We start from the raw sequence: 57,671 nt of genomic DNA, 5'->3' as shown, positions 1-57,671 counted from the left end.
CTGACGAACCACTGCGGGGTCGCACGGAAGATGATCGGGGTCTTGTGACGCCAGCAGCACGGATAGCTGTGCTGCATTTTTTCAACGTGCAGCAGCGCGCCGCTGGTACGCAGCATGTCGACGATAATGTCGTTCGCTTTGAAGACGTTGATACCGTCCAGCGCCGGGTAGGTGCCAGGCAGGTAAGAACCGTCCGGGCCAACCGGGTTAGCGATTTCCAGACCATACTTAAGGCTGATGTTGTAGTCGTCAGGACCGTGGCCACCGGCGGTATGTACCGCACCGGTACCCGCTTCCAGCGTCACGTGGTCGCCGAGGATCGCCGGAACGTCGAAGTCCAGGAACGGGTGTTTGAAGCGCATCAGCTCCAGGGCGTCACCTTTCACGGTGCCCAGCACGGTGTAGTCAGTGATATGCGCACGCTTCAGCACGCTCTCAACCAGATCTTTCGCCAGGATAACCGCCTGACCGTCAATCTGCACCAGCGCGTATTCGAACTCACCGGACAGGGAGATCGCACGGTTGGCTGGCAGGGTCCACGGGGTGGTGGTCCAAATCACCAGAGAGATCGGGCCGTTTACCGAGGCGACGCCAAATTTGGCTTTCACCGCATCCTGATCCACCGCGAGGAAGGCCACGTCGATAGACGGAGAGGTTTTGTCGTAATACTCCACTTCCGCTTCTGCCAGCGCAGAACGGCAGTCCACGCACCAGTGCACCGGCTTAGCGCCTTTGTGCAGGTGGCCATTACCGATGATTTTGCCCAGCGCACGGATAATGTTGGCTTCCGTTTTGAAGTCCATGGTCAGGTACGGGTGCGACCAGTCGCCCAGTACACCCAGACGGATGAAGTCAGCACGCTGACCGTCAACCTGCGTGGCTGCGTATTCGCGGCACTTCGCACGGAACTCGGCGGCGGTGAACTTCTCACCTGGCTTGCCGAACTCTTGCTCGACTTTCAGCTCGATTGGCAGACCGTGGCAGTCCCAGCCCGGAACGTAAGGCGAGTCATAGCCCGCGAGTCCTTTGGACTTCACGATAATGTCTTTCAGAATCTTGTTAACCGAGTGACCAATATGAATGCTGCCATTCGCATAGGGAGGGCCATCATGCAGAATGAAGGTTTTTTTGCCTTTTTTGGCTGCACGAATGATGCCGTACAGGTCATCATCGGTCCAACGCGCCAGCATTCCCGGTTCGCGCTTGGCGAGATCGCCGCGCATCGGGAACCCTGTTTCCGGCAAATTCAGGGTTGATTTATAGTCACTCATCAGATTCTCGGTTCCGTATTTATCACGTAGGCAGTTAAGCCGGTTCTAAAGCCCAAAAAACTCGCGGGCCGTCAATTCATCTCGCGCAATTTGCGCTTTGAGTTCATCCAGCGAACCAAATCGCTGCTCATTGCGTATTTTTTTACGCAGTATTACATCTATATGGCGACCATACAGGTCCATTACAACGTCCAGCAGGTGCACTTCTAGCTGTTGACGCACACCGGCGACGGTCGGACGCGTGCCAATATTGGCGACGCCGTAGAACGGCTTATCGCCCAGTCCTGCCACTTCTACCGCATAGACCCCTTTAACCGGGGAAACCTGACGACGCAGCGGTATATTCGCCGTCGGGAAACCTATCGTGCGGCCCAGCGCATCCCCATGGACCACGCGGCCAGAGATGGTGAACGGATGCCCCAGCAGGGTTTCTGCCGTATCCAGTTCGTCATCGGCCAGTGCCCGGCGTACCGCCGTGCTGCTGACGCGTACGCCGCCTTCACAGAAGGTCATCGCGCTGGTGACGTCAAAACCGTACTCCAGACCAGCCTTCTGTAATAGCAAGAAATCGCCCTGACGACCAGCGCCAAAGCGGAAATCATCGCCCACGGCAAGAAACTGCACGCCAAGACGCTTAACCAGCAGGTCGCTGACGAAATTTTGTGCTGTCAGCGCGGCAAAGCGGCGATCGAAACGTACGCACAATACATAGTCCACGCCGGACTCAGCCAGATAGCGCAACTTCTCGCGCAGGCGTGTAAGACGGGCGGGAGATTTATCGCCCGCGAACAGCTCCAGCGGCTGCGGTTCGAAAATCATCACTACAACGGGCAGACCACGGGCCTCCCCTTCTTTACGCAATCCCTGCAACAGCGCCTGATGACCACGATGCACGCCGTCGAAATTACCAATGGTCAGCACGCACCCGTGCGGGGCTCTGCTGAGATTATGTATGCCGCGTATCAGCTTCATGTCTGGCTCAAAACAGTGAAAATCGCCAAAGTATACCTTGTACAGCGGTTAAGGTTAACCGGCGATTGTTCGTGCAAAACAGAAAGCCGTAATGATTTCATCAGGCTGACCTTTCGCAGCGAAAAAATCTGCTCGCGAACTGCGATTTTTATGCCGAAAAGCTGTATTCACGAACAACAAGCTGGTAGAATCCTGCGCCATCACTACGTAACGTAGCGTCGCCACATTAACGGCGCTTATTTGCACAAATCCATTGACAAAAGAAGGTATAGAGGGCATATTCCTCGGCCTTTGAATTGTCCACATAGATCATATTTGGGAGTTGGACCTTGGCTAATATCAAATCAGCTAAGAAACGTGCCGTACAGTCTGAGAAGGCTCGTAAGCACAACGCAAGCCGTCGCTCTATGATGCGTACCTTCATCAAGAAAGTATACGCAGCTATCGAAGCTGGCGACAAAGCTGCTGCGCAGAACGCATTTAACGAAATGCAACCAATCGTGGATCGTCAGGCTGCTAAAGGTCTGATCCACAAAAACAAAGCAGCGCGTCATAAAGCAAACCTGACCGCGCAGATCAACAAACTGGCTTAATCGCCGCTTGTTGTTGCTTGTTTTAAAAGAACCCGCTTAACGCGGGTTTTTTTATGTCTTCAGATTGCCGGTGGCGTAAACAGCGCCGAGTAGTCACGGTTACAGATTCGCTGTACCGCGGGGTGCTGAATCATTCTTTCGGCAAATATGGCGTGATACTCCTCCATCACGTTATCCACTCTGCCTATCTCCGTAATCTTGTCATCCGAATAGAGATCGTGCGCGTAGAGCGTCGGCGCAACAAAGATGGCGTTATGCGCTTCACCAAAGGCTTTCATCAGCGCCGCATCGTCGAACTCACCGAGGATTTCCACCTTCAGCCCCTGGGAATTAAACCAGTTCAGCAGCTTGCGTCCGAGCATGGAACGCCTTCCCGGCACCAGCAGGCGACGCTCTTCCAGGCAGGCCGGGAAGGGTTTCTCCGGCGGCGGATTAATGCACCAGAAGCTCACGCCGCATTCACCAATCTTCACCGAGAACAAGCCTTCCTGCTGCGTGGAGTCAATCGGGCAGTCCGAGATAATCATATCCAGCTTGTGCTGGCTTAGCTGTTCCAGCAGCATCTCGTGAGTGGATTCAAAGCAGCGAAGATGAATTTGTTCATCTTCAACCACCGCCGCGTCCAGCACGCCGCTCACCAGCCGTTTGGACAGCGCATCCGCTACGCCAACGTCAAAGAGCAGGTTCGACTCTTTGCGGTAGTTGACGATATCCAGCATCTCCTGGCTCAGGGTGAACATCTTGTCCGCGTAGCGGAAAACCAGTTCACCCAGTTCGCTGGGTTCAATCCCGCGCCCCTTACGCTTGAACAGATTGCCCTGCAAACGCTCTTCCAGCGCCTTAATTTGCCCGGTGATGGTTTGCGGCGTCAGGTAGAGCGCCTCTGCTGCCCCGACCACCGATCCCTGTTTATAGACGTGCCAGAAGTAGTAAAGATGGTTGTAATTCAAATGAGACATCGCGTCTTCTCTCCCTGAGTGTGTATCGGGAGAAGGCTCGCCTCCTCCCGGTGTTCCGTTATGCCTGGACGGCCTGTCCGGACAATTTTACCTTCAGCAAGGTATAACCGATTACCGCGGCCAGTAATGACCCGATAAGAATGCCGAGTTTCGCCCAGACGATCAGCTCAGGCGCATGCGCGCCAAACGCCAGCGTCGAGATAAAGATCGACATCGTAAACCCGATACCACACAGCACGCCGACGGCCATAATCTGCTTAAACGTGGTGCCGTGCGGCAATGACGCCAGCTTCAGTTTCGTCGCCAGCCAGCAGAAGAGACTAATACCCAGCGGCTTGCCGATAAACAGCCCGGCAATAATGCCCAGCGGCAGCACGGACGTTAGCCCGTCCAGCGTCACCCCGCCGAGGGAAACGCCCGCGTTGGCAAACGCAAACAGCGGCAGGATCATAAAGGCGACCCACGGGTGCAGCACATGCTCCAGCTGTTTGGCAGGCGACTTGCCGTCCTGCGGCTTCAGCGGCACGAAGAAGCCGACGATCACCCCAGCCAGCGTGGCATGCACGCCTGATTTCAGCACCGCCGTCCACAGCACCATCCCCACGAGGATGTAGATACCGATGCGGCGCACATTAAAGATGTTCAGCAGCGCCAGCACCGCAATCGCCCCGGCAGCCACGCTCAGGGACAGGATCGACAGATCGCTGGTGTAGAACAACGCGATAATCACAATGGCGCCAAGGTCATCAATAATCGCCAGCGCCATCAGGAAGATTTTCAGGGCTACCGGCACGCGGCTTCCCAGCAGGGCCAGCACCCCGAGCGCAAAAGCGATATCCGTCGCAGCCGGGATTGCCCAGCCGTGACGTGCGATCGGATCCTGCCAGGTGAACGCCAGAAAGAGCAGCGCCGGCACCACCATCCCGCCGAGCGCAGCAATGACCGGGAACGCCGCACGCTGGCGGCTGGCAAGCGAACCCAGCACCAGCTCACGCTTAACCTCAAGCCCCACAAGCAGGAAGAACACCGCCATCAGCGCATCGTTGATCCAGAGCAGCATGTTCTTGTTGATTTCCAGCGCCCCGACCTTCAGTTCAACGGGCGTTTCCAGAAAAGCATGATACAGATCGCGGGTCATTCCGACGTTGGCCAGTACCATCGCGGCCGCAGCAGCCATAATCAGGATCACGCCGCCGGATGCCTCACTGCTAAAGAAACGGTGTAGTAATTTCACTTTAGTTCTCTCTTTTACAACAATACCTCGATAAAACCATAATACCAAGCCAGATAGCTCGGCAAAAACAGATTAATATTGAGTATAGGTTCAGTTTAACCGAGCAATACCGACAAAAAGAAAAAGCCCGGAATCGCTTCCGGGCTTTTGCGGATGAAAACCAGCTAGTCGATTAGCGGGTCAAATCATCGAAGAATTTTTTGACACCATCGAAGAAGCTTTTGGAGCGCGGGCTATTTTTCTCACCCGTCGGGCCACCGAAACTCTCCTGCAACTCTTTCAGCAGCTGTTTCTGCTTGTCGTTCAGGCCAACCGGCGTTTCCACGACGACGCGGCACAGCAGGTCGCCCTGCGCACCACCACGAACGGATTTAACGCCTTTACCGCGCATGCGGAACAGCTTACCGGTCTGGGTCTCGCCCGGGATCTTCAGATTGACGCGACCATCCAGCGTCGGTACTTCAATTTCGCCACCAAGTGCCGCCATCGCGAAGTTGATCGGCACTTCACAGTACAGGTTATTCCCTTCACGCTCGAAAATCGCGTGCTGTTTAACCTGCACCTGAACGTACAGATCGCCTGCCGGTGCGCCGTGTTCACCTGCTTCACCTTCGCCCGCCAGACGAATGCGGTCGCCCGTATCGACGCCAGCTGGGATCTTAACGGACAGGGTCTTGGTTTTCTCAACACGACCGTGGCCGTGGCACTTGGTGCACGGATCTTTAATCAGCGTACCGCGACCGTGACAGTGCGGACAGGCCTGCTGTACCGCGAAGAAGCCCTGACGCATCTGCACCTGGCCGGAGCCGTGACAGGTTGGACAGGTCTGCGGCTGCGTACCCGCTTTCGCGCCGCTGCCGTGGCAGACGTCACACTCTTCCAGCGTCGGAATACGGATCTCTTTGGTGACGCCGCGAACGGCCTCTTCCAGCGTCAGATCCATGTTGTAGCGCAGATCCGCGCCGCGCGCCGCGCGCTGACGACCACGACCGCCGCCGAAGATATCGCCAAACACATCGCCAAAGATATCGCTGAAGTCAGCGCCGCCGCCAAAGCCGCCGCCACCGAATCCACCGCCACCCATGCCGCCCTGTTCAAAGGCTGCGTGACCGTACTGGTCATAGGCCGCACGTTTTTGTGCATCGGTCAGGACTTCATAGGCTTCTTTGATCTCTTTAAATTTGGCTTCAGCCTCTTTGTCACCCTGGTTACGGTCCGGGTGGAATTTCATGGCCAGGCGCTTATACGCCTTTTTGATTTCACGCTCTTCCGCAGTTTTCGGAACGCCTAAAATCTCGTAATAGTCTTGCTTTGCCATTGGTTTTTTTAAGCCCCTTAACATGCGAGCACGGGCGTGGAGAGTTCTCCTACGCCCGTGCCGATTAATTACCCTGCATCAGGGCGATTATTTTTTGTCTTTAACTTCTTCGAACTCAGCGTCGACAACGTCGTCGTCTTTCGCATTGTTCGCAGAAGCGTCAGCGCCCGCCTGCTGCTGAGCGTGCTGCTGCTGAGCGATTTCCATCAGCTTCTGGGAAGCCTGTGCCAGCTCCTGCATCTTCGCTTCGATGTCCGCTTTGTCTTCGCCTTTCAGAGACGTTTCCAGCGCGCTCAGTGCAGTTTCGATAGCAGTTTTGTCTTCCGCTGGCAGCTTATCGCCGGCTTCTTCAACCTGCTTACGGGTGCTGTGCAGCAGATGGTCACCCTGGTTACGGGTCTGAACCAGCTCTTCGAACTTACGGTCGGATTCCGCGTTAGCTTCGGCATCGCGAACCATTTTTTCGATTTCTGCTTCGTTCAGGCCAGAAGATGCCTTGATGGTGATCTTCTGCTCCTTACCGCTGTTTTTGTCTTTCGCAGACACGTGCAGGATACCGTCAGCATCGATGTCGAAGGTGACTTCGATCTGTGGCATGCCGCGCGGTGCCGGGTTAATACCGTCCAGGTTGAACTGACCCAGAGATTTGTTATCCGCCGCACGCTTACGCTCACCCTGCAGCACATGGATGGTTACCGCAGACTGGTTGTCTTCAGCGGTAGAGAACACCTGGCTGTGCTTGGTTGGGATGGTGGTGTTTTTGTTGATGAGCGCAGTCATCACACCGCCCATGGTTTCGATACCCAGAGACAGCGGGGTAACGTCCAGCAGCAGTACGTCTTTCACTTCACCGGTCAGTACGCCACCCTGAACCGCAGCACCAATTGCCACCGCTTCGTCCGGGTTAACGTCTTTACGTGGCTCTTTACCAAAGAACTCAGCCACTTTCTTCTGCACCATTGGCATACGGGTCTGGCCACCAACGAGGATAACATCGTTGATATCAGACACGGACAGGCCAGCGTCCTGCAGAGCAACTTTCAGCGGCTCGATAGAACGGTTCACCAGGTCTTCTACCAGGCTTTCCAGTTTCGCACGGGTCACTTTGATATTCATGTGTTTAGGACCGGTCGCGTCTGCGGTGATGTACGGCAGGTTCACGTCGGTCTGCTGAGCGGAAGACAGCTCGATCTTCGCTTTCTCAGCCGCTTCTTTCAGGCGCTGCATAGCCAGCGGGTCGTTACGCAGGTCAATGCCCTGATCTTTCTTGAACTCGTCAACGAGGTAGTTGATCAGACGGGTATCGAAGTCTTCACCACCCAGGTGGGTATCACCGTTGGTTGCCAGAACTTCGAAGGTTTTTTCGCCGTCAACTTCGTCGATTTCGATAATAGAGATATCGAAGGTACCACCACCCAGGTCGTAAACCGCGATAGTACGGTTGCCGACTTCTTTATCCAGACCGTAAGCCAGAGCAGCCGCGGTTGGTTCGTTGATGATACGTTTTACTTCCAGACCTGCGATACGGCCAGCATCTTTGGTTGCCTGACGCTGAGCATCGTTGAAGTAGGCAGGAACGGTGATAACCGCTTCCGTTACCGGTTCGCCCAGGTAATCTTCAGCGGTTTTCTTCATTTTTTTCAGCACTTCAGCAGAAATCTGCGGTGGTGCCGTTTTGGTGCCTTTCACATCAAGCCATGCATCGCCGTTATCTGCTGCGATGATTTTGTAAGGCATGATGGAAACGTCACGCTGAACTTCTTCGTCCTGGAAGCGGCGGCCGATCAGGCGTTTAATCGCAAACAGGGTGTTTTGCGGGTTTGTCACTGCCTGACGTTTAGCCGGCTGACCAACCAGAGTTTCACCATCCTGGGTATAAGCAATGATAGAAGGCGTGGTGCGATCGCCCTCGGCGTTCTCCAGCACGCGTGCAGTAGTGCCATCCATAATCGCTACACAAGAGTTGGTTGTACCCAGGTCGATACCAATAATTTTACCCATCTAAACGTCTCCACTAAAAATTCAGTCAACATGTGGTTGTGTACCTGTAATAAGGGCAGAACGTGCTTTTTCAACTGCCCAGATTTGATTTTTTTCAGGTCCACACACTGCGGTTGACTACAAGATGGGGTCGCGACGGCATCCATCAAGGGGGAATGATAAAAAAAATTTTAATTTCACCCTGATGAGATCATAGACGCCATCGATTGCGCCCATTATGATGCCGCGCCCAGTCAGGGAGAACTGACGCGGGTTTAACCATTTCACCATATTAATGATGATTTTTTTGAGGACTTATGGGCAACACTAAGTTGGCTAATCCGGCTCCGCTGGGCCTGATGGGTTTTGGCATGACCACTATTCTGCTGAACCTGCACAATATCGGGATGTTCCCGATGGATGGCATCATCCTGGCGATGGGCATTTTTTACGGCGGTATCGCGCAAATTTTCGCGGGCCTGCTGGAATATAAGAAAGGCAATACTTTCGGCTTAACCGCCTTCACCTCTTACGGTTCTTTCTGGCTGACCCTGGTTGCCATTCTGCTGCTGCCTAAAATGGGCATGGCAGACGCGGCAAACGCCCACTTCCTGGGCGTTTATCTGGGCCTGTGGGGCGTCTTCACCCTGTTCATGTTCTTCGGTACCTTGAAAGGCAACCGCATGCTGCAGTTCGTCTTCCTGAGCCTGACCGTCCTGTTCGCCCTGCTGGCGATTGGTCACCTCGTGGATAACGAAGGCATCGTTCATGTTGCAGGCTGGATTGGCCTGGTTTGCGGCGCAAGCGCTATCTACCTGGCAATGGGTGAAGTGCTGAACGAGCAGTTTGACCGCACCGTGCTACCGATTGGTGAAAAACACTGATCCTTCTGTCGTGTCCGCCTCGCGGGCACGACATCCCTTCTTCTGCCCCAGCCAAATCCCTAATCCCAGCCCCATCACCGACAGCGCCAGCACGTACCAGGCCGGAGCCATAGGAGACACGCCCATCAGGACCGTCACCGCAATCGGCGTCAGCCCACCGAAAATGGCATACGACACGTTGTAGGAAAACGAAATCCCGGTAAAGCGAACCTCTGGCGGGAACGCGCGCACCATCACGTACGGTACCGCCCCGACAACGCCCACGCACAGCCCTACCACGCCGTACAGCAGGAACAACTGTTCAGGATGGCTGCTTGCCAGATGGTAAAACGCCCAGCTTGAAGCGGCCAGTAACAGGCTGCCGACAATAAAGGTGACGCTGGCACCGAAACGATCCGCCGCCAGCCCGGCGGCCAGACAGCCAAAGCAGAGCATGATTGTCGCGATACTGTTTGCCTGTAGCGTCACGGCAGGGGCGAAACCGTACTGCTTTTGCAGCCAGACTGGGGACATCAATATCACTACCACTATGCCCGCCGAGAGCAGCCAGGTGAGCAGCATCGATACCACCACCGCTTTTTTATGGCGTACCACGACCGCCTTCACCGGCAGCTCCTGCGCCAGCGCTTTGCGCTGCTGCATTTCGAGGAAAATGGGGGTCTCCTGCAGCCAGCGGCGCAGGTACATCGCGACCAGACCAAACGCCCCGCCCAGCAGGAACGGAATACGCCAGCCCCAGTCGTGTACGGCCTGCTGCGTCATGCTGGTATTCACAATGGTGGCGACCACCGAGCCGAGCAGGATCCCGACCGTCAGCCCCGCCGTTAAGGTTCCGCAGGCGATACCAATGCGGCGCACGGGAACATGCTCCGCGACAAACACCCACGCGCCCGGCACTTCACCGCCAATCGCCGCCCCCTGCAGGACGCGCATCAGCAACAGCAGCAACGGCGCGAGAATGCCCATCGAGGCAAAGGTAGGCAACAGACCAATGGCCAGCGTCGGCACGGCCATCAGCAGGATGCTAAGGGTAAACATCTTCTTACGCCCGACCAGATCGCCAAAGTGAGCCATGATGATGCCGCCCAGCGGACGCGCCAGATACCCGGCGGCAAATATGCCGAAGGTTTGCACCTGACGCAGCCACTCCGGGATATCTGCCGGGAAGAAGAGTTCTCCCACCGCGGCGGCGAAGAAGACGAAGATAATGAAATCGTAAAACTCCAGCGCGCCGCCTAAGGCCGCGAGCGTGAGGGTTTTGTAATCCTGTCGATTCAGAGGTCGGGTGTTATGTGACATAGCGAACCATTATGCGTGTATTGTGGATTTATTTTTACAGCAATCGTAAAGAAAAAATTACTATACCGTAAAACCGTTACCACGCTATCGCCGCTTCAGCTTATGTCACATATTGATTAATTTCAGGAGATTGTTTCGCGACGCGCGTTTTTAGGACGAAAAGCTGCTACCACTTTCTCATCGGTTTCAACATACGGGCCGTCAAGTAGCTGTATACAATACGGTACACTTGCAAAGATACCGTGAACGATGACGCTGCCGTCTTCCGCTTTAAGCCCTTCCAGAGTCTCTTTGATCGACTTCGGCTGGCCCGGCAGGTTCAGGATCAACGCCTGCTTGCGGATCACCCCCACCTGGCGGGAAAGAATGGCCGTCGGAACAAAGTGTAGACTGATCTGACGCATCTGTTCGCCGAAGCCAGGCATTTCACGATCGGCAATCGCCAGCGTCGCATCCGGCGTCACATCACGGCGCGCGGGCCCGGTTCCGCCAGTGGTTAATACCAGGTGACAGCTCATCTCATCCACCAGCTCACACAGGGTCTGCTCGATGATCGGCTGTTCGTCGGGAATCAGGCGAGTCTGGATCTCAAACGGGGTAGTCAGTGCACTGGCCAGCCACGCTTCCAGAGCGGGGATGCCTTTATCCTGGTAAACACCGCTGGAGGCGCGGTCAGAAATCGACACTAAGCCGATGCGTAAGGTATTCATATCCATTCCATTCAAAGAGTACTGATTAAAGGGAATGATACACGCAGAGAGGGGATTCAGACAGGGGACGAAAGAAGTCGCGTGACCGGGAGCCCGGTCACGCAGAATGATTACAGCAGGTCGCCGATCATTTTTTCCAGTTTGCCCTGGTCAACAGCAAACTTACGGATACCGTCCGCCAGCTTGTCTACCGCCATTGGATCCTGGTTGTGCTGCCACAGGAACTCGGATTCAGTGATGCGCTCTGGGCGTGCTTTCACTTCACCGGTATAGGACAGTTTACGCTCCAGGGTACCTTCGCTTTCTGCCAGCTCTTTCAGCAGCGCAGGCGCGATGGTCAGGCGGTCACAGCCAGCCAGCTCAATGATTTCACCGACGTTACGGAAGCTTGCGCCCATAACCACAGTCTCATAGCCATGCTGTTTGTAGTATTCGTAGATTTCAGTCACAGAAATCACGCCTGGATCTTCAGCCGGTGCGTACTCTTTCTTATCGGTGTTGGCTTTGTACCAGTCCAGAATACGGCCTACGAACGGAGAAATCAGGTATACGCCCGCTTCTGCACAAGCACGCGCCTGCGCGAAGGAGAACAGCAGGGTCAGGTTACAGTTGATACCGTCTTTTTCCAGCTGCTCTGCCGCGCGAATACCCTGCCAGGTAGAAGCCAGTTTGATCAGGATACGGTCGTTGCTGATGCCCGCGTCGTTGTACATTTTGATCAGACGTTTCGCTTTGGCGATAGACGCTTCGGTGTCGTAGGAGAGACGCGCATCCACTTCGGTAGAGATACGGCCAGGAACCAGTTTCAGGATCTCCAGACCGATGTTCACTGCCAGTTTGTCAGTGGCATCCACAACCTGCTGCGCGCGGTCATTGCTCTGCGCTTTCGCCCAGGTCACTGCGTCGTCAATCAGTTTGCGATACTCAGGGATCTGTGCGGCGTTAAGGATCAGAGAAGGGTTGGTTGTGGCATCCTGCGGCTGGTACAGCTTCATTGCCGCGATATCTCCGGTGTCAGCTACGACAGTGGTGAACTGACGAAGGGAGGTCAATTTATCCGTCATGATAGTGTTTCTCTTTTAACGTGCCCTGGATAATTCACGCTACCGACAGCATGCCTGCAGCGGAAAAATGACAGGTTTACTTGTTAGGGGGATGTAACCGGTCTGCCCTGATGATAACACGACGGAGGGGTAGCGCAACCGCAGACAGTGCGCTTAGGCAGAGTATGATAAACTGGAAATATTAACAGGCTGCTAAGCAACAGCATGCCCAATCAGTGGTAGCGCTTACATATTCACATTGGCATCAACAAGAGGGACGTTAATGCCTGATTTCTTTTTCTTTATTAACGAAGTCCTCTGGGGTTCGATAATGATATACCTGCTTCTGGGAGCAGGTATTTGGTTTACGCTACGCAGTGGGTTTATCCAGTTTCGCTATATTCGCAAGTTTGGCAGAAGTCTGAAAAACAGCGTCACGCCTCAGCCGGGCGGATTAACGTCATTCCAGGCGCTCTGTACCAGCCTCGCGGCTCGCCTCGGCAGCGGCAATCTGGCGGGCGTTGCGCTGGCCATCAGCGCCGGTGGGCCGGGCGCGGTCTTCTGGATGTGGGTAACGGCGCTACTCGGGATGGCTACCTCCTTTGCCGAAAGTTCGCTTGCACAACTCTACAAAGAGAAAGATAAACACGGCCAGTTTCGCGGTGGTCCTGCCTGGTACATGGCGCGTGGCTTAGGGATGCGCTGGATGGGCGTCCTGTTCTCGGTTTTTTTACTGCTCGCGTACGGTCTTATTTTTAATACCGTCCAGGCGAACTCGGTTGCCAACGCCCTGCGCTATGCCTTCTCCTGCCCCGAGTGGATCGCGGGTCTCGCTTTAGCCCTCATCGTTCTGCTTACCATCTCGGTCGGTCTCAAGGGCATCGCTCGCCTGATGCAGTGGCTGGTGCCCATTATGGCGCTGCTCTGGGTTGCCGCGAGCCTGTTCGTTGCCGCACTGCATCTCGACCAGGTGCCGGGCGTGATTGCCACCATCGTCAAAAGCGCCTTTGGCTGGCGCGAAGTGGCCTCCGGGGCGCTGGGCTACACCTTCAGCCAGGCGCTGATGGCGGGTTTTCAACGGGGCATGTTCTCCAATGAAGCCGGTATGGGGTCAACCCCCAACGCGGCCGCCGCCGCCTCTTCCTGGCCGCCGCACCCGGCCGCACAAGGCATTGTGCAGATGATTGGCGTCTTTACCGATACCATTATTATCTGTTCCGCCAGCGCCATGATTTTGCTGCTGGCAGGCCCCGTACCGCACGCGTCGGGCACCGTCGGGATACAGCTTCTCCAGCAGGCGCTGGTCAACCTGACCGGCGGCTGGGGAGCCGGATTTGTCTCGCTCATCCTGATCTTGTTTGCCTTCAGCTCGATAGTGGTGAATTACCTTTACGCCGAAAATAACCTTATTTTCCTGAAGCTCGACTCCCGCGCCGCAATCGGAACCCTGCGCCTGGGGGTCATCCTGATGGTGATTGCAGGCTCCCTGCTCAGTATGCCGCTGGTCTGGCAGCTGGCCGATATCATTATGGCGCTGATGGCGATCACGAACCTCACGGCAATCCTGCTGCTCTCGCCCGTGGTGACCCTGATTGCCAGAGACTATCTGCGTCAGCGCAAACTCGGCGTTCCGCCGGTCTTTGATCCCGCCCGCTATCCCGATATCAAGGCGCAGCTTGCCCCCGGGACGTGGGATGATTTGCCGCGGCAATAACAGCTATCGATCAATTCGGGGCGATTTTTTGCTAAAGTCGCTCTAAATTTCCTGCAAGGACTGGATATGCTGATTCTGATTTCACCTGCAAAAACGCTCGACTACCAGAGCCCGCTCGCCACCGAACGCTATACCCAGCCTGAACTGCTGGACTATTCGCAACAGCTGATCCGCGAAGCGCGTAAGCTCTCTGCGCCGCAAATCGCCTCGCTGATGAGCATCAGCGACAAGCTGGCAGACCTTAACGCGACCCGCTTTCATGAATGGCATCCGGATTTCACCCCTGCCAACGCTCGTCAGGCGATTCTGGCATTTAAAGGCGACGTGTATACCGGCCTGCAGGCGGAAGATTTTAGCGAAGCCGATTTCGATTTTGCCCAGCAGCATCTGCGCATGCTGTCGGGTCTGTACGGCGTACTGCGCCCGCTGGATCTGATGCAGCCGTACCGTCTGGAGATGGGGATTCGTCTGGAGAATGCCAAAGGCAAAGACCTGTACCATTTCTGGGGCGATATCATCACCGATAAGCTGAATGCGGCGCTGCACGCACAGGGCGATAACGTAGTGATTAACCTGGCGTCCGATGAATATTACAAGTCGGTGAAGCCGAAAAAACTGGATGCCGACATCATCAAGCCGGTATTCCTTGACGAGAAGAACGGCAAGTTCAAAGTGATCAGCTTCTACGCCAAGAAAGCGCGTGGCCTGATGAGCCGCTATATTATCCAGAACCGCCTGACGAAGCCGGAGCAGCTAACCGCCTTCAACAGCGAAGGCTATTTCTTTGACGAGGCGTCGTCAGGGAAAGGCGAACTGGTGTTTAAGCGCCACGAGCAGTAAAAACAAACCCCGCCAGCTGGCGGGGTTTTGCATTAGTGGTGTTTCCAGTCCGGGCCGCGATCGTCGCGGCGGTCATCGTGGTGATGGTCATCGTGACGATCGTCGTGTTTACGATGCTCATCATGTGGGCGCCAGTGGTTATCGCGCCAGTCATAATGCGCTTTCCACCAGTCGTGGTCGCGCCAGCGGCCGCCGTCCCAGTAATGCCCGTTATTATCCCGGTCGCCAATCTGCAGTTTGACCGCGGGTACGAGGGTGATTTCGGATGCCTGTACCGCCATGGGAGCGACCAGCATCAGTGAAAGCGCAATCAGCACAGGTTTCAGTGTAGACATCGGTGACTCCTTATTATCTTTGCCCAACGTGGGCCGATGTAAGGAGAGTACGCGAGGGGAACGGGGGATGTTATTCTCTGCAATCCTAAACGCTAAGTGACCGCATTTATTGGGAATTTCTACTTTTTCCCTGCTATTTTTCTCCTTAATTTCTCCATAAAAAAAGCCGGGTGGCGCTTCGCTTACCCGGCCTACGATTTGTTCGTCGTTGTAGGCCCGGTAAGGCATAGCCGCCACCGGGCAACACAATCACGCACGCGTCATCATTGGTTGTAGGTCGGGTAAGGCGTAGCCGCCACCCGACAAAAAATCATGAGCGAGTCATCATCAGCTTACGCAGCGCGGCAAAGTCTGCCGGCAGCTCATGAGACAACAGCGGCAGGTCGGCACGCTCGGCCAGCTCTTTCGGCAGCGGCAGCGTTTCGCCCAGAATCGCCTCCACGCTCTCTTTGAACTTCGCCGGATGTGCGGTTCCCAGGAACAGGCCGTATTCACCCGGATTAAGCTGATCGCGCAGCGCGCGGTAGGCAATCGCCGCGTGCGGTTCAGAGGTATACCCCACCGCCTTCAGCTCGCGCATGGTGGATTTGGTGGTCTCATCCGTCACCGCGGCATAGCCCAGGTCGCCCAGACGCCAGATCTTACGGCGGAACAGCTCTTCCACGCGCGGCCAGTTGTTTGGCTGTGACACATCCATCGCATTGGAGAGGGTCGCCTGCGTGGCGTTCGGCGCCCACTTCCCGTCTTTCAGGAAGCGTGGCACGGTGTCGTTGGCGTTGGTGGCGGCGATAAAGCGTTTCACCGGCAGCCCCAGGGATTTTGCCAGCAGGCCCGCCGTCAGGTCACCGAAGTTACCGCTCGGCACGGAGATCACCAGCTGGTTGCGCGCTTCCTGCGGCAGTTGCGCCACCGCTTCGAAGTAGTAGCAGATCTGCGCCAGCAGACGGCTGATGTTGATGGAGTTGGCAGAGTTCAGACCCAGCGCCACCTTCAGCTCTTCGTCGTCAAAGGCCTGCTTGACCAGCGCCTGGCAGGCATCGAAATCACCGTCAATTGCCACGGTTTCAATGTTGCCGCCGAGGGTGCAGAACAGTTTCTCCTGCAGCGGGCTGATTTTACCTTTCGGATAGAGGATCACCACGCGGACGTTTTTCAGGCCGTAGAACGCGTGGGCTACCGCCGCGCCGGTATCGCCGGAGGTTGCGGTCAGGATGGTCACCGGCTTGTCGCCGCTGATGTGGGTCAGCATCTGCGCCATAAAGCGGCCGCCGAAGTCTTTGAACGCCAGGGTCGGGCCGTGGAACAGCTCCAGACAGCCGACGTCAGGCTCAACCTGCTGAACCGGCGCCGGGAACGCGAATGCCGCGCGTACGCGCTCTTCCAGCAGCTCCTGCGGAATTTCATCGCCGATAAACGCGGAAAGAATTTTGGTGCTGCGGGTGACAAAATCCTGCTTAAGCAGGTCATCAATCTCGGTCAGCTGGAATTCCGGCAGGTCATGAGGGAAAAACAGCCCCTGATTTTTGCCCAGTCCCTGAGTCACCGCCTGCGCGAAGCTGACCTGCTCGTTATGATCTTTAAGGTTGTAGAGTTTCATTAATTATCCCAGTACTCGTGCGCCAGCCGTGTCCAGACGGCAAATATGAACAAAGCCTTCCTGATTTTGCAGGTAGTGTTTAGAGAGCCAGTCCGCCACGCGCTGCGCAGTGTCTGCCTTGTCGCACAGGGCGAACAGCGTCGGGCCGGAGCCGGAGATGCCGCACGCCTGCGCGCCGATATCCATTGATGCCTGTCGCGCCTCGTTAAAGCCGGGCAGCAGCTTCGTGCGGTACGGCTCGGCAATGACGTCCTTCATCAGTTTGGCCGCCAGCTGCGGCTGGCGGGTGTAGCAGGCGTGGATAAAGCCCGCCAGATGACGCCCGTGGGCAATACAGTCCTGACGACGATACTGCGCGGGCAGGATCGCACGCGCTTCCGCGGTTGAAACCTTGATACCCGGATAGGCCAGCACCCACAGCCACTCATCAAACCCTGGCACCTGCTGGCTGATGATGCCATTTTCTTCGATCATCAATTGCATGCCGCCGAGGAAGCACGGCGCCACGTTGTCATAGTGAATGCTGCCGGAGATACGCCCTTCCAGCTCGCCCATTAAGCCCAGCAGGCGGTTGTTGTTCAGCGGCTTGCCGCAATGCTCGTTCATTGCTACCAGCGCGGCGACCACCGAACAGGCGCTGGACCCCAGACCCGAGCCGATCGGCATACTTTTTTCCAGCGTCATGGCGACCGGCACGTTTTTGCCGATCTCCTGACAGAAACGTTCCCAGCACTGATAGACGATGTTCTCGCGCGGGTCGGACGGTAACTTGCTGGCGAAGCGGCCCACGTTGTTCAGGCTGAAGCTGTCTGCCGCTTCCACCGTCACCGTATCACCCAGCAGCGAACCATCCACCGGCGTCACCGCCGCACCCAGCACGTCGAATCCGACGCTCATATTCGCGCTGGAAGCCGGGGCATAAACTTTGACCATGTTAAACTCCTAACTTCCATGACAGGGTACGCAGCAGATCGGCAAACACACCCGCCGCCGTAACATCGTTCCCTGCGCCATAGCCGCGAAGCACCAGCGGCAGTGGCTGATAATAGTGGCTGTAAAACGCGAGGGCGTTTTCGCCGTTTTTGACTTTGTACAGCGGGTCGTTGCCATCCACTTCGGCAATCTTCACCCGGCACACGCCATCTTCTTCAATGTTGCCAACATAGCGCAATACCTTACCTTCATCACGGGCTTTTGCAACGCGAGCGGCAAACGCGTCGTCAAGCTGCGGCAAACTGGCCATAAAGGCGCCAACATCGCCGCTGCTGTCAAATTCTGCCGGCAGGACCGGTTCAATCACGATATCAGAAAGCTCAAGCTCACGGCCCGTTTCGCGGGCGAGGATCAGCAGCTTGCGCGCCACATCCATACCGGAAAGGTCGTCACGCGGATCCGGCTCGGTATAGCCCAGCTCGCGCGCGGCGCGGGTGGCTTCCGAGAGGCTCATCCCCTCATCCAGCTTGCCGAAGATAAACGACAGCGAGCCGGAGAGAATGCCGGAGAAACGCTGCAGTTCGTCGCCCGCGTTAAGCAGGTTCTGCAGGTTCTCGATAACCGGCAGGCCCGCCCCCACGTTGGTGTCGTACAGGAACTTGCGGCGCGACTTGCTCGCCGCCAGACGCAGCTGGTGATAGTAATCCATCGACGAGGTGTTGGCCTTTTTATTCGGCGTCACCACGTGGAAACCTTCACGCAGGAAGTCCGCGTACTGGTCGGCCACCGCCTGGTTCGAGGTGCAGTCGACGATGACCGGGTTAAGCAGGTGATACTCTTTTACCAGACGGATCAGGCGACCCAGGTTGAACGGCTCTTTTGCCTCCTTCATCTCGGCCTGCCAGTTTTCCAGGTTCAGGCCGTGGACGTTCGTCAGCAGCGCTTTGGAATTCGCGATCCCGCAGACGCGCAGGTCGATGTGTTTCTTCTTCAGCCACGCCTGCTGGCGCTTCACCTGCTCCAGGAGCGCGCCGCCCACGCCACCCACGCCAATCAGGAACAGCTCGATGACCTGATCGGTGTTGAACAGCATCTGGTGAACCACGCGAACGCCGGTGGTGGCATCGTCGTTATCGACGACAACAGAAATTGAACGCTCTGACGAGCCCTGGGCAATCGCCACGATATTGATATTGGCGCGCGCCAGCGCGGCAAAGAATTTGGCGGAGATACCGCGCAGGGTGCGCATACCGTCGCCCACTACGGAGATGATCGCCAGACGCTCCTGAATCGCGAGCGGCTCCAGCAGCTCTTCTTTCAGCTCCAGATAGAACTCTTCCTCCAGCGCGCGGCGGGCGCGCAGGCAGTCAGCCTGCGGCACGCAGAAGCTGATGCTGTATTCGGAAGAGGACTGGGTGATCAGCACCACCGAAATACCGTTGCGGGACATGGCCGCAAACACGCGCGCCGCCATGCCGACCATTCCTTTCATCCCCGGACCGGAGACGCTGAACATCGCCATATTGTTGAGGTTGGAAATGCCTTTCACCGGCAGACCGTCCTCATCGGTGCTCGCGCCAATCAGCGTACCCGGCGCCTGCGGGTTACCGGTATTTTTAATCAGGCAAGGGATCTGGAACTGGGCAATCGGGGAGATGGTACGCGGGTGAAGCACTTTGGCGCCGAAGTAGGAAAGCTCCATCGCTTCCTGGTACGACATCGACTTCAGCAGCCTGGCGTCCGGTACCTGGCGCGGGTCGCAGGTATAGACGCCGTCGACGTCAGTCCAAATCTCGCAACAGTCCGCGCGTAAACAGGCAGCCAGCACGGCGGCGGAGTAGTCGGAGCCGTTACGGCCCAGCACCACCAGCTCGCCCTTCTCGTTACCGGCGGTAAAGCCAGCCATCAGGATCATGTGGTCAGAAGGAATTTTGCTGGCGGCGATACGGCGGGTTGATTCGGCAATATCAACGGTGGATTCGAGGTAGTGGCCCACCGCCAGCAGTTTTTCAACGGGATCGATCACGGTCACGCTATGGCCGCGCGCTTCCAGCACGCCCGCCATGATGGCGATAGAGAGTTTTTCACCGCGACAAATCAGCGCCGCGTTGATGCTGTCCGGGCACTGGCCAAGGAGGCTGATGCCGTGCAGGACATGTTTAATTTGCGCGAATTCCTGCTCAACGAAGGACTTCAGCTGCGCATGCGGGAAGCCAGGCAGCGCCTCTGCCAGCCCTTGCAGTAAGTCAGCGAAGATACGCTCTGCGTCGCTGATGTTCGGAAGTGCATCCTGACCACCGATGGTCTTTTCAATCATCGCCACCAGATGGTTCGTGATTTTTGCCGGGGCAGAGAGCACGGTCGCAACCTGCCCCTGCCTGGCGTTGCTTTCCAGGATATCGGCAACACGCAGAAAACGTTCCGCATTTGCCACTGATGTACCGCCGAACTTCAACACTCGCATGGTTCTACCTCGTTTCCTTTAGCCGAAAAAAAAGCCCGCACTGTCTAGGTGCGGGCTTTTTTCTGTTTTTCCTGTACGCGTCAGCCCGCATCGTTACCTGTGGTAATGATGATGGTTGTGGTAATGGTGGTGATGCTGATGCGTTTCATGGATGTTGTGTACTCTGTCATTATTATCTGTCTGTGCTGTATTCTTTTAGGGTTAAAGGATCGGGCACCTTAAGTCAACGAATTTTTAATTTGATCACAATTCGGGAGACTCTCACGTCCCGCTGTGTGCAGATTTATTTTCATCCGATTCCCCCATGTGCAACCCATCCAGACAGACTTATTCGCCATAGTAAAAACTTATGGCAGTGTTTTACTCGGCCAATTTTTTTTCAATATCGTGTAGCAAACGGTGCAGCATGGCGGTGTCCCGCTGTTCAAGACGCCCCAAACGCTGCTGCAACCAGTCAGCCATTTTTTGATCGTCCGCCACCCCCAGATGCACGAGCAGGTTTTCTACGCGCGCGCGAAGTGCGGCAAGCTGATTTTCATCGGTTCCTGTATTTTGCGACGGGGGAATTTGTATTAAGGATGCTAATTGATAGCAATACACCATGACCGCCTGGCCTAAATTGAGGGACGGATAATCCGCGACCATCGGTGCCCCCGTCAGCACGTCCGCCAGTTCCAGCTCTTCATTGGTTAATCCAGAATCTTCACGCCCAAACACCAGCGCCGCTTTCTCCAGCCACTGGCTTTTCTCGCCGAGCATCGGCACCAGCTCCGCTGGCGTGGCATAGTAGTGGAACTTCGCCCGGCTGCGCGCCGTGGTTGCGACGGTAAACGAAATATCGTGCAGCGCATCGGCAAGCGTAGCGTAAGTGGTTATATTATCGAGAATATCTCCCGATCCGTGCGCCACCCAACGGGCGGCGGGTTCCAGATGGGCCATGCTGTCCACAATACGCAAATCGGTAAAACCCATGGTCTTCATGGCACGCGCCGCTGCGCCTATATTTTCTGCTCTGGCTGGGGCAACCAGTACAATCGACAGATGCATTTATGCTCTCTTTTTAATCAGTTAGCCGGTAAAAATGTGATGCACTTCAACATATTACGCAGCGCGAATTTACAAAATTGCAACACAAATCACCGAAATAGCGTTTCATAACAAATTAAAAACGCTAAACTATTCTGTGTCTGAACAATCAGTTAGAATGTTAACAGAACACTATTATCCTTATGTTTTATAATGATAATAGCGACATGAATACCCTATTCTGATTGGATTCGCTTCGTTTATAAATCAATGTCCGCAACTAGTTGGTTTATTGAAAAATTGTGACAAAGGCTAGCATTCGGCTACGATGATTTCATCAAACTGTTAACGTGCTACAATTGAACTTGATATATGTCAACGAAGCGTAGTTTTATTGGGTGTCTGGTGTCACTTAGCCTGTTATGTTGCTGTTAAAATGGTTAGGATGACAGCCGTTTTTGACACTGTCGGGTCCAAAGGGAAAGTACCCAAGACCAAGCTAATGATGTTGTTGACGTTGATGGAAAGTGCATCAAGAACGCAATTACGTACTTTAGTCACGTTAAGCCGATCATGTTAATTTGCGACATGCATCAGGCAGGTCAGGGACTTTTGTACTTCCTGTTTCGATTTAGTTGGCAATTTAGGTAGCAAACATGCAGACCCCGCACATTCTTATCGTTGAAGACGAGTTGGTAACACGCAACACGTTAAAGAGCATTTTCGAAGCAGAAGGCTACGATGTCTTTGAAGCGACCGATGGCGCAGAGATGCATCAGATCCTTTCTGAAAATGATATCAACCTGGTGATCATGGACATTAACCTGCCGGGCAAAAACGGTCTTCTTCTGGCGCGCGAACTGCGCGAGCAGGCGAACGTCGCGTTAATGTTCCTGACGGGCCGTGATAACGAAGTTGATAAAATTCTTGGCCTGGAAATCGGTGCGGATGATTACATCACCAAGCCGTTCAACCCTCGCGAGTTAACCATTCGTGCACGCAACCTGCTGTCCCGTACCATGAACCTGGGCACGGTCAGCGAAGAGCGTCGTAGCGTTGATAGCTACAAATTCAACGGCTGGGAACTTGATATCAATAGCCGTTCGCTGATTAGCCCGAACGGCGAGCAGTATAAACTGCCGCGCAGTGAATTCCGCGCGATGCTGCACTTCTGCGAAAACCCGGGCAAGATCCAGTCCCGTGCAGAGCTGCTGAAGAAAATGACCGGCCGTGAGCTGAAGCCGCACGACCGTACCGTAGACGTCACCATCCGTCGTATTCGTAAGCACTTCGAATCTACGCCAGATACGCCGGAAATCATCGCCACGATCCACGGCGAAGGGTACCGTTTCTGCGGTGACCTGCAGGAGTAATCCCGCAGTTAACGCATTAAAAAACGGCGCATTTGCGCCGTTTTTTTTATTTCAAGATCCGCATCGTGTCGTTATCAGGCTCTGCCGGAGGTTCAGGCCGCTTTGGCTGAGAGAGCGAGTACCAGTCGAAATGCCGGGTCAGGTACATCACGGCAAACAGCGCCAGCGCGAGAACCGCTGACCCCAACAGCAGCGCGCTGTCCTCCGAGCGCAGCAGGAACCACATCACGACATCCAGCCCGATTAGCGCCAGCACAAACAGCCCGCTGCGCTTCCAGCTTTTCATCACGGCCTGCAGGTACATTACGTTCATCGCTGCACCAACCTGACTTGCAACAACCCAGGCGGGGGTAAACCCGACGTGTTCAGACAGCGCCAGCAGCACCAGATAGAACAGGACCAGCGACAGCCCCACCAGCAGATACTGCATCGGGTGAAGGCGTAATCCGGTTAAGGTTTCGAAGACAAAGAAGGCCATAAACGTCAGCGCAATCAGCAAAATGGCGTACTTGATCGCACGGTCAGTCAGTTGATACTGATCGGCAGGCGTGGCTACCGTAACGCTAAAAGCAGGGATTGATTCCCACTCTGGCGATTCACTGCCGTTAAACCAGCTCTCAAGATTGTTCGCAAACCAGCTGCTCTGCCAGTTCGCCTGAAAACCAGAATCACCAATTTTATGTTTCACCGGCAGATAGTTACCCATAAAGCCCGGATGAGGCCAGTTGCTGTTGAGCGTCATTTCACTGTTGCGTCCCACAGGAACCACGGCAAAACTCCCCGTTCCGGCCAGATTCAGGGACATCTCCAGGGCAAACGTTTTTGACTCCAGCGTTTTGTCAGTCAGCGGAATATGAATACCGGAAAGCGCACCATACACACCCGACCCCGGCTCGACGCTCAACGCCTCGCCATTGATGCTGGAGACTTTCACCGTGCCAATGCCCCGCGCATCCCCCACGCCGACAACGATAAACGGTTGCCCAAGGGTCATCGTTTCCCCTTTAAGCTGCGCCATTTTCTCGGTGCTGAACCGCACTTTTATCCTGAGATCGGTGTTCCAGATCTGTCCGTCATAGATCCCGATATTTCGGGACTCAACGTGCTGGTTACCTTCAACAACCAGAGACTCCGGCAGAATAAAATGCATATAGCTTTTCTTGTACTCGACTTTCTTCTCATCCTCTACCTTGTAAAAAATCTCCGTTACCGGGATAGCAATCAGCGGCCCGACCAGTTTTTGCGGCCCGCTGGTACTCTGACGCAGCGTATTTTCAACATCGTTGCGGTAGCTCTCCCGCTCTGATATCAAGTTACTGACCATAAAAAGCGGGACTAACAGCAGCAGGATACACCCCAGCAGGGTGCTAACTTTCCAGAACAGGGGGGATTTCATCATTACGTCTCCTTTGTGATGAGGAGAGCGTAACCAGGCTATGTGGGGCCAGTTTGAAGTTATGTGAAGGGACGGTGAAGTCTCAGCGTGGCCATCACGCCACCTTCATCACGATTACGCAATGTAATTTCTCCCTGATGCAGACGCGCCACCTCCTGAACAAACGCCAGCCCGAGCCCGCTGCTCTTTAACCCGTTCGAATAAAAGCGCTCAAAAATACGCTCCAGCGCGTAATCCGGGATCCCGCTTCCGCTGTCGGTGACGATCAGCTCTACCTGCCTGCGATCTTCCCGGGCAGCCAGCGCAATGGCGCCACCCTGCGGGGTGAAATCAATAGCGTTATCCAGCAAATTGCCGAGCGCCTGTTCGAGAAGGTCGGGATCGCCCGCCACATAAAGCGATGTCGGCTGAAGGGTCAGCACAATTTTTTTCGCTGCCAACAGCGTCGCTCGCGCGTCTGCAAGCCGAGAGAAGAGCGAGTCAACACTGACAGCCTCAGGCGTAATCTCGACACGATTTTCAAGCTGCGCCTGAGTGAGCAGCTTTTCAACCAGCGACTGCATGCGCGCATTTTGCACCAGTATATTATCGATAAACCGCGCGGCGACCTGCGGCGGCGGCTGCTCGGAGAGAATTTCTGCCGCGCCGCGTATGGCGGCAATCGGGCTTTTCAGCTCGTGGGTCAACGCATGGACATAGCGTTCAATGTAGTTTTTCCCTTCAAGGCGAATACGCATATTTTCCAGCGCCTGTGCCAGCTTTTGCAGCTCGCTACTGCCTGGATTAGGCAATGGGAGAGGCGTATTGGTGGTTACCGAGTCGGCATAGCGCGATAACGTACCGATAGATCGATTGATCCACCACGCCACCGCCAAGCCAATCAGCAGGGCAATGCCGAGCAGCGCACCGCCTGCCCACAATATCCGTCGCTCGCTGCGGTGAATCACCGGAGCCATCGCGCTGTTCGGTTTCCCCACCGACAGCACGCCGATTATCTTGCCCTGATCCACAACCGGCGCGGCAACATACATCACCGTGCTTTCCGGATCGTCGGGATGGCTCTGGGTACTGCGCGCGCCGTATTCGCCGCGAAGCGTCAGCCAGACATCATTCCAGCGCGAGTAATCTTTTCCCACGGCCAGACCAGCGGAATCAAACACGACCCTGCCCTGCGCATCGGTCATGTAGACGTGATACTCGTTACGCACTTTATGAATACCGCCAATATTGGCGCGAAATGGGCGCTGATGAAGCTGAGAAAAGGCCTGTGCAAGCTTGCCCTGGTGCGCGTGACCCGAAAGCAAATCATCACGTCCGATTTCGGCCAACAGGGTCGCGGTATCGATTAACGTGCCCTCGGTTGCCCTGCGCACGCCGGGCTTCACCTCCTGAACAAAGATCGACAGCACGAACCACGCGGCGATGGCGACGATCAGGAAATACCCCAGCAGCAACCGCATCCCAATGCGCATCAGTAAAGGCCCAGACTGTAGCCCATACCGCGATGGGTGCTGATGGGGGACAGCTCCTCGTTCACCGCCCGCAGCTTGGCGCGCAGGGTTTTGATGTGGGTGTCCACGGTACGATCGAAACTGTCGCCGTCTTCACCCCACACCTTGTCCATGAGCTGCTGACGCGAAAAGACCCGACCGGGCGCCTGTAACAAGGTTTTGAGCAGCAAGAATTCGTAGCGGGTCAGGGGCAATGCTTCCCCGCACCAGCTGATTCGCGCGGCAGGCTCGTTCAGTTCAAACTGCCCGATACGCAACGTTTCTGAGGGTGCGGCGGATTTTTGCATGCGCCGTAAAACAGTCCGCACCCGCGCGCAGACTTCACGAGGGGAGAAAGGTTTCGCAACGTAGTCATCAGCGCCCATTTCCAGGCCAAGCAGCTTGTCGACCTCATCACTGCGCGCCGTCAGAAACAGTACAGGCAGCGAGGGATGCTGCGCCAGCAGCCGACGGCAAAGCTCAAACCCGCTGATGTCCGGCAGTCCGACATCCAGAATGGCGAGCGCCGGAACCTGCCGCTGAGCCTCCTCCAGCACGGGTAAACCGCGTTCAAACGCCTTTACCGCGAATCCTTCCTGCTGAAGCATGTAGATCAGCGTATCGGCGATACTGGTTTCGTCTTCAACCAGCCAGACCACAGGTTGTTGCATGATTCATCCCTGAATTAATGCCACGGCATAATCGGCACCGCGCTGATCGCGTTCTTCGGTGAGCCTTCCACCACTTTGTCAGAATAGGCAAGGTAGGCCAGCGTGTTGCGTTTGGCATCATAGAAACGTACGACCTGCAGCTTTTTGAACACCAGCGAGGTCCGTTTCTGGAATACCACGTCGCCCTGCGCTTTGCCGTTTTTAATTTTATCGCTCAATTCAACCGGTCCCACCTGCTGACAGGAGATCGCCGCATCGGAGGTGTCCTCCGCCAGCCCCAGACCGCCTTTGATACCGCCCGTTTTCGCACGGCTGACATAGCAGGTGACGTTTTTCACGTCTGGATCGTCAAACGCCTCAACGACAATTTTGTGGTCCGGGCCAAACATTTTGAACACGGTATCGACGGAACCAATCTGTTCCGCCTGTGCAGCGCGTCCGACCATCAACATCAGCGCGGTGAAGAGCAAAGTCTTGTATTTCATATTGTTACCATTCTTTAAAATTACACTGAGCGATTATTCAACACTTTAGACAAAAATGTAGCAAGATCACAGGATTAGAATATATTTGCCCCTAATGCCCTGCAAAAAGCATGAATGCGCAAAAAAAACACTGAATGCTAAAACATCAAAAAATGCTATTATCCGCTAACCTGTTATCAGGCACCTGCTGTTTTAAGGATGAGGATAGTATATGGATCAGGCTGGAATTATTCGCGACCTGCTCACCTGGCTGGAAGGTCATCTCGACCAGCCTTTGTCACTGGATAATGTGGCGGCTAAAGCAGGCTATTCCAAGTGGCATCTGCAAAGGATGTTCAAGGATGTCACCGGTCATGCTATCGGGGCCTATATTCGCGCACGTCGTTTATCGAAATCTGCTGTGGCTCTGCGCCTGACCGCGCGCCCGATTCTGGATATTGCCCTGCAATATCGTTTCGATTCGCAGCAGACCTTCACCCGCGCCTTTAAAAAACAGTTCTCGTTGACGCCAGCGCTGTATCGTCGCTCGCCTGACTGGAGCTCGTTTGGCATGCGTCCGCCGCTGCGTCTGGGCGAGTTCGCGATGCCGAAGTATGAAATTATTACCCTGCCGGAAACCCATCTGATCGGCACAACGCAGAGCTACTCCTGTTCACTGGAGCAGATTTCCGAGTTTCGTCATCAGATGCGCGTTCAGTTCTGGCGCGACTTCCTGAGCCACGCGCCGGCGATCCCGCCGATCCTGTATGGTCTCAACGAAACGCACCCAAGCCAGGAAAAAGACGACGAACAGGAGGTGTTCTACACCACCGCGCTGACGCCAGAGATGGCCAATGGCTACATTCAGGGTTCGAAGCCTGTCGTGCTGGAAGGTGGCGAATACGTGATGTTCGCCTATGAAGGGCTGGGAACGGGGGTGCAGGAGTTTATCCTGACCGTTTACGGAACCTGCATGCCGATGCTGAATCTGAATCGCCGTAAAGGTCAGGACATTGAGCTCTATTACCCGGCTCAGGATGCGAAACCGGAAGAAGGCCCTATCAATCTGCGTATGGAATTCTTGATTCCAATACGTCGTTAACGCTGCAGTTCGTCAAGCGCAGGGGCATCGAGATGCGAAATGTCCCCTGCCATCTCCACGACCCAACCTGACGCCAGCCACGCACTTTCCTGATAATCAATTCGGGAAATGGAGCAGTTACGCAGACGCAGACGGCGCTCAGCGTAAGCCGGTAACCCCAGAATGGTGCTCACCAGGCAACCCAACGCAATCCCATGACTCACCAGCAGCGGACGGCTTCCCGCCGGAAGCTTCAGGCATTCCGCCAGGGCGGCATGCATACGTACGCTGAGCTCCTGCATGGATTCGCCCTCAGGAATACGGCCATCTTCGGTACCGTTCACCAGCGTGCGGCGCCAGCCCTCTTCCGTTTCCGTCAGCGTATCGATATGGCGTTTTTCCAGCACGCCCATATCCAGCTCGCGCAGGCGCGGCTCAAGCATGACGTCACAGCCGCAGGCGTCTGCGATGATGCGCGCCGTCTGCTGTGTGCGACCTAAATCGCTGGTAATGACGTGGGTAATGCCCAGCGTTCTGGCACGCTCTGCCACCTGCCACGCTTGCTGCACACCCTTCTCAGTGAGAGGACTGTCTGACTGGCCTTGAATACGTCGCTCGGCGTTCCACTGCGTTTCACCGTGGCGAACAAGGTATACCTGTAACATGCTTTTTTTCCGTTATACTGCGATGAGTTTTTTTTGAATCGAGCTTAATTATGCACCATGTTGTCTCTGCTACCACTAATCCTGCCAAAATTCAGGCAATTCTAAGGGCATTTGACGAGATCTTCGGCGCAGGATCCTGCCATATTGAGGCCATCGGCGTCGAGAGTGGCGTTCCTGAACAGCCGTTTGGCAGCGAGGAAACGCGCGCTGGCGCACGAAATCGCGTGGCAAATGCCAGGGCTGCGGCACTGGATGCGGACTTTTGGGTGGCGATTGAAGCCGGTATCGACGAAGGCGCAACCTTTAGCTGGGTGGTGATCGAAAGCCGTGAACAGCGCGGCGAAGCGCGTTCGGCCACCCTGCCCCTGCCGGAGATCATTCTGGAAAAAGTGCGTGCGGGTGAAGCGCTCGGGCCGGTGATGTCGCAGTACACCGGCATTGATGAGATTGGCCGTAAAGAAGGGGCGATTGGCGTCTTTACCGCAGGCGCGCTGACGCGTTCAGGCGTTTACCACCAGGCGGTGATCCTGGCGTTAAGCCCGTTCCATAACGCGATTTATCGTTAGGTATTTTTCAACAACACCGCTTCCAGCCACTGACGCAGCTCAACGGGCGCCGACTTCAGGCTGTTCGATCCGCGGGTAATCGTTGCGATGCCCGCGCCGAGCTCATTTTTCAGCTCGCGCTGGCTCATCTCGCCGCGCAGTAACTCTTCAATAATCCGCACGCGCGTGCCCAGCGCCTCACGCTCGTCCGGCGTGAGCATCAGCTGCATCAGGGGTAAATGCAAATCCTGCTCGTAAGACTGGCGAAGCAACTCCACAAAACGAAGCCACTCCTGATGACGTTGTTCGGCCATTGCCGAGGAATACGGGGAATGCTGGGTCATGTTATGCTGCCTCTTGTACTCTTTAGCGAGTACAGCATAACACAACCCACGCCGATCAGTAACGTCTCTGCCACTCGGCATCGCTCATCAGGGTATCTTTCTGCCCCATGAAGTAGCGATAGTAGGCATCATAGGCCAGCACGTTCTTCACGTAGCCGCGCGTTTCCGAGAACGGGATGCTCTCGACAAACGCCACGGCGTCGATGCGTCCGGCGCTGTTGCCGAGCCAGGTGCGCACGCGACCCGGTCCCGCGTTATAGGCCGCCGACGAGAAGATGCGGTTGTTGCCGAACTGCTGATACACATACTGGAGATAGCTGGTACCGATATTGATGTTGGTATCCGGATCGAGAAGCTGTGACGGGCTGCTGTATCCAGGGATGTTAAACATCTTCACCGTGTGCGTCGCCGTTCCCGGCATAATCTGCATCAGGCCGCTGGCGCCCACCGGGGAACGGACTTTCGGGTTCCAGGCACTTTCCTGACGAGCAATCGCCATCGCGTAACTTTGCGGGATATCTTTGCCGCTGGTGTAGCGATCGAACAGATCCTTGTAAGCCAGCGGGAAACGCTCCTCCAGATGATCCCACAGCTTACCGGCGATCGTCGCCTGCACGCTCAGATCCCACCAGTGGTTATCAAAGGCATAGCGGGCAAGCTGGGCTTTTTCGTCGGTGGTGCGGCTGGTCACCAGATTCGCCCATTCGCTGCGCGCGGTGTTATCCATATTCCAGTACATCAGCTCGCGAACGCGCGCCATTTCTGGCCCCTGCGTCAGCGCAGGGTTCGCGTTAGCGGGCGCCTTATCAATGCGGAAGGTGTACTCCTCGCCCAGGCGCTGCGCGGCCGCCATCGGGTAGAACCCGCGCTGCTGCATCAGCGTATGGAGAATCTCTTTGGCTTCATCATCACGACCGCGCTCCATCAGCAGATCGGCCTGCCAGTAGCGCCATTCGTCTTTCTCTTTGGCCTCCATTGGCAACCGCGCGAGCCAGGTATTGAGCCCGCGGCGATCGCCCGTACCCAGCGCCATGCGCACGCGGCGCTCCACCAGCGACGTGGAGTTCGAACGCATAATGGCATCGTCTCGCCAGCGCGCCTGCTCGTCGGTCACATCGGTGCCCATCAGTCGCCACGCCACAATATCGCGCAGCTCCTGGGTTTGCTCCTCATTAAGCTGCTGCGCCTGCACCAGCTGCGGAATCATCAGTCGCGCGTTTTCCACATCGTCACGCGCCACGCTGGCAAAAGCCACCGCCGCCATCTGGCGGGTAAAATCGGTCGCGCCCGTACTGCGGGCAAAGGTCAGCACGCTGTTGGGATCGTTTGCCAGCGAGATAACCGCCGTGGAGATCGTCTGGTAATCGGACGGCATCTGCCCCGCCAGCGTGGTCACCAGCCGCGTGTTGCCTGCCTTCATCGCCAGGCGGATGCGCTCAAGGTAGGACAGCGGGTCCTGCTTGCCGGAAGCACGCCACGCGCCAAACAGGGAATCACAGGCGTTCGGCTGGTTTTTCCCGGTCAGCCAGAGCTCTTTCGCCCCGGCCCAGGCCTCTTCCTGCTGGCCGGTCGCCCATTTTGCGTAGTAGTAGTTACACTGCGCTTCGGTGGTATTCGGCTTTTCTGGGCTAAACGCCAGCAGTCCGCGCCAGTCTTCGCGACGCGCCAGCTCATTCACAAAACGAGACTGGAGATTTCGGGCAGGTGGCAGGGTCGGGTTCGCCTGAATGAAGTTATTCACGGTGACGGTGGGCTGGTTCATGAGATCGTCCGTGATCTGGCGATACTCGAGATACGGATACAGCGGATAATCCTTTAGCGTCGGCATCAGCGCCTGAACGGTATCCATCTGCTTGTTGTCCCACGCCTGTTTAATCTGAGCGTAGCGACTACGTTGTTCATCCAGTGAATCGGCATGCACCGCCTGGCTTACCGCCATTACGCATACGCTGGCAGCCAGCAGACGCCAGACCACCTGTTTGGCTTTTTCCACAAGCTCTTCCTCATTGTTTTTTCGTCAATTGCAGCGTCTTGCCACGTCAAAGTCTAATTAACTTATGCTAACCAGGCATCCTTCAACGCGCCACGTCATGGACACTTTTTTACCTTTCTTGCGCGTTTTAACACTCCCGACGTTCCTGGCTGGGATTAGTGCGGGAAAAAGGCTACACTTCGAGGCTGAAATTCCTTCTCATTACGATAAAAGAGGCGAAGTCCAACGTGGCTCAATTCGTTTATACCATGCATCGTGTCGGCAAAGTTGTCCCGCCGAAACGTCATATTCTTAAAAATATCTCGCTGAGCTTCTTCCCGGGCGCAAAAATCGGTGTTCTGGGTCTCAACGGTGCCGGTAAGTCCACCCTGCTGCGCATCATGGCCGGCATTGATACAGACATCGAAGGTGAAGCCCGTCCGCAGCCTGGCATCAAGATTGGCTACCTGCCGCAGGAACCTCAGCTGAACCCGGAACACACCGTTCGCGAATCCGTTGAAGAAGCGGTATCCGAAGTGGTTAACGCCCTGAAAGGTCTGGATGAAGTGTATGCCAAATACGCCGAGCCGGATGCGGACTTCGACAAGCTGGCCGCACAGCAGGGCAAGTATGAAGAGATCATCCAGGCGCACGACGGTCACAACCTGAACGTGCAGCTGGAGCGCGCAGCTGATGCCCTGCGTCTGCCGGACTGGGATGCAAAAATCGCGAACCTCTCCGGGGGTGAACGCCGCCGTGTGGCGCTGTGCCGCCTGCTGCTGGAAAAACCAGACATGCTGCTGCTCGACGAACCAACTAACCACCTGGATGCGGAATCCGTGGCGTGGCTGGAGCGCTTCCTGCACGACTTCGAAGGCACCGTTGTGGCGATTACCCACGACCGTTACTTCCTCGACAACGTCGCCGGCTGGATCCTGGAGCTGGACCGCGGTGAAGGTATTCCGTGGGAAGGCAACTACTCCTCCTGGCTGGAGCAGAAAGATCAGCGTCTGGCTCAGGAAGCATCTCAGGAAGCGGCCCGTCGTAAGTCTATCGAGAAAGAGCTGGAGTGGGTGCGTCAGGGCGCGAAAGGCCGTCAGTCTAAGGGTAAAGCCCGTCTGGCACGCTTCGAAGAGCTGAACAACACCGAATACCAGAAACGTAACGAAACCAACGAACTGTTTATTCCACCTGGAGCACGTCTGGGGGATAAAGTGGTTGAAGTGACCAACCTGCGTAAGTCTTACGGCGACCGTGTGCTGATCGACGACCTGACCTTCTCCGTACCGAAAGGCGCTATCGTCGGCATCATCGGTCCGAACGGCGCGGGTAAATCAACCCTGTTCCGCATGATGTCCGGTCAGGAACAGCCAGACAGCGGTTCTATCACCCTGGGTGAGACCGTGAAGCTGGCCTCCGTTGACCAGTTCCGCGACGCGATGGATAACAGCAAAACCGTGTGGGAAGAAGTCTCCGGCGGTCTGGATATCATGCGTATCGGCAACACCGAGATGCCAAGCCGCGCCTACGTTGGTCGCTTTAACTTTAAAGGCACCGATCAGGGCAAACGTGTAGGCGAGCTGTCCGGCGGTGAGCGCGGTCGTCTGCACCTGGCGAAGCTGCTGCAGGTGGGCGGTAACGTTCTGCTGCTCGATGAACCAACAAACGACCTGGATATCGAAACCCTGCGCGCGCTGGAAAACGCCCTGCTGGAGTTCCCGGGCTGCGCGATGGTTATCTCGCACGACCGCTGGTTCCTGGACCGTATCGCGACCCACATCCTGGACTACCAGGACGAAGGTAAGGTGGAGTTCTTCGAAGGTAACTTCACCGAATACGAAGAGTACAAGAAACGCACGCTGGGCGCCGACGCGCTGGAGCCGAAGCGTATTAAGTACAAGCGTATTGCGAAATAAAAGCAAAACGGCAACTTCGGTTGCCGTTTTTTATGGTTGTTCCCTCTCCCTGTGGGAGAGGGCCAGGGTGAGGGCATCAGGCCGCACAGTGTGTAGGCCGGGTAAGGCGAAGCCGCCACCCGGCTTTTTTATTTGCCCACGTAATACCGCTTCACCTCGTCAAACTGCATCGCAAACTCGATATAGCTCATCAGCGCGGGCGAATTCAGCTTGCGGCTCGGGTAGGCCAGCCAGAGGTCGTTGCCTTCAACGTTCCACTCCGGCAGCACCTGCACCAGCGCGCCCTTTTCAACCTTATCTTTCAGCAAAAATGCAGGAAGCAGCGTGATCCCCGCCCCGGCCATCGCGCACTCGCGGGCGTACACCAGATTATCGGTCATGTGTGCGTTATCCGGCAGGTAGCGGTAATCCTCATTCTCGCTTCGCAGAAGCCACTCCGACCAGGCTCTGTGCGTAATGCTGCGGTGCTCCACCAGTTGACGGGGATGCGTTAGCGGCGCCCGCCGCGCCAGATAGTCCGGCGAGGCCAGCATGTAGCGCGGACAGTGTCCGATCATTCGGCCAATCAGGGAGGAGTCCTGCGGCTTGCCGGTACGCAGCGCCACATCAAAGCCGGACTCGACCAGATCCACCACATCATCAGAGATCGACACGTCCAGCGAAACCTCAGGATAGCGAAGCTGGAACTCGGCATTCATATGCGCCAGCAGCGTCGCGCCAATCCCAGCCGGACAGGTGATGCGCAGCCGCCCGCTCGGGTTTTCGCGCAGGCGCTGAATGGCATACTCTGCCCGCTCGCTGGCCGCCAGCATTTCGCGGCAATGCACCAGATAATGCTCGCCCGCAAACGTCAGGTTCAGCCTGCGCGTGGTGCGGTTCAGCAGGCGGATACCCACCTGCTGCTCCAGCTGGCTAATTCGCTGGCTGACGCTGGATTTCGGCAGTTCGGCTTTCTGGGCTGCCGCGGTAAAGCTGCCCATCTCCGCCACCAGCGCGAAAAGCGCCATATCCTGCAGCTGTTTAAACATGATTGTTCATCCTGTACGAACGCTGAGTTCTTGATTGTCCATCTTATCATGCAGCTGGCCACTTAATAGACTAGCCTCAACAAAACGCATGCCATTGAGGAGCACACCATGTCACTTAAAGCCATTGCCGTGAACCCGGAAAATCCGTCCACCTTCATTGAAATCACCCCACCGATGCCACAGCCCGGCGAGCACGATCTGCTGGTGGAGGTGAAGGCCGTCTCCGTTAACCCGGTTGATACCAAAGTCCACGCGGGCATTGCCAAAAACGGGCTGAAAGAGCCGCGCGTGCTGGGCTGGGATGCCAGCGGGATCGTCAAAGCCGCTGGCGCTGGCGTCACCGGATTCAAACCGGGAGATGAGGTGTGGTATGCAGGGGACATCACCCGCCCGGGCAGCAACACCACACACCAGCTGATCGACGCGCGCATTGTCGGGCACAAACCGACAAGCCTCGGCTGGGCGGCTGCCGCTGCGCTACCGTTGACCGCGCTCACCGCGTGGGAAGGCCTGTTTGAACGGCTGAATATTCAGGATGCCGGTACGGACAAAACCCTGCTGATCATCGGTGGTGCGGGCGGCGTGGGATCGCTGGCGATCCCGTTTGCGAAGCACAACAGCAAGGTAAAGGTCATCGCAACGGCGTCCCGTGAAGATTCCGCCCAGTGGTGCCGCGATCGCGGTGCAGATGTGGTGGTGAACTACCGCGATCTGAAAGGCGAACTGGCGAAGCACGGGCTGAACTTTGTGGATTACATTTTTATCCTCAACGATACCGACGGACACTGGGAGGCGGTCAGCGAACTGATTGCGCCGCAGGGGCATATCTGTTCTATCGTGGAGAATGAACACCCGCTGAACCAGGACAAGCTGAAGTCGAAATCCGCCGCGCTGCACTGGGAATTTATGTACACCCGCAGCATGTACCAGACCGCTGATATGGCGCGTCAGGGTGAGATCCTCAATGAGGTGGCGAAGCTGGTGGATAACGGCGTGGTGGAAAGCTCACTGAGTGAAACGCTGCACGGGCTGAGCGTGGAAAGCATTACGGAGGCGCACCGTAAAGTGCTGGACGGGCATATGCGGGGGAAAGTGGTGATTGAGTTCTGAGTGGCTTGTTCCCCCTCACCCTAACCCTCTCCCCATAGGGGAGAGGGGATAGCACGGAGCCGTCTTTAACCCTGCTCCCCCATCATCTCCTTCACCAGCTCGACACAGCGCAGGAAACGGGAGTCGTAGTCCGACTCTTCCACGTGCACAAACTCAACGTTGTTTTCGTTGAGCATATCCACCAGCATGGTCTGGAATTCACGCCTGTCGACGGAGCTGCCGAGGCTGCGCATGCCGTCGGCCACCCACGGGGTGTTGTTTTCCAGCAGGATCACCAGGTCAAAGCGGTATTCGTCAATCAGCGCCTGCACGAACGGATGTTCACGCCCTTCGTACTTTTTGCAGAACGCCTGGGTGGTGACAAAATCGGTATCGATAAACGCCACCTTGTTGGCGTATTTCACCGCGAAATCAATGTACTGAGCGTGACCGAGCGCGATTTTGTCGTAGTCGGAATACTGCAGCGCCATCTCATCGCCGCCCAGATGGGAAAAGACATAGTCGCGCCCGTACTCCCACGCGCTGGTGGTATTGAAGATATTCGCCAGCTTGTTGACCAGCGTTGACTTACCGCTCGACTCACCGCCCAGGATGGCGACGGTGCGCACAAAGAACGGCTTCACCTCGGTCGGGATGTAATCCCAGTAGCGGAACGGGTTCTCACGGATCTGCGCCCCGCTGATGTTCATGAAGGTGCGTTTCGGGTCGATCAGCACCGTCTCAATGCCCAGATGCTCGCGGAACTGCGGCGCGTCGGACTCTTCAGAGGTGTAGATCCAGTTAGGCGCAATGCCCTTCTCTTCCATAAACGCTTTGATGCCGTTGCTCCACACGTCCCAGCCGTGCGGGTACGGCTCCATGCCCTCTTCGTTGAAGGCATGAATACGGATGTTTTTCTGGTACTTGAAGGTCTGGAGCAGCCAGCGCAGGCGGTCCGGCACGGTCGGCTGCTGCGACATGGCGCTATCTTCAAACAGCTGGCGATCGCGGGTTTCATCGTACCCCATGATGATGTGCAGCTCGTCCACCTGGCTGCAGGCGCGCTGGATCAGATAGATATGCCCGGTATGCAGCGGGTAAAACTTGCCGAACACCACGCCGATGTTCTTTTGCATACGCGGGAATTCCAGCCCCAGAAAGCGGTGCAGCGCTTCCAGCTTCTGCGCGCTGGGGCTTTTGATTTTGGCGTTCAGCAGTTGGCTCAGGTAGCCTTTGGTCATGCCGCTGGCGTCTGCCACCTGCTGCAGCGTGCAGCCCTTCTGGCGGATAGCGGTCTTGATGTAGTCAAATGATGACATAAATTACGGTGCCTCCTGCAAAATCGAATACGTAATTATAAGTCGTCAAAGACATTTAACGCATCTGCGAGTTTCTTCACGCCAAAAACCTGCATCCCTTCCGGGATTTTTTTCGGCACGTTGGCGGCGGGAACGATCGCGCGACGGAAACCGTGTTTTGCCGCCTCGGAGATTCGCTCCTGCCCGCTGGGCACCGGACGGATTTCCCCGGCAAGGCCCACTTCTCCGAAGACGACCAGATCCTGCGGCAGCGGTCTGTCGCGCAGGCTGGAGACCATCGCCAGCAGCAGCGCCAGGTCTGCGCTGGTCTCGGTGACTTTGACGCCGCCGACCACGTTCACGAAGACGTCCTGATCCGCCATCTGCAGCCCGCCGTGACGGTGCAGCACCGCCAGCAGGATCGCCAGACGGTTCTGTTCCAGACCAACCGCTACGCGCCGCGGGTTGCCCATCATCGAGTGATCGACCAGCGCCTGAATTTCGACGAGCAGCGGGCGCGTCCCTTCCCACAGCACCATCACCGAACTGCCGGAGGTGATTTCATCTCCCCGGCTCAGGAAGATGGCCGACGGGTTGCTGACTTCACGCAGCCCCTGCTCGGTCATGGCAAACACGCCCAGTTCGTTCACCGCCCCAAAGCGGTTTTTATGGCTGCGCAGGGTACGGAAGCGAGAGTCCGCGTCGCCGTCGAGCATCACGGAGCAGTCGATACAGTGTTCGAGCACCTTCGGCCCCGCCAGCGAGCCATCTTTGGTCACATGGCCCACCATTACAATCGCCACGCCGCGTGTTTTAGCAAAGCGCGTCAGGTAGGCCGCCGTTTCACGCACCTGCGCGACGCTGCCCGGCGAGGACTGGATGTCCGCCATGTGCATCACCTGGATGGAGTCGATCACCATCAGCTTCGGCTGCTCTTCTTCGGCGATCATGCAGATCTGCTCGATGCTGGTTTCCGACAGCATGTTCAGATTACCGGTCGGCAGGCCCAGACGGTGCGCGCGCATCGCCACCTGCTGCAGGGACTCTTCCCCCGTGACGTACAGGGTTTTCATCTGTTCGGCGAGCTTGCAGAGCGTTTGCAGCAGCAGGGTTGACTTGCCCGCGCCCGGGTTACCACCGATAAGAATCGCGCTGCCCGGCACCACGCCACCGCCGAGCACGCGATCGAACTCTTTAAACCCGGTGGAGAAGCGCGGCAGCTCTTCGAGGCTGATGTCCGAGAGCTTCTGGACTTTCGCTACGCCCGCATTGCCCGCGTAGCCGCTCAGGCGCTCGTTGCGCGCCACGCTCGGCGAAGCCGCCACACCACGCACTTCGGTGATGGTGTTCCAGGCATGACAGGCGCTGCATTGCCCCTGCCAGCGCGGATAATCCGCACCACATTCATTACAGACAAATGCGCGTTTTGGAGCTTTCGCCACGGTTTACCTCGTTATTTCTCTGCGGCCTGCGTGCCGGGTGGCGCTTACGCTTACCCGGCCTACAAAGCAGACCGTTATTTCTGATTAAGGCTGCCGGAGAGAATGCAGAACACCCCCATCAGGTCAGCGTGACGGATAGTCACTTCCGTCTTTTCATTCACTTTTGGCTTGGCATGGTAGGCAATGCCCAGGCCGGCCGCTTTGATCATCGGCAGGTCGTTCGCGCCGTCCCCGATGGCGACGGTCTGGACAACCGGAATTTCATATTTTTCCGCCAGACGCGTCAGCGTATTGGCTTTGTACTGGGCATCCACAATATCGCCGATCACCTGGCCGGTCAGCTTGCCGTCCATGATCTCCAGCTCATTGGCCACCACGGTGGTCAGATGCAGTTTTTCCCGCAGATAATCCGCGAAGAAGGTGAAGCCACCGGAGGCGATCGCCACCTTCCAGCCGAGGGACTGCAGCTTCAGCACCAGTTGCGTCAGCCCGGGCATCAGCGGCAGCACATCGCGCACCTGGCGCAGAATGTTGGCATCGGCCCCTTTCAGGGTCGCCACGCGCTGTCTCAGGCTGGCGGTGAAATCCAGCTCGCCGCGCATCGCACGCTCGGTGACTTCCGCCACCAGCTCACCGCTGCCCGCCAGCTTCGCAATTTCGTCAATACACTCGATCTGAATGGCGGTAGAGTCCATGTCCATGACCAGCAGGCCCGGCGTTTTCAGGTGTGGAATTTTCCCCAGCGGCGCAACGTCCAGCCCGGCGTCATGCGCCAGGCGCGTGGCGCGCTGCGTCAGAGAGCCCGCCAGGCGAATGACCTGATAGTCTTCCACGCACCAGGCGGCAACGATGACCATCGCGGCCCCCAGTTTGGTTTGATACTGGGTCAGGCGTTGCTTATCCAGACCGCGTCCGTACAGCAGCCAGCCGCTACGACCGGCGTGGTAATCCAGAGGCATCACCTCATCGCCACTTAAAGAGAGCGGCAATCCTGGCCATAAAGAGACATCCGTTGGCAGGTCACACCAGGTAATGTTCGGCATTAAAGCTCCTGTAATTTCGTTCGCGCCGGAAGGTTGCAGAGGGAAAATAACGCATGAGGCTACCCTGTAACCATCACTTCTGGCAACATTAAGCCGTAAATTTTCAGCAGGTGGAATATGGCTCGCGCAAAACTGAAATTCCGGCTCCATCGCGCCGTGATTGTCCTTTCCTGTCTCGCACTCTTAGTGGTGCTGATGCAAGGGGCATCGTGGTTTAGCCAGAATCATCAACGGCAACGCAACCCGCAGTTTGAAGAGCTGGCCCGCACGCTGGCACGCCAGGTGACGCTCAACGTCGCGCCGTCCATGCGAACCGAAACGCCGGACGATAAGCGAATAGGTCAGGTTTTACGCCTGCTGACGGAGAACAGCCGCATTCTTGATGCGGGCGTCTATGATGAGCAAGGCAACCTGATTGCCCGCGCGGGCGAACATGTCGACGTGCGCGACAGGCTGGCGCTGGACGGCAAAAAAGCCGGCGGCTACTTCAACCAACAGCTTGTTGAACCTATTCAGGGCAAGAATGGCCCTCTGGGGTATCTGCGCCTGACGCTCGACACCCATACTCTTCCGACTGAAGCCAAGCAGGTCGATAATACCACCAACATTCTGCGCCTGATGCTGCTGCTTTCGCTCGCCATTGGCGTTGTGCTGGCGCGCACCCTGCTTCGCGGCAAACGCACGCGCTGGCAGCAATCCCCGTTCCTGCTGACCGCCAGCCGGTCGGTCCCCGAAGACGAAGAGAGCGAGAAGAAAGAATAGTGATAAAGTAGGCGAACGATTCAGAAAAGGAACTTTGCCATGACGACGTTACGCCTGCTTATCTCTGACTCTTACGATCCCTGGTTTAATCTCGCGGTGGAAGAGTGCATCTTCCGCCAGATGCCTGCCACCCAGCGCGTCCTCTTTCTCTGGCGTAACGCCGATACGGTGGTCATTGGTCGTGCGCAAAATCCGTGGAAAGAGTGCAACACCCGGCGCATGGAAGAAGACAACGTCCGCCTGGCGCGCCGGAGCAGCGGCGGCGGTGCGGTGTTCCACGATCTGGGCAATACCTGCTTTACCTTTATGGCGGGAAAACCGGAATACGACAAAACCATCTCAACATCCATCGTCCTCAACGCGCTCAATGCGCTCGGCGTGACGGCTGAAGCTTCGGGACGCAACGATCTGGTGGTCAAAACGCCCGACGGTGACCGCAAGGTCTCCGGCTCTGCCTATCGTGAAACGATGGATCGCGGCTTCCACCACGGCACCCTGTTGCTGAATGCCGATCTGAGCCGTCTGGCGAACTACCTTAATCCTGATAAGAAAAAGCTACAGGCTAAGGGCATTACGTCCGTACGCGGGCGCGTGGCGAATCTGGTGGAACTGCTGCCCGGGATTACTCACGAGCAGATTTGCGATGCGATCCGTGACGCTTTCTTCGAACATTACGGTGAGCAGGTAGAAGCCGAAGTGATCTCCCCGGACAAAACGCCGGACCTGCCCAACTTCGCCGACACGTTCGCTCGCCAGAGCAGCTGGGAGTGGAACTTCGGTCAGGCCCCTGCCTTTTCCCATCTACTGGACGAACGTTTTGCCTGGGGCGGCGTGGAATTGCACTTTGACGTTGAGAAGGGCCATATTACCCGCACGCAGGTCTTTACGGATAGTCTCAATCCGGCACCGTTAGAGGCGCTGGCCGCGCGTCTGCAGGGCTGTTTGTATCGGGCGGATATGTTGCAGCAGGAGTGTGATGCGCTGATCGGCGATTTTCCGCAACAAGAAAGAGAATTGCGGGAATTATCGGCCTGGATCGCCCAGGCTATAAAATAACCCGGATAAAAAGCGGTGAATAAATGCACCGCTTTTTTATTATTCGCTTCCCTCTACATGTAAATACATGCACAAATGTATTTACCCGCATTAATATTTCTCAAAACAAAAATTAGAATTAATCATTATAGAATTAACATTAACCATTAATAGAATCCTCGCGCTTGCAACACTGCAAGTTAATGACTTCATGATAATTAATACAATTATTCAATTATTGGTTAAGGAATAACAATGAAAAAAGTTCTTCTTGCAACACTGATTGCAATGACGTCCACGGCAGCGCTGGCAGACGGCAGCATCGTGATGAAGGTTCAGGGTAAAATGAACCATGCTTCTTGCACCCCTGAATTAAGCAACGGCGGTTCTATTGATTTTGGGACGATCGCGCTGGATCAGCTCTCTCCAACCCAGACCAACCAGATGGGCCAGAAAGACATGTCTCTGACCATCAACTGCCCGTCTGCAACCAAAGTTGCCTGGAGTATTGCCGATAACAAAGAAGACTCCAATGCGGCAAACGATCTGAGCTCCAGCGAGTTTTATATTCGTGATGCTAAAGACAATGGCGGCGACGTGTATGGTGCAGGCACCACCTATGGCGTGGGCACCACTGCCGCTGGCGACAAAATTGGTGCGTATGCGATCAGCACCCGCGTCAATGAAATCACGGCTAACGGCATGCCTGCCCAGGCTATCTATGCCCCTGCCTACGTGAACAGCAAAGGCGAATACATGTGGCGCAACCTGGCGTCTGGCGTTATCGCTAACGGTAACGCGGAAATTATGACCGCAACCAAGCCTGGCTATACCGCACCGCTGGCCATCACCAACGTGGTTTATCCGTTCAAAGTGTCTCTGGCGATTGTTAACACTAACCGCCTGTCCACCACGGATGAAGCTCAGCTGAGCGGCGAAACCACCATCACGCTGGTTTACCTGTAATCATTGACGATTGGTCACTATCACGGCGGAGTATTCCGCCGTTTTCATTTAAATAAATACATTCATAAATGTTTAAATTAGCCTTATTAAATCTCAAAGCACGTGTAAGTAAAACTAATTATTGAATTACTTAAATCATTACTAAAATCGGCGCTGCTTGTCATGCCGATACTTATCGATTTGCAAGTCATTTTTAAATTAAAAATATCTGAGTTATTAACTCTTTCTATGGTTAAGGAATAACAATGAAAAAGCTCCTTCTCGCTACCGTTTTATCAATGGCAGCGACTGCGGTCTATGCTGAACCGACTGCAATGCTGAAAGTTCAGGGAACGCTGACCAGCGCTGGTTGCGTGCCTGAAATCAGCAACGGCGGTCTGGCAGATTTCGGCGAAGTGGGTCTGGATTCGCTTTCCTCCACCGCGGCCTACCAGGCTGGCCATAAAGATGTGACATTCACCATCAAATGCCAGTCGGCTACCCGTGTAGGCTGGACGATCAAAGATGACCGTGCAGATTCAAATGCCGGTAAGAATAAAACATCAAGCGAGTTCCACGTGGATAACGGCACGGCGAACGGTGCTCAGGCATCCGGTAACTACCAGCTGAACGGCGTGGGTAAAACCAGCGCAGGGGAAAACATCGGTGCCTATTCCGTTGCGACCTATCTGACTTCCGTCACCGCAGACGGCGCAACGGCTCAGCCTATTGCCGCGTCTATGTACACCGGCGGCGCCATCAGCAGCAGAAGCTGGGTCAACATGTGGACCAGCGGCATCATCATGAACGACGGTACCGACGTAATGACCGTTGCCAAAACGGGTGAGCGTGCGCCAATGGCCTTCACCACTGCAGCTTTCCCACTGAAAATCGCCCTGGCTATCGCGCCAAGCAAAGATCTGACCCTGACCGACAAAACCGATCTCGACGGCCAGTCCACTATTACGCTGGTTTATCTGTAATTCAGCATGTTGCCGCAAAACTCTCCATTTCGATGGGGAGTTTTTTACTACCGTTAACCACGAAAAAATCATGACCAGAATAATGAAAACTTCATCCCTGTTTTCCGTCCTTTTATTCGCGCTTCCCACCACGCTGTTCGCCGCAGGCATGGTACCTGAAACCACGCTGCTGATGATCGATGAAGCCAACCACGGCGGCGTAATGAGCGTCAAAAATACCGACACCATACCGACTCTGCTCTACACCTCTATTAACGATATCGAAGGGGAAAATGGCGTAAAGCTCAACGTCACCCAGCCGGTTGTTCGTCTGGAACCAGGCCAGGAACAGCAGGTGCGTTTTATTCTTGAAACCGATAAACCTCTCACGGTCGAACACTATAAGCGCGTGATCTTCGAAGGCATTCCGCCGAAGAGCAAAGATAAAAACGTGAAGGTGGGGATTAACCTTCGCCAGGATCTGCCGGTACTGATCCATCCGAAAAGTCTGCCTGTCGTCACCGACGCGTGGAAGTTACTGACCTGGTCGCTGGAAGGAAAAGAGGTTGTGGTGCGCAATACCTCCCCTTACGTCGTGCGCTTCTCAACCGCCATTACCCTCCTTCCATCGCGAGCAACCGGGCTGGTCAACAAGACCTTTATCCTGCCGGGTGAAACCATGAAAGTGCAAATGGACAAGCCGATGGGTAGCGCCGATAACGCAGTAGAGTTCAGCCCCGCGAGCCGCTACGGGATTGAAGTGGATAACTACACAGCCCCCCTTAAACGCTAAAACGACAGGGATGCTTTGGTGACTGAGCTATCATTGCGCAACAGGATGCGCCGAGCGGCAGTAGTGGCAGCATTACTGCCGTCTTCCGCGCTGCATGCGTCCGATGTGGACTTTAATACGGATATTCTGGCGACACGTGGCATCAGTACCAACCTCGCCCACTATTTCTCTGAAGCTCAACGCTATCTGCCTGGCAAGCATGCCGTGCAGGTAAAAATAAACGGCATTGAAAAGGGCAGTCTCGCCGTCAAGATTGGGGACGAAGGGCAGCTCTGCGTTGATGATGATTTCATCAGCGCCGTGGGGCTTTTACCGCTAAATATCAGCGAAAAAGAGACGTGTCATGACCTGCTCAAAGACTACCCTTCAGCCACGATCAAGCTCATGCCCAACACCGAATCACTGGAGATATTCGTTCCGGCAGAAGCCATGGATAACGGGTTCTATGCCGCCAGGTTTTACTCTCACGGCGGCGTTGCGGGCCTCATTAACTACAACGCTTTCACCAACTACAACGAATATGGCAGCGGTGGCAACAGCACGTTTTCACAGGGAAATATCGGCACCGGTATTAACATTGCAAACTGGACGCTGCGCAGTAACTACATCCTGACGGACGATAACGGCACCCGCAGCGCCGAGAATCTTTACACCTACGCTGAGCACGTTTTTGAAGAGAAAAAAATGCGTGCGCAGGTCGGTCAGATCAATATCAACTCCGCCCTGTTTAGCGGCGCGCAAATTACCGGGGTCCAGCTCATGCCTGAAACCGGTCTTCAGCCCAATATTCAGGTCACGGAAGTCTCTGGTATTGCCCGTACAAACCAGGCTCGCGTAGAAGTTCGTCAGTCCGGTCAGGTTATCTATTCTTCGCTGATCAACGCCGGTCCCTTCACGCTGCCGGACGTACCGGTTTTGCGCAGCAATGTCGACCTGGATGTCAGCGTCATCGAAACCGATGGCTCAACAACCCATTTCACCGTGCCCTCATCAGCCCTCAACGTCATTGGGAGCAACCGTGCCGAGGGGTTAAATCTGGCACTTGGTCAGGTTCGCGACAGTGGCGATGAAAAGAACTCCCCCTGGGTGTTCACCGTGTCTGACGGTACGAGCCTGACTACACGCCTGACTGCCGTTGCGGCAAGCGTGCTGGCCGAGAAATACCAGTCTACCGGTGCAAAGCTCGACTGGTCTGTCAATGAAAACTGGCTCATTTCACCCAGCGTATTGCTGAGTCAGTCCCGCTTTTATGATACGCAGCGGGGCAGCAAGTTTGAGCTCAGCAGCAATATTTTACTCCCCGCGCAGCTGACGCTCGGGCTCAGTGCTTCCCAGTATAACGGCGACTTTCGTGAGCTCACCGAAGCCATGGACGAAGAATCGCAAAGCTATGAAAACGCATGGAATACCAGCCTTAGCTGGAACAACGAATACATCGGCTCCCTCTCTTTACAATACAGCGCGAACTCTGGCGATGAGAGCAGCGGTGACTCACGCTATCTGATGGCCTCGTGGAGCAAAAGCCTGGGGCGTACCTCGCTGTCCGTAAACTGGCAACACGCCATGAGCAATAGCGAAACAGAAAACAGCACCAGCAACAATGACGATCTCTTCTATGTCAGCCTGATCGTCCCTCTGGGCGACGATCGCGTCAGTACCTACATGCGTACTCAGGGTGAAAAGCAAAACTATGGCGTCCAGGACAGCTGTTCTGTCGGCCGAAACCTTAACTACAACATTTCTGCCGATCGCGATAATCAGGACAAAAGTGATTCCTTTAACGGCAATATCACGACCAACCTGCACTATACCCAACTTGGGCTGTCTGCTGGTCTGAATGACGGAAACCAGCATAACTACAGCGCATCGTTAGGGGGTGGCATTGTCATGCACCGCCATGGCCTCACCTTTGCCCCCTTCCCGGTGAAAGAGACCTTTGGCATCGCAAGGCTAAGTGAGCCGGAAAGCGGGATAGAAATCACCACACCCGATGGCACCGTCTGGACAGATTACTGGGGGCAAGCCGTCGTTCCCGGGCTCAGAGAGTGGCAGAAATCACAAATTGTGATCAATACCAGCTCGCTGCCGCAGGGAATGGATTTATCAAATGGTATCCAGACCGTGTCCGCGGCCTACGGCTCATTTGCACAGGTCGATTTCCAGGTGCTGAATACCCGTCGCGTGATGCTGAAGGTAAAACATGTCAATGGCGGCTGGCTCGAAAAAGGGCTAAGTATCGTGGACAAAGACAGCAACTATATTGTCAGCGTGATGGATAACGGCAGCGTGTTTATTTCCGATGCCTCGACGACGCCGGAGCTGTATGTCGTGGACGACAATATGACGCGTTTATGCCAGATCCACTACACGCTGAATGAAGAGAAAGATAAAGACGCCTATTACGAAAAAGCAGAAGGAACATGCCAGTGAAAATAGTTAACGTGATGCTGAGCGGTCTGACATTATTTTTCGCCTCTCAGGTATTCAGCGAGGAGTGCCAGATGACCCTTTCTCAGCCGACCGTCTCGTTTGGCCGATTCAAACAGGACGATATTGCTGCCTCGCTGAAAAACTGGAATCGCATGCCCGCAAAAGAGGTGATGATCAACGTGTTTTGCCCTCAGCCTCAGGTCATGGCCCTGTTCATGCAGTCCGCATCTGGCGCCAACGGCGGCGTGCTGTTTGGGCAGGAGGGACGGCTGGCGCTGGTCGCGAACAACATGACGGTAGACGGACGCCACTACGATCTCGTCAAAACCACCGACCGGGTAAAATTTACCTCATCAGACAGCCCCAAAGAACATGTTTTCCTGAAAAACAACGACGGCATCATTGCTCGCCAAAACGCGACACCGGTTCAGGGCAAGCAAATGAGCGTAACCATAAAACTTATACCCATCATTAATAATAACCAGCTGCGCAGAATTTCCGATAATACCGACCTGGAAAGCACTCTCGCCTGGGAATTATTAACTAGCGAGTAAAAGAATTCACCTTCGTATTCATTTTTTGGGTGAAGAGTAAGAAGAAAAATAAACCTTTTAAATTATGGATCCGTCCATTCAATTTAATATTCATTACATCTATGTTAAGGATTAACCATGAAAAAGAGTCTCCTTGCCGCCGCACTGGCACTGGCAGCGACCTGTGCTCATGCGGGTGACACAGCGGTACTGAAAGTCAAAGCGTCGCTGACCGGCAATTCCTGTACGCCTGAACTCAGCAACAATGGCGTGATCGATTTCGGTACCGTCCAGGTCGGCGATCTCTCTCAGACCCAGGCAACCCAGCTGGGTGAAAAGGGTCTGACACTTACGATCAACTGCCCAACGCCGACTAAAGTGGGCTGGAGCATCGCGGATAACCGCGCAGACACCAACGCCAGCACCGGCAGCAGTTCCAATCTGAAGGTGATGAATGCGACGTCTAACGGTGGCGAGCTGCGCGGCAGCATCTCGACCTTTGGTCTGGGTAAAACGCATGACGGTAAGAACATCGGCGCATACTCAGTGTATACCAGCACCGGTGACGTCACGGCGAACGGCGCAACGGTTGAGCCTATCCGTACTGCGCTGTCTGCAGGTACAAGTATGGGCCGCTGGCAGAAAGCCAATGGTGGCACCATTGCGAACAAAGACCTGGGTCTGATGAGCGTGGCATCTGCCGGTAAAACCGACCCGATGGCGGTGACCAGCGTCTCTTTCCCGCTGAACGTCTCGCTGGCAGTGGAAAACCTGAAGAAGCTGTCTCTGACGGAAGACACCGAGTTTGATGGTCAGGCGACGATCAGCGTCGTGTATCTGTAAGAAGTGAAAATGCCGGGCAGCGAATGCCGCCCGGCAGACAACATTACGCTTTATCGCCCAGCAGAACGGATTCCAGCGCGATTTTGATCATGTCGTTGAAGGTGGTCTGACGCTCAGCGGCAGTAGTCTGCTCATGAGTACGGATATGGTCGGACACGGTGCAGATGGTCAGCGCTTTCGCACCAAACTCAGCCGCAACGCCGTAGATGCCCGCCGCTTCCATTTCCACGCCCAGAATGCCGTATTTTTCCATCACGTCGAACATCTCGCCGCCGTCTGGTGCATAGAACAGATCGGCAGAGAAGAGGTTACCCACGCGCGCGTCAACGCCCAGCGCTTTTGCCGCGTCAACCGCGTCACGCACCATGCCGAAGTCAGCGATTGCCGCGAAGTCATGGTCTTTGAAACGCATGCGGTTTACTTTGGAATCGGTGCAGGCACCCATGCCGATAACCACGTCGCGCAGCTTAACGTCCATACGCACCGCGCCACAGGAGCCCACGCGGATGATTTTCTTCACGCCGAAGTCGGTGATCAGCTCTTTGGTGTAGATAGAGCAGGATGGGATACCCATACCGTGACCCATGACGGAGATTTTGCGGCCTTTATAGGTACCGGTGAAGCCCAGCATGCCGCGTACGTTATTCACTTCACGCACGTCTTCGAGGAAGGTTTCTGCAATGTGCTTCGCGCGCAGCGGGTCGCCCGGCATCAACACGACGTCAGCGAAATCACCCATTTCTGCATTAATGTGAGGAGTTGCCATCTTCAGTTCCTTTTACATTGTTGTTTTTGCCGGGTGGCGGCTATGCCTTACCCGGCCTACAAAACCGTAGGCCCGGTAAGCGAAGCGCCACCGGGCAATGACATCAGAACATGGCCTTGCCATATTCCATGTCAGACGTACCAAAATATTTCGCCAGGGTCTGGCCGATGTCTGCGAAGGTTTCACGGTGACCCAGCGAGCCCGGCTTCACTTTCGGGCCGTACACCAGCACCGGAATGTGCTCGCGGGTGTGGTCGGTACCGGTCCAGGTTGGGTCACAGCCGTGGTCCGCGGTCAGGATCAGAATGTCATCTTCACCCACCAGCTCCATCAGCTCCGGCAGACGGCGGTCGAACAGCTCAAGACCCGCAGCATAACCCGCGACGTCGCGACGGTGACCCCAGGAGGAGTCGAAGTCCACGAAGTTGGTGAAGACAATCGTCTTGTCGCCCGCTTCTTTCATCTCTTTGATGGTGGCATCGAACAGCGCATCGAGACCGGTCGCTTTGACCTTTTTGGTGATGCCGCAGTTAGCGTAGATATCCGCGATTTTACCCACGGACACTACGTGACCGTCTTTTTCATCGACCAGCTTCTGCAACACGGTTGGTGCCGGCGGCTCAACGGCCAGATCGTGACGGTTACCGGTACGCTGGAAGTTACCCGCTTTGTCACCAATAAACGGACGCGCGATCACGCGGCCGATGTTGTAGCCGCCTTCGGTCAGCTCTTCGCGGGCGATTTCGCACAGCTCGTAGAGTTTATCCAGGCCAAACGTCTCTTCGTGGCAGGCAATCTGGAACACGGAGTCAGCAGAAGTGTAGAAAATCGGCTTGCCGGTTTTCATGTGCTCTTCGCCGAGCTGGTCCAGAATCACGGTTCCGGAAGAGTGGCAGTTGCCGAGGTAACCCGGCAGGTTGGCACGCTTCACCAGCTTATCGAGCAGCTCCTGCGGGAAGCTGTTCTCGTGATCGGAGAAATAACCCCAGTCGAACAGCACCGGCACACCGGCGATTTCCCAGTGGCCAGACGGGGTGTCTTTACCGGAGGAGAGCTCGTGCGCCCAGGCATAGGCGCCCACGACTTCCGCGTTACCGTCCATACCGGCTGCGATTTTACCGGTAGAGCCTTCATGCGCTTTCACCAGCCCGAGGCGGGTCAGGTTAGGTAGAGTCAGAGGGCCTTTACGACCGTTGTCCGCTTCGCCTTTCGCACAGGCTTCCGCGATGTGACCCATGGTATCGGAACCCACGTCACCAAAACGTTCTGCATCTTCGGTTGCGCCGATGCCGAATGAGTCCAGCACCATAATAAATGCACGTTTCATAATTGTTCTCCGTACGTAGTGCTTCAAAAATTATCGATCAGATCAGTATACCGCTATTCGGTGATACGGCGATAGACAGTCGGTGTGGTTTCCGGTGCTTTATCGTCAAGCGTGATGGCCGCTTTCACCGCTTTCGCCGCTTCCTGCCAGCTGACTTCGTCTTTGGCATGGATCACCGCCAGCGGACGTTGGCCGTCAACGCTGTCGCCCAGACGGGCCATATCGGTAAAGCCGACGCTGTAATCAATGGTGTCTGAGGCCTGACGACGGCCGCCGCCCATTGAGACCACTGCCATACCGAGGGCACGGGTGTCCATGGCGGAGACAAACTCTTCGCTATCGGCATACACCGCTTTGCTGAGCGTCGCGGTTGGCAGGTACTTCGCGTAATTTTCGACGAAGTCGGTCGGGCCTTTTTGCGCCGCGACCATGCGGCCGAAGATCTCCGCCGCTTTGCCGTTGTCCAGCACCGCCTGCAGCTTCGCGCGGGCGTCGGCGTCGTCTTTGGCGAGCTTGCCGGAGATTAACATCTCAACACACAGCGCCATGGTGACGTCGAACAGGCGCGGGTTACGGTATTCCCCCGTCAGGAACTGGACGGCTTCACGCACTTCGACGGCGTTACCGGCGCTGGAAGCCAGCACCTGGTTCATATCGGTGAGCAGTGCGGTAGTGCGCACGCCTGCGCCGTTGGAGACGCCAACGATCGCTTCGGCCAGCGCCTCAGAGAGTTCATAGGTTGGCATAAACGCGCCGCTGCCTACCTTCACGTCCATCACCAGCGCGTCCAGCCCTTCTGCCAGCTTCTTCGCCAGGATAGAGGCGGTGATCAGCGGGATGGAGTCAACGGTCGCGGTGATGTCGCGGGTCGCGTAGAAACGCTTGTCTGCCGGAGCAAGAGAGCTGGTCTGGCCGATAATCGCCACACCAACGTCTTTAATAATGTCGCGGAAGCGGTTGTCATCCGGGAAGATATCGAAGCCCGGAATGGCTTCCAGTTTATCGAGCGTACCGCCGGTGTGGCCCAGGCCGCGCCCGGAGATCATCGGGATGTAACCGCCACAGGCTGCCACCATTGGGCCGAGCATCAGGGAGGTCACGTCACCCACGCCGCCGGTGGAGTGTTTATCCACAATCGGGCCGTTAAGGTTGAGGCTTTTCCAGTCCAGAAAGGTTCCTGAATCTCGCATCGCCATGGTCAGCGACACGCGCTCAGGCATCGACATATCGTGGAAGAAAATGGTCATCGCCAGAGCCGCAATCTGCCCTTCTGAGACGGTGTTATCACGAATGCCGTTGATGAAGAAGCGGATCTCTTCGTCGCTTAATGCATGACCATCACGTTTTTTACGAATAATTTCTTGTGCGAGAAACACGGTAACCTCCATGCGGAATCGGGGGAATTGTGGCGGGTGGCGCTACGCTTACCCGCCCTACGATCCTGTAGGCCGGATAAGCGAGGCGTCATCCGGCATTGTTGGCAATCAGTAGCTGCTTGCGCTCTTACCGTCGCCGTGACCCAGCGCCTTCAGCAGGCTGGCCAGCAGGCTGGACGCACCGAAGCGGTAGTGACGGGAATCGGCCCAGTCGGCGCCGAACAGTTCGTCGGCAATCGCCAGGAACTGCTGCGCGTCTTCGGCGGTACGCACGCCGCCCGCAGGTTTGAAGCCTACGGTTTTGGACACGCCCATGTCGCGGATCACTTCCATCATGATGCGCGCGCTTTCCGGGGTCGCATTTACCGGCACTTTACCGGTAGAGGTTTTAATGAAATCCGCACCGGCTTTGATGGAGATTTCAGAGGCTTTACGAATCAGCGCCTCTTCTTTCAGCTCGCCGGTTTCGATGATCACTTTCAGCAGCACGTTGGCCGCCGCACACGCGTCTTTACAGGCTTTCACCAGGTCAAAACCGACCTGCTCGTTACCGGCGATCAGCGCGCGGTAAGGGAACACCACGTCAACTTCGTCTGCACCGTATGCAATCGCCTCGCGGGTTTCTGCCAGCGCAATCTCGATATCGTCGTTGCCGTGCGGGAAGTTAGTCACGGTTGCAATGCGCACGTCCGGGGTGCCCTGCTCTTTCAGCGTTTTACGGGCAATCGGGATAAAGCGCGGGTAGATACAAACGGCTGCGGTATTACCCACTGGCGTTTTCGCCTGATGGCACAGGGCGATGACTTTCTCATTGGTGTCGTCATCGTTCAGGGTAGTCAGGTCCATCAGTTTCAACGCGCGCAGGCTGCTTGCAGTTAAATCGGTCATAACAATCTCCAACGGCAGTGCCGTATAAATTTTACCTTGCGGGTCTGTGAGTATTCTAACATCCACCCGCATCCACACTTCGACATTCATCACAGTTAATGAAAACTGCGTACAAATTTGCATTACTGTAATGAGATCTTCTTCAAACTTTAGTGCGCAAATTGCCGACTAAAGCAGCAATACCCCCTGTGGGATCAAAAGCGCCAACAGGCAGGCTTTCTACAATCCGTTCATCATCCGCAGAACATTCAAGGAAGCGAATATGCCCCACTCCAGCCCCGACGCCCTGCAGCAACGTTGCCAGCAGATTGTGACAAGCCCGGTGTTAACCCCGGAACAAAAACGTCATTTTCTGGCGCTGGAAGCGGAAAACAACCTGCCGTATCCGGCACTTCCGGAAGCTGCGCGCGCCGCGCTGGACGTGGGGTTTATCTGCGACATGTTCGAAGGCCATGCGCCTTACAAACCCCGTTACGTTCTGCCGGATTACGCAAAATTTCTGGCTAACGGTTCTGAATGGCTGGAGCTGGAAGGGGCAAAAGATCTCGACGATGCCCTCTCGCTGTTAACCATCCTCTACCATCATGTTCCGTCCGTCACATCGATGCCGGTCTATCTCGGCCAGCTTGATGCGCTGCTGCAACCATATGTTAGAATTCTAACACAAGAAGAAATCAATAGCCGAATAAAACGTTTCTGGCGCTATCTTGACCGTACGCTGCCGGATGCCTTTATGCATGCCAATATCGGGCCGGAAGATACGCCCATCACCCGTGCCATTCTGCGTGCCGATGCAGAGCTGAAGCAGGTCGCGCCGAACCTGACCTTTATTTATGATCCAGAGATCACCCCGGATGATTTACTGCTTGAGGTGGCGAAAAACATATGTGAATGCAGCAAACCGCATATTTCTAATGGCCCGGTAAATGATAAAATTTTCACAAAAGGTCGTTATGGCGTGGTGAGCTGTTACAACTCCCTGCCTCTGGCTGGCGGTGGCAGCACCCTGGTGCGTCTCAATCTCAAGGCCATCGCCGAACACAGCACGACAAGTGAAGACTTCTTCAGCTGCGCCCTTCCGCACTACTGCCAGCAGCAAATGGCCATCATTAATGCCCGCTGCGATTTCCTGTATCAACAATCCGGCTTCTTTGAGAATAGCTTCCTGGTGAAAGAGGGGCTGATTGATGCCGATCGGTTTGTGCCGATGTTTGGCATGTACGGTCTGGCAGAAGCGGTAAACGTGCTCTGTGAGAAAGCAGGCATCGCGGGACGTTACGGCAAAGATGAGCAGGCCAACGCGCTGGGCTATCGCATCAGCGAACAGCTTGCGGCGTTTGTCGAAAACACGCCGGTGAAACACGGCTGGAAGCAGCGCGCGATGCTCCATGCGCAGTCGGGGATCAGCTCCGATTCGGGCACCACGCCAGGCGCGCGCCTGCCCTATGGCGACGAGCCGGATCCCATCAGCCACCTGCTGGCGGTGGCTCCCCATCACAAGCACTACTCTTCCGGGATAAGCGATATCCTGACGCTGGATGAAACGGTAAAACGCAACCCGCAGGCGGTGGTCCAGCTGTGCCTGGGCGCGTTCAGGGCGGGTATGCGCGAGTTTACCGCCAACGTAGCGGGTAACGATCTGGTGCGCGTCACCGGGTATATGGTGCGGCTATCGGATCTGGAGAAATACCGGGAAGCAGGGTCGAGAACGAACACCACGTGGCTGGGGGAAGAAGCCGCACGCAATACCCGCATTCTGGAACGTCAGCCGCGCGTGATTAGCCATGAACAGCAGATGCGCTTTAGTTAGTCAGGTCATTCCTTTTTCCTGCGTGGACGGACCGGGCAGCCGCCTGGCCGTGTTCCTGCAGGGCTGCAACCTGCGCTGTAAAACCTGCCACAACCCGTGGACGATCGGCCGCTGCAACGACTGCGGCGACTGCGTGCCCCACTGCCCGCACGACGCGCTGACCATTCAGGCCGGGCGCGTCTGGTGGCAGGAGAGCGACTGCCAGCAGTGCGACACCTGCCTGCACCTTTGCCAGCAACAGGCGACGCCCATGGCGCACCGCCTGAGCGTGGAGGAGATCCTCACCCAGGTCCGCAAATCCGCACCGTTTATCGAAGGGATCACCGTAAGCGGCGGGGAGGCCACAACGCAATTGCCGTTTTTAGTGACGCTGTTCACCGCGATCAAAGCCGATCCCGCCCTGCATCATCTGACCTGCCTGGTCGACAGCAACGGTTTGTTAAGCGAAACCGGCTGGCAAAAGCTGCTGCCGGTACTGGATGGCGCGATGCTGGACCTGAAAGCATGGGGGAACGAACACCACCGCTTCCTGACCGGACGCGACAATCCGCAGATCAAGCAGAGTATCCGCTGGCTGGCAGAACGCCACCGTTTGACGGAGCTCCGCTTGCTGGTGATTCCGGGGCAGTGTGATTACCTGGAAAATCTGAAGCCGCTGACGGCGTTTATCCACGGGCTGGGAAACGTGCCGGTGCGCCTCAACGCGTTTCATGCGCATGGCGTATACGGTGAGGCAGCGTTATGGCGCAGCGCCACGCCCGAGGACGTTGAACCGCTGGCGCGGGCGCTGGAAAAACAGAGGATAACGGTGATCCGCCCGGCGCTTTATCTATAGCGTGATGCCAAATACCGAACGCGTATTTTCCAGCAGCGCATCGGCAATTACCTCTTCTGGCTCCTGTCGTAGTTCACACAGGGTGGTGAACACGCGCGCCGCCTGTTCCGGGCGATTCGGCTGTCCCTGAAAACCATTCAGCGGCATATCCGGCGCGTCAGTTTCCAGCAGAAGCGCCGACAGCGGCAGCTGTGCCATCACGTCACGGGTTTTACTGGCGCGCGGATAGGTGATGGTGCCACCTACACCAATTTTGTAGCCCAGTTCAATGAAACGCTGCGCCTGCTGCAGGCTGCCGGAGAAACCGTGTACGACGCCCCTGCGCGGCAAATCGATGCGCTTCAGGTGCATTGCCAGCTTATCGTGCGTGCGTCTTGAATGGAGGATCACCGGCAGATCGTGACGCTTCGCCAGCCTGAGCTGCGCGTCGAGGATCGTCTGCTGGCGCTCAAAATGCGGATCCTCGCGATAAAGATCGAGGCCGATCTCCCCGATGGCGACAAGCTTGTCCCCTGCGGTCCGCAGGATCTCATCAAGTCTCTCAATGTGCTCATCACGATGCCGCTCAATCACGATCGGATGCAGGCCGAGCGCCGCATAGAGCGCGGGGTGCTGTGCAGCAAGATCCAGCACCCGGGAAAAGTAAGCCGCTTCCACTGACGGCACAATAATGGCCTGAACGCCTGCGTTAGCCGCTTTCGCAATACTGTGTTCTTCATCTCCCGTAAACGGTGGGAAATCAAAGTGGCAATGGGTATCGACAAAGCGGTGCGTCACGCCAGATCCTCGTTATCCAGTAAAGCGTCATTCGCCTGCGGAATGTCCACCAGGGGCACCGTCAGAGCGTCGTTGGCGACAATCGCAGGCGGCGTAATAATGCGTTTATGGCGATGAAGCGGCGGTTGCTCCGCCAGCATTTTCCCCACCGTCGCCAGGAAGTAGCGTCCGCACAGCCGTCCCGTTTTGTAATCCATGCGCAGCGCAGGGACGCGGCTGCCCAGCGCCATGCTCAGCAGCGGTTTAGGCGGATAAATTTCAAAAATACGCAGCTTACCCGGTGGCTTTTCAATGAAACGCTGCATCGCGCCGTAGGTGGTTTCATGCTGCTTCGCGATGTTCACCAGCGGCTGCAGGCTGCTGTCGCCCAGCCAGCGCTCCATCCGCTTAAACCACTGTGGGGTGTAATACATTTGCGACGGTACAGTACGGATCACCACAATGGTTTTCGCCCCGCGACGGGCGGCTTCCTGCACCGGCACGGCGTCACTGATCCCGCCGTCCAGATAGCTAATGCCGTCCAGCAGCGCACCGGTACGATAAAAACCGGGAATGGCGCTGGAGGCGCGGATGATGTCCAGCCAGTTATCTTTCTGAGGCGAAAAATAGCCCGGCGAATAGTCATCCCCCCGGCTGGCGCACATCCAGAATTCTTTACCGCTATCAAACAGGCGGGCCGCGGTGTCCATGGCCAGCGGCATCTGGCTGGAAGTTGATTCCAGCAGCCAGTCGAGGTCGATCAAGTTACCGCCGCGCACAAACCGCACCGGGTTAAAAAATTCTTTCGCCGTGGTGTAGCGCATGATGACCTTTCGCGCGTATCCGGGCTGGTTACAGACATAGGCAGAGAGATTCTGTGCCCCGGCAGACGTGCCGAAGTACAGGTCAAACGGGTTGAACTGCGCGCGCATAAATTCGTCCAGCACGCCAGCGGTGAAAATGCCGCGCTGTCCGCCACCCTCGCAGACCAGCGCGAGTTGACCTGCGCGAAACGGTTTTAACGTCAGCGGCGCAATGTTGCCGAGCGTAACGGGAATTCGTTGCCCCACCTCTGCTTTCCTGTTTTGATTATTTTATAACACCACAGTAACGCACCCGACCTGTTACGCAAATAAGAAAAAGCCAGTCGCAGTGACTGGCTTTATTTTGTTGAAGGAATATTGCGTTTGCTACGGACGTCGACGCCCCGTAAACAGGCTGACCAGGAACAGAATAATACCGACAACGAAGACAATTTTAGCTGCCCATGCCGCTGTACCTGCCAGTCCACCAAAGCCCAATGCGGCGGCAATTAACGCGATAACCAGAAATATAATGCCCCAACGAAACATAAGCTTCTCCTTTACCATAGTTAATGTCGGCCGCTAAACGTGAGCGCTCAGGTCACTCACCGGCGTTTTTCCAGAGTCGTTCTTATATCGCCCGCAGGTTTTAGCCAGACGGGCGAATGGTCCAGATTTACTTCGTTTTCAGATCGTTTTTAACGCTTTTCACACCATCAATCGCTTTCGCAATGGACTCGGCACGTTCACTTTGCGCCTGCGAATCTACCGTACCGGAAAGCTGAACCACACCATCGGTGGTTTCCACTTTCACCTTACGGGACGGCACGATGTCATCTGCTAAAAGTTTAGCTTTGATTTCGCTGGTGGTGGCTGCATCACCGGCATAACCTTTCACCGACGCATTTTTGCCGTCACGGACGTGCAGCTTATCGCTGACGGAGGCAACGCCTTCGACGCCTTTCGCCACTTTCACCGCCTGTTCTGCCTGAGCCTGGCTTTCAACAAAGCCGCTCAGCGTGACCACTTTTTTGTCGGTCTTAACGGAAATATCGGTGCTCTTGATGGCTTCATCATCCACCAGTGCGGCTTTCACTTTTGCTGTGATAGAGCTGTCATCCATGAAATTGCCGACTTTATTCATAGAGCTATCGATTTTTTGCCCTGCGCTGTCAGCCGTGGATTGTGCTTTATCCATGGTGCTGCTTTCCGCCAGGGCGGAGCCGCTCACCAGAACGCTACCCAGAGTTACAGCCAGCAGAGTTTTAGAAATCTTCAGTCTTGTCATATTCATCGATCTATTCCTGTGTTGACCCGTTATTCGGGCTACGTACTTCCTTAGTAGTGATATATATTGCGAATAAACACGCGGGCAAAATGGATAACCTAAAGCCATGCATTGAACAGTTAATTTATCCACACCCGGTGTTAAACACTGAGTTAAATATAGATCACTCTCACAGAGCCGCTTTCAGAATTGGGTAAAAAATGGGCGAATAGCGTGAAATTGCGTTGAATTAAGAACATTCCGCAAGGGATTAATAAGACAGGAATAAAAGAAGAGCACGGCTGCTGCCGTGCTCTGAGAGGGGATTAGTGCTCGCGGGTTTTACGGAACTGAACGTCCGGATAACGTTCCTGCGTCAGGTTCAGGTTGACCATCGTTGGCGCGATATAGGTCAGGTTATCGCCGCCATCCAGCGCCAGCTGAACTTCATTCTTACGCTTAAATTCTTCGAATTTCTTCACGTCAGAACACTCAACCCAGCGCGCGGTCGCGACGTTCACCGATTCGTAGATCGCTTCTACGTTGTATTC

Annotated in this window: 55 protein-coding genes, 1 pseudogene and 1 other annotated feature (2 of these 57 only partly in view); of the genes and pseudogenes, 19 read left to right on the top strand and 37 right to left on the bottom strand. The window is 55.7% G+C overall.

Annotated features, from left to right (window positions below):
* The 3 genes and pseudogenes from ileS to KGP25_RS03865 all read right to left on the bottom strand — a co-directional run.
* Nucleotides 1-1,271 carry the 5' end (the start) of an isoleucine--tRNA ligase gene (ileS, locus tag KGP25_RS03875; RefSeq protein WP_223540005.1) on the bottom strand. Its footprint begins 1,546 nt before the window's first position, so only the first 1,271 of its 2,817 coding nucleotides appear in the window; it begins with the start codon at nt 1,269-1,271; its stop codon lies beyond the left edge, outside the window.
* A gap of 45 nt (nt 1,272-1,316) precedes the next feature.
* Nucleotides 1,317-2,243 (bottom strand): bifunctional riboflavin kinase/FAD synthetase, encoded by a 927-nt coding sequence (gene ribF / locus KGP25_RS03870; protein ID WP_045907763.1) that lies wholly within the window; start codon nt 2,241-2,243, stop codon nt 1,317-1,319.
* 7 nt (nt 2,244-2,250) lie between these two features.
* Nucleotides 2,251-2,457: pseudogene (locus KGP25_RS03865) on the bottom strand (DUF2575 domain-containing protein); the annotation flags it as partial.
* 115 nt (nt 2,458-2,572) lie between these two features.
* On the opposite strand from KGP25_RS03865, the gene rpsT reads away from it, so the two are divergent.
* Nucleotides 2,573-2,836: a 30S ribosomal protein S20 gene (gene rpsT / locus KGP25_RS03860; protein ID WP_003856458.1), complete on the top strand. Its 264-nt coding sequence runs from the start codon at nt 2,573-2,575 to the stop codon at nt 2,834-2,836.
* Between the two features lie 59 nt (nt 2,837-2,895).
* Here the strand turns inward: rpsT and nhaR are convergent, their stop codons facing one another.
* The 4 genes from nhaR to dnaK form a co-directional block, all read right to left on the bottom strand.
* Nucleotides 2,896-3,795, bottom strand: coding sequence for a transcriptional activator NhaR (nhaR, locus tag KGP25_RS03855; protein ID WP_223540004.1), 900 nt, complete (start codon nt 3,793-3,795; stop codon nt 2,896-2,898).
* Between the two features lie 58 nt (nt 3,796-3,853).
* Nucleotides 3,854-5,029, bottom strand: coding sequence for a Na+/H+ antiporter NhaA (nhaA, locus tag KGP25_RS03850; RefSeq protein ID WP_047746184.1), 1,176 nt, complete (start codon nt 5,027-5,029; stop codon nt 3,854-3,856).
* Between the two features lie 172 nt (nt 5,030-5,201).
* Nucleotides 5,202-6,347 carry a molecular chaperone DnaJ gene (dnaJ, locus tag KGP25_RS03845; protein ID WP_008502040.1) on the bottom strand — a complete coding sequence of 382 codons (1,146 nt, stop codon included), beginning with the start codon at nt 6,345-6,347 and terminating at the stop codon, nt 5,202-5,204.
* An 87-nt stretch (nt 6,348-6,434) separates the two neighbouring features.
* Nucleotides 6,435-8,348, bottom strand: coding sequence for a molecular chaperone DnaK (gene dnaK / locus KGP25_RS03840; RefSeq protein WP_048028553.1), 1,914 nt, complete (start codon nt 8,346-8,348; stop codon nt 6,435-6,437).
* A gap of 296 nt (nt 8,349-8,644) precedes the next feature.
* On the opposite strand from dnaK, the gene satP reads away from it, so the two are divergent.
* Nucleotides 8,645-9,211: an acetate uptake transporter gene (gene satP / locus KGP25_RS03835; RefSeq protein ID WP_008502042.1), complete on the top strand. Its 567-nt coding sequence runs from the start codon at nt 8,645-8,647 to the stop codon at nt 9,209-9,211.
* On the opposite strand, the gene KGP25_RS03830 is transcribed toward satP, so the two are convergent.
* The 3 genes from KGP25_RS03830 to tal form a co-directional block, all read right to left on the bottom strand.
* Complete coding sequence (locus tag KGP25_RS03830) at nt 9,188-10,510, bottom strand: MFS transporter (protein ID WP_223540003.1); 1,323 nt, start codon at nt 10,508-10,510, stop codon at nt 9,188-9,190. The two genes, satP and KGP25_RS03830, sit on opposite strands and share 24 nt — an antisense overlap.
* A 122-nt stretch (nt 10,511-10,632) precedes the next feature.
* Nucleotides 10,633-11,220, bottom strand: coding sequence for a molybdopterin adenylyltransferase (mog, locus tag KGP25_RS03825; RefSeq protein ID WP_008502044.1), 588 nt, complete (start codon nt 11,218-11,220; stop codon nt 10,633-10,635).
* Between the two features lie 110 nt (nt 11,221-11,330).
* Complete coding sequence (gene tal / locus KGP25_RS03820; RefSeq protein ID WP_024907418.1) at nt 11,331-12,284, bottom strand: transaldolase; 954 nt, start codon at nt 12,282-12,284, stop codon at nt 11,331-11,333.
* Between the two features lie 262 nt (nt 12,285-12,546).
* Here tal and KGP25_RS03815 point away from each other — a divergent pair, with 262 nt between their 5' ends.
* On the top strand, nt 12,547-13,977 hold the full coding sequence (locus tag KGP25_RS03815; protein ID WP_223540002.1) for a sodium:alanine symporter family protein: 1,431 nt from the start codon (nt 12,547-12,549) through the stop codon (nt 13,975-13,977).
* 66 nt (nt 13,978-14,043) lie between these two features.
* The gene (gene yaaA / locus KGP25_RS03810) at nt 14,044-14,817 is read left to right on the top strand and encodes a peroxide stress protein YaaA (protein WP_048225595.1); all 774 of its coding nucleotides are present in this window, start codon (nt 14,044-14,046) and stop codon (nt 14,815-14,817) included.
* Between the two features lie 32 nt (nt 14,818-14,849).
* On the opposite strand, the gene KGP25_RS03805 is transcribed toward yaaA, so the two are convergent.
* From KGP25_RS03805 to yjjY, 7 genes are all read right to left on the bottom strand, one after another.
* Nucleotides 14,850-15,152: a DUF2502 domain-containing protein gene (locus KGP25_RS03805; RefSeq protein WP_045907758.1), complete on the bottom strand. Its 303-nt coding sequence runs from the start codon at nt 15,150-15,152 to the stop codon at nt 14,850-14,852.
* Between the two features lie 310 nt (nt 15,153-15,462).
* Nucleotides 15,463-16,749, bottom strand: coding sequence for a threonine synthase (thrC, locus tag KGP25_RS03800; RefSeq protein WP_223540001.1), 1,287 nt, complete (start codon nt 16,747-16,749; stop codon nt 15,463-15,465).
* A 3-nt stretch (nt 16,750-16,752) separates the two neighbouring features.
* Nucleotides 16,753-17,682, bottom strand: coding sequence for a homoserine kinase (thrB, locus tag KGP25_RS03795; protein WP_048225593.1), 930 nt, complete (start codon nt 17,680-17,682; stop codon nt 16,753-16,755).
* A gap of 1 nt (nt 17,683) precedes the next feature.
* On the bottom strand, nt 17,684-20,146 hold the full coding sequence (thrA, locus tag KGP25_RS03790; protein WP_045907755.1) for a bifunctional aspartate kinase/homoserine dehydrogenase I: 2,463 nt from the start codon (nt 20,144-20,146) through the stop codon (nt 17,684-17,686).
* A 24-nt stretch (nt 20,147-20,170) separates the two neighbouring features.
* Nucleotides 20,171-20,288, bottom strand: a sequence feature (Thr leader region).
* Entirely contained in the window at nt 20,227-20,295 is a 69-nt protein-coding gene (thrL, locus tag KGP25_RS03785) for a thr operon leader peptide (protein WP_015572623.1), read from the bottom strand. (Overlaps the previous feature by 62 nt.)
* A gap of 211 nt (nt 20,296-20,506) precedes the next feature.
* Nucleotides 20,507-21,193, bottom strand: a complete 687-nt coding sequence (locus KGP25_RS03780) for a tRNA/rRNA methyltransferase (RefSeq protein WP_223540000.1) — start codon at nt 21,191-21,193, stop codon at nt 20,507-20,509.
* Nucleotides 21,194-21,592: 399 nt separating this feature from the next.
* Nucleotides 21,593-21,733 (bottom strand): protein YjjY, encoded by a 141-nt coding sequence (gene yjjY / locus KGP25_RS03775; RefSeq protein ID WP_085928893.1) that lies wholly within the window; start codon nt 21,731-21,733, stop codon nt 21,593-21,595.
* Nucleotides 21,734-21,828: 95 nt separating this feature from the next.
* On the opposite strand from yjjY, the gene arcA reads away from it, so the two are divergent.
* On the top strand, nt 21,829-22,545 hold the full coding sequence (gene arcA, locus KGP25_RS03770; RefSeq protein WP_003856501.1) for a two-component system response regulator ArcA: 717 nt from the start codon (nt 21,829-21,831) through the stop codon (nt 22,543-22,545).
* A 46-nt stretch (nt 22,546-22,591) separates the two neighbouring features.
* Here arcA and creD read toward each other — a convergent pair whose 3' ends face one another.
* Genes creD through creA form a run of 4 tightly spaced genes read right to left on the bottom strand, consistent with a single transcriptional unit; the run spans nt 22,592 to nt 26,587 of the window.
* Nucleotides 22,592-23,944, bottom strand: a complete 1,353-nt coding sequence (gene creD, locus KGP25_RS03765; RefSeq protein WP_223539999.1) for a cell envelope integrity protein CreD — start codon at nt 23,942-23,944, stop codon at nt 22,592-22,594.
* 56 nt (nt 23,945-24,000) lie between these two features.
* Nucleotides 24,001-25,413 (bottom strand): two-component system sensor histidine kinase CreC, encoded by a 1,413-nt coding sequence (gene creC / locus KGP25_RS03760; RefSeq protein ID WP_223539998.1) that lies wholly within the window; start codon nt 25,411-25,413, stop codon nt 24,001-24,003.
* On the bottom strand, nt 25,413-26,102 hold the full coding sequence (creB, locus tag KGP25_RS03755) for a two-component system response regulator CreB (RefSeq protein WP_196365481.1): 690 nt from the start codon (nt 26,100-26,102) through the stop codon (nt 25,413-25,415). The genes creC and creB overlap by 1 nt, the downstream gene beginning before the upstream one ends.
* A gap of 14 nt (nt 26,103-26,116) precedes the next feature.
* Entirely contained in the window at nt 26,117-26,587 is a 471-nt protein-coding gene (gene creA / locus KGP25_RS03750) for a protein CreA (RefSeq protein ID WP_063620725.1), read from the bottom strand.
* A gap of 211 nt (nt 26,588-26,798) precedes the next feature.
* On the opposite strand from creA, the gene robA reads away from it, so the two are divergent.
* A complete protein-coding gene (robA, locus tag KGP25_RS03745; RefSeq protein WP_045907752.1) occupies nt 26,799-27,668 on the top strand; it encodes an MDR efflux pump AcrAB transcriptional activator RobA in 870 nt (289 codons plus the stop codon).
* On the opposite strand, the gene gpmB is transcribed toward robA, so the two are convergent.
* Nucleotides 27,665-28,312, bottom strand: a complete 648-nt coding sequence (gpmB, locus tag KGP25_RS03740) for a 2,3-diphosphoglycerate-dependent phosphoglycerate mutase GpmB (RefSeq protein WP_008502057.1) — start codon at nt 28,310-28,312, stop codon at nt 27,665-27,667. The genes robA and gpmB overlap by 4 nt on opposite strands.
* Nucleotides 28,313-28,362: 50 nt before the next feature.
* Here gpmB and yjjX point away from each other — a divergent pair, with 50 nt between their 5' ends.
* Entirely contained in the window at nt 28,363-28,878 is a 516-nt protein-coding gene (gene yjjX, locus KGP25_RS03735; RefSeq protein ID WP_223539997.1) for an inosine/xanthosine triphosphatase, read from the top strand.
* Here the strand turns inward: yjjX and trpR are convergent.
* Nucleotides 28,875-29,201 carry a trp operon repressor gene (gene trpR, locus KGP25_RS03730; protein WP_047747961.1) on the bottom strand — a complete coding sequence of 109 codons (327 nt, stop codon included), beginning with the start codon at nt 29,199-29,201 and terminating at the stop codon, nt 28,875-28,877. The two genes, yjjX and trpR, sit on opposite strands and share 4 nt — an antisense overlap.
* A gap of 55 nt (nt 29,202-29,256) precedes the next feature.
* Nucleotides 29,257-31,194: a murein transglycosylase gene (gene sltY, locus KGP25_RS03725; protein ID WP_126534259.1), complete on the bottom strand. Its 1,938-nt coding sequence runs from the start codon at nt 31,192-31,194 to the stop codon at nt 29,257-29,259.
* Between the two features lie 227 nt (nt 31,195-31,421).
* Here sltY and ettA point away from each other — a divergent pair, with 227 nt between their 5' ends.
* Nucleotides 31,422-33,089 (top strand): energy-dependent translational throttle protein EttA, encoded by a 1,668-nt coding sequence (gene ettA, locus KGP25_RS03720; protein ID WP_003856515.1) that lies wholly within the window; start codon nt 31,422-31,424, stop codon nt 33,087-33,089.
* 128 nt (nt 33,090-33,217) lie between these two features.
* Here the strand turns inward: ettA and KGP25_RS03715 are convergent, their stop codons facing one another.
* On the bottom strand, nt 33,218-34,117 hold the full coding sequence (locus KGP25_RS03715) for a LysR family transcriptional regulator (protein ID WP_223539996.1): 900 nt from the start codon (nt 34,115-34,117) through the stop codon (nt 33,218-33,220).
* 108 nt (nt 34,118-34,225) lie between these two features.
* Between KGP25_RS03715 and KGP25_RS03710 the strand changes: the two genes are divergently transcribed.
* Nucleotides 34,226-35,227 (top strand): zinc-binding alcohol dehydrogenase family protein, encoded by a 1,002-nt coding sequence (locus tag KGP25_RS03710; RefSeq protein ID WP_223539995.1) that lies wholly within the window; start codon nt 34,226-34,228, stop codon nt 35,225-35,227.
* 65 nt (nt 35,228-35,292) lie between these two features.
* On the opposite strand, the gene nadR is transcribed toward KGP25_RS03710, so the two are convergent.
* The 3 genes from nadR to serB form a co-directional block, all read right to left on the bottom strand.
* On the bottom strand, nt 35,293-36,525 hold the full coding sequence (gene nadR, locus KGP25_RS03705) for a multifunctional transcriptional regulator/nicotinamide-nucleotide adenylyltransferase/ribosylnicotinamide kinase NadR (RefSeq protein WP_032643997.1): 1,233 nt from the start codon (nt 36,523-36,525) through the stop codon (nt 35,293-35,295).
* A 35-nt stretch (nt 36,526-36,560) separates the two neighbouring features.
* Nucleotides 36,561-37,946 (bottom strand): DNA repair protein RadA, encoded by a 1,386-nt coding sequence (gene radA / locus KGP25_RS03700; RefSeq protein ID WP_023293325.1) that lies wholly within the window; start codon nt 37,944-37,946, stop codon nt 36,561-36,563.
* 74 nt (nt 37,947-38,020) lie between these two features.
* A complete protein-coding gene (gene serB / locus KGP25_RS03695; protein ID WP_008502066.1) occupies nt 38,021-38,989 on the bottom strand; it encodes a phosphoserine phosphatase in 969 nt (322 codons plus the stop codon).
* A 117-nt stretch (nt 38,990-39,106) separates the two neighbouring features.
* Between serB and KGP25_RS03690 the strand changes: the two genes are divergently transcribed.
* From KGP25_RS03690 to KGP25_RS03655, 8 genes are all read left to right on the top strand, one after another.
* Nucleotides 39,107-39,751 carry a YtjB family periplasmic protein gene (locus KGP25_RS03690; protein ID WP_045907748.1) on the top strand — a complete coding sequence of 215 codons (645 nt, stop codon included), beginning with the start codon at nt 39,107-39,109 and terminating at the stop codon, nt 39,749-39,751.
* 39 nt (nt 39,752-39,790) lie between these two features.
* Nucleotides 39,791-40,807, top strand: a complete 1,017-nt coding sequence (gene lplA, locus KGP25_RS03685) for a lipoate--protein ligase LplA (protein WP_223539994.1) — start codon at nt 39,791-39,793, stop codon at nt 40,805-40,807.
* A gap of 234 nt (nt 40,808-41,041) precedes the next feature.
* Nucleotides 41,042-41,752, top strand: coding sequence for a DUF1120 domain-containing protein (locus KGP25_RS03680; RefSeq protein ID WP_045907746.1), 711 nt, complete (start codon nt 41,042-41,044; stop codon nt 41,750-41,752).
* 245 nt (nt 41,753-41,997) lie between these two features.
* The gene (locus KGP25_RS03675; protein WP_048225573.1) at nt 41,998-42,714 is read left to right on the top strand and encodes a DUF1120 domain-containing protein; all 717 of its coding nucleotides are present in this window, start codon (nt 41,998-42,000) and stop codon (nt 42,712-42,714) included.
* A gap of 82 nt (nt 42,715-42,796) precedes the next feature.
* On the top strand, nt 42,797-43,486 hold the full coding sequence (locus KGP25_RS03670; RefSeq protein ID WP_048028575.1) for a fimbria/pilus chaperone family protein: 690 nt from the start codon (nt 42,797-42,799) through the stop codon (nt 43,484-43,486).
* A 63-nt stretch (nt 43,487-43,549) separates the two neighbouring features.
* Nucleotides 43,550-45,916, top strand: a complete 2,367-nt coding sequence (locus KGP25_RS03665) for a fimbrial biogenesis usher protein (protein WP_245405056.1) — start codon at nt 43,550-43,552, stop codon at nt 45,914-45,916.
* Complete coding sequence (locus KGP25_RS03660; protein ID WP_164712094.1) at nt 45,907-46,470, top strand: hypothetical protein; 564 nt, start codon at nt 45,907-45,909, stop codon at nt 46,468-46,470. The genes KGP25_RS03665 and KGP25_RS03660 overlap by 10 nt, the downstream gene beginning before the upstream one ends.
* 117 nt (nt 46,471-46,587) lie before the next feature.
* Nucleotides 46,588-47,292: a DUF1120 domain-containing protein gene (locus KGP25_RS03655; RefSeq protein WP_045907742.1), complete on the top strand. Its 705-nt coding sequence runs from the start codon at nt 46,588-46,590 to the stop codon at nt 47,290-47,292.
* A 43-nt stretch (nt 47,293-47,335) separates the two neighbouring features.
* Here the strand turns inward: KGP25_RS03655 and deoD are convergent, their stop codons facing one another.
* The 4 genes from deoD to deoC form a co-directional block, all read right to left on the bottom strand.
* Nucleotides 47,336-48,058, bottom strand: coding sequence for a purine-nucleoside phosphorylase (gene deoD / locus KGP25_RS03650; RefSeq protein WP_045907741.1), 723 nt, complete (start codon nt 48,056-48,058; stop codon nt 47,336-47,338).
* Between the two features lie 103 nt (nt 48,059-48,161).
* Nucleotides 48,162-49,385, bottom strand: coding sequence for a phosphopentomutase (deoB, locus tag KGP25_RS03645; protein WP_014882457.1), 1,224 nt, complete (start codon nt 49,383-49,385; stop codon nt 48,162-48,164).
* A gap of 53 nt (nt 49,386-49,438) precedes the next feature.
* Nucleotides 49,439-50,761: a thymidine phosphorylase gene (gene deoA, locus KGP25_RS03640; RefSeq protein WP_223539993.1), complete on the bottom strand. Its 1,323-nt coding sequence runs from the start codon at nt 50,759-50,761 to the stop codon at nt 49,439-49,441.
* A gap of 108 nt (nt 50,762-50,869) precedes the next feature.
* Complete coding sequence (gene deoC, locus KGP25_RS03635) at nt 50,870-51,649, bottom strand: deoxyribose-phosphate aldolase (protein WP_223539992.1); 780 nt, start codon at nt 51,647-51,649, stop codon at nt 50,870-50,872.
* Between the two features lie 262 nt (nt 51,650-51,911).
* On the opposite strand from deoC, the gene KGP25_RS03630 reads away from it, so the two are divergent.
* Complete coding sequence (locus tag KGP25_RS03630) at nt 51,912-53,459, top strand: YjjI family glycine radical enzyme (RefSeq protein ID WP_223539991.1); 1,548 nt, start codon at nt 51,912-51,914, stop codon at nt 53,457-53,459.
* The gene (locus tag KGP25_RS03625; RefSeq protein WP_223539990.1) at nt 53,434-54,294 is read left to right on the top strand and encodes a YjjW family glycine radical enzyme activase; all 861 of its coding nucleotides are present in this window, start codon (nt 53,434-53,436) and stop codon (nt 54,292-54,294) included. Before KGP25_RS03630 ends, KGP25_RS03625 begins: the two co-directional genes overlap by 26 nt.
* On the opposite strand, the gene KGP25_RS03620 is transcribed toward KGP25_RS03625, so the two are convergent.
* From KGP25_RS03620 to prfC, 5 genes are all read right to left on the bottom strand, one after another.
* The gene (locus KGP25_RS03620) at nt 54,289-55,071 is read right to left on the bottom strand and encodes a TatD family hydrolase (RefSeq protein WP_223539989.1); all 783 of its coding nucleotides are present in this window, start codon (nt 55,069-55,071) and stop codon (nt 54,289-54,291) included. The two genes, KGP25_RS03625 and KGP25_RS03620, sit on opposite strands and share 6 nt — an antisense overlap.
* Nucleotides 55,068-56,120, bottom strand: a complete 1,053-nt coding sequence (locus KGP25_RS03615) for a patatin family protein (protein WP_045406360.1) — start codon at nt 56,118-56,120, stop codon at nt 55,068-55,070. Before KGP25_RS03615 ends, KGP25_RS03620 begins: the two co-directional genes overlap by 4 nt.
* Nucleotides 56,121-56,240: 120 nt before the next feature.
* Entirely contained in the window at nt 56,241-56,402 is a 162-nt protein-coding gene (locus tag KGP25_RS03610; protein WP_003856556.1) for a DUF1328 domain-containing protein, read from the bottom strand.
* Between the two features lie 127 nt (nt 56,403-56,529).
* A complete protein-coding gene (gene osmY / locus KGP25_RS03605; protein ID WP_008502075.1) occupies nt 56,530-57,147 on the bottom strand; it encodes a molecular chaperone OsmY in 618 nt (205 codons plus the stop codon).
* Between the two features lie 299 nt (nt 57,148-57,446).
* Nucleotides 57,447-57,671: the end of a peptide chain release factor 3 gene (gene prfC, locus KGP25_RS03600; RefSeq protein ID WP_008502076.1), read on the bottom strand. It continues 1,365 nt past the right edge of the window; 225 of the gene's 1,590 nt are visible here — the last part of the coding sequence; its start codon lies beyond the right edge, outside the window; its stop codon occupies nt 57,447-57,449.

This window comes from Enterobacter sp. JBIWA003 (genome assembly GCF_019968825.1).
Classification (GTDB): Bacteria; Pseudomonadota; Gammaproteobacteria; order Enterobacterales; family Enterobacteriaceae; genus Enterobacter; species Enterobacter quasiroggenkampii.
This window is presented reverse-complemented; position numbering and strand designations above follow the sequence as displayed.

Excerpts from the sequence above, each read along its gene's own strand:
- ribF (WP_045907763.1), bottom strand. The coding sequence starts at position 2,243 with ATGAAGCTGATACGCGGCATACATAATCTCAGCAGAGCCCCGCACGGG.
- nhaR (WP_223540004.1), bottom strand. The coding sequence starts at position 3,795 with ATGTCTCATTTGAATTACAACCATCTTTACTACTTCTGGCACGTCTAT.
- dnaJ (WP_008502040.1), bottom strand. The coding sequence starts at position 6,347 with ATGGCAAAGCAAGACTATTACGAGATTTTAGGCGTTCCGAAAACTGCG.
- dnaK (WP_048028553.1), bottom strand. The coding sequence starts at position 8,348 with ATGGGTAAAATTATTGGTATCGACCTGGGTACAACCAACTCTTGTGTA.
- satP (WP_008502042.1), top strand. The coding sequence starts at position 8,645 with ATGGGCAACACTAAGTTGGCTAATCCGGCTCCGCTGGGCCTGATGGGT.
- KGP25_RS03830 (WP_223540003.1), bottom strand. The coding sequence starts at position 10,510 with ATGTCACATAACACCCGACCTCTGAATCGACAGGATTACAAAACCCTC.
- mog (WP_008502044.1), bottom strand. The coding sequence starts at position 11,220 with ATGAATACCTTACGCATCGGCTTAGTGTCGATTTCTGACCGCGCCTCC.
- tal (WP_024907418.1), bottom strand. The coding sequence starts at position 12,284 with ATGACGGATAAATTGACCTCCCTTCGTCAGTTCACCACTGTCGTAGCT.
- KGP25_RS03815 (WP_223540002.1), top strand. The coding sequence starts at position 12,547 with ATGCCTGATTTCTTTTTCTTTATTAACGAAGTCCTCTGGGGTTCGATA.
- yaaA (WP_048225595.1), top strand. The coding sequence starts at position 14,044 with ATGCTGATTCTGATTTCACCTGCAAAAACGCTCGACTACCAGAGCCCG.
- KGP25_RS03805 (WP_045907758.1), bottom strand. The coding sequence starts at position 15,152 with ATGTCTACACTGAAACCTGTGCTGATTGCGCTTTCACTGATGCTGGTC.
- thrC (WP_223540001.1), bottom strand. The coding sequence starts at position 16,749 with ATGAAACTCTACAACCTTAAAGATCATAACGAGCAGGTCAGCTTCGCG.
- thrB (WP_048225593.1), bottom strand. The coding sequence starts at position 17,682 with ATGGTCAAAGTTTATGCCCCGGCTTCCAGCGCGAATATGAGCGTCGGA.
- thrA (WP_045907755.1), bottom strand. The coding sequence starts at position 20,146 with ATGCGAGTGTTGAAGTTCGGCGGTACATCAGTGGCAAATGCGGAACGT.
- KGP25_RS03780 (WP_223540000.1), bottom strand. The coding sequence starts at position 21,193 with ATGCATCTGTCGATTGTACTGGTTGCCCCAGCCAGAGCAGAAAATATA.
- arcA (WP_003856501.1), top strand. The coding sequence starts at position 21,829 with ATGCAGACCCCGCACATTCTTATCGTTGAAGACGAGTTGGTAACACGC.
- creD (WP_223539999.1), bottom strand. The coding sequence starts at position 23,944 with ATGATGAAATCCCCCCTGTTCTGGAAAGTTAGCACCCTGCTGGGGTGT.
- creC (WP_223539998.1), bottom strand. The coding sequence starts at position 25,413 with ATGCGCATTGGGATGCGGTTGCTGCTGGGGTATTTCCTGATCGTCGCC.
- creB (WP_196365481.1), bottom strand. The coding sequence starts at position 26,102 with ATGCAACAACCTGTGGTCTGGCTGGTTGAAGACGAAACCAGTATCGCC.
- creA (WP_063620725.1), bottom strand. The coding sequence starts at position 26,587 with ATGAAATACAAGACTTTGCTCTTCACCGCGCTGATGTTGATGGTCGGA.
- robA (WP_045907752.1), top strand. The coding sequence starts at position 26,799 with ATGGATCAGGCTGGAATTATTCGCGACCTGCTCACCTGGCTGGAAGGT.
- gpmB (WP_008502057.1), bottom strand. The coding sequence starts at position 28,312 with ATGTTACAGGTATACCTTGTTCGCCACGGTGAAACGCAGTGGAACGCC.
- yjjX (WP_223539997.1), top strand. The coding sequence starts at position 28,363 with ATGCACCATGTTGTCTCTGCTACCACTAATCCTGCCAAAATTCAGGCA.
- trpR (WP_047747961.1), bottom strand. The coding sequence starts at position 29,201 with ATGACCCAGCATTCCCCGTATTCCTCGGCAATGGCCGAACAACGTCAT.
- KGP25_RS03715 (WP_223539996.1), bottom strand. The coding sequence starts at position 34,117 with ATGTTTAAACAGCTGCAGGATATGGCGCTTTTCGCGCTGGTGGCGGAG.
- KGP25_RS03710 (WP_223539995.1), top strand. The coding sequence starts at position 34,226 with ATGTCACTTAAAGCCATTGCCGTGAACCCGGAAAATCCGTCCACCTTC.
- nadR (WP_032643997.1), bottom strand. The coding sequence starts at position 36,525 with ATGTCATCATTTGACTACATCAAGACCGCTATCCGCCAGAAGGGCTGC.
- serB (WP_008502066.1), bottom strand. The coding sequence starts at position 38,989 with ATGCCGAACATTACCTGGTGTGACCTGCCAACGGATGTCTCTTTATGG.
- KGP25_RS03690 (WP_045907748.1), top strand. The coding sequence starts at position 39,107 with ATGGCTCGCGCAAAACTGAAATTCCGGCTCCATCGCGCCGTGATTGTC.
- lplA (WP_223539994.1), top strand. The coding sequence starts at position 39,791 with ATGACGACGTTACGCCTGCTTATCTCTGACTCTTACGATCCCTGGTTT.
- KGP25_RS03680 (WP_045907746.1), top strand. The coding sequence starts at position 41,042 with ATGAAAAAAGTTCTTCTTGCAACACTGATTGCAATGACGTCCACGGCA.
- KGP25_RS03675 (WP_048225573.1), top strand. The coding sequence starts at position 41,998 with ATGAAAAAGCTCCTTCTCGCTACCGTTTTATCAATGGCAGCGACTGCG.
- KGP25_RS03670 (WP_048028575.1), top strand. The coding sequence starts at position 42,797 with ATGAAAACTTCATCCCTGTTTTCCGTCCTTTTATTCGCGCTTCCCACC.
- KGP25_RS03660 (WP_164712094.1), top strand. The coding sequence starts at position 45,907 with ATGCCAGTGAAAATAGTTAACGTGATGCTGAGCGGTCTGACATTATTT.
- KGP25_RS03655 (WP_045907742.1), top strand. The coding sequence starts at position 46,588 with ATGAAAAAGAGTCTCCTTGCCGCCGCACTGGCACTGGCAGCGACCTGT.
- deoD (WP_045907741.1), bottom strand. The coding sequence starts at position 48,058 with ATGGCAACTCCTCACATTAATGCAGAAATGGGTGATTTCGCTGACGTC.
- deoB (WP_014882457.1), bottom strand. The coding sequence starts at position 49,385 with ATGAAACGTGCATTTATTATGGTGCTGGACTCATTCGGCATCGGCGCA.
- deoC (WP_223539992.1), bottom strand. The coding sequence starts at position 51,649 with ATGACCGATTTAACTGCAAGCAGCCTGCGCGCGTTGAAACTGATGGAC.
- KGP25_RS03630 (WP_223539991.1), top strand. The coding sequence starts at position 51,912 with ATGCCCCACTCCAGCCCCGACGCCCTGCAGCAACGTTGCCAGCAGATT.
- KGP25_RS03625 (WP_223539990.1), top strand. The coding sequence starts at position 53,434 with ATGAACAGCAGATGCGCTTTAGTTAGTCAGGTCATTCCTTTTTCCTGC.
- KGP25_RS03610 (WP_003856556.1), bottom strand. The coding sequence starts at position 56,402 with ATGTTTCGTTGGGGCATTATATTTCTGGTTATCGCGTTAATTGCCGCC.
- osmY (WP_008502075.1), bottom strand. The coding sequence starts at position 57,147 with ATGAATATGACAAGACTGAAGATTTCTAAAACTCTGCTGGCTGTAACT.